The sequence below is a fragment of the Citrobacter sp. Colony219 genome (assembly GCF_019382635.1).
Lineage (GTDB): Bacteria > Pseudomonadota > Gammaproteobacteria > Enterobacterales > Enterobacteriaceae > Citrobacter > Citrobacter youngae.
This window is the reverse complement of record NZ_CP080033.1, coordinates 4,341,319-4,398,989: the sequence shown is the minus strand read 5'-3', so window position 1 is coordinate 4,398,989 and position 57,671 is coordinate 4,341,319. Positions and strand designations below refer to the sequence as shown.

The following is a 57,671-nucleotide window of genomic DNA, read 5'->3' as shown; positions in this document are numbered from 1 at the left end:
TGCTGAATAGTCCGGCCAAATACAGCGGCCTGACCGTTCAGCGGCAGCAGCAGCGCAATTTTGCTGGTGGAGGCGGGCTTAAAGCTCTGCACGTTAACCAATTGCGTTGGCAGCATTTTTGCGCCCGGGTTTTGCGGATAACGTTTCTGCCAGTCAGCAATACCTGCTTTCATCATGTCCGGATCGTTACGGTTATCGAACCAGACGCGCTGGAGATCCAGCCAGCCTTGCAGCACGTTTTCATCCGCATTGATGACCAGCGCCTGCGCTTGTTCCTGGGTCATGGATGACAGCGCCTGCCAGGTGGCATCGATGTTTTTCTGCTTAGCATTCGCGGGCAGCAGCGGTTCCTGGGCGATCAGGGCGCGCAGTAGCGTCAGTGATGGGCGCCCCTGGTTGACGTCGATTTGCGCCTGCCAGTATCTGGCCTGCTGGTTTTGATCGAAATCGGCAGGAGTGAGTTTATCCAGCAGGGCCTGAGCGCCAGCGATATCTTTCTGCGCGAGCTTGATCTCGACGGCGAGCAACGACTGCTCACGACGCTGAGTATCGCTGAGTTTCTGCGGTAGCTGGTTGAATAGCTCGGTAGCCTGCTGGCTCTTGCCTTCTTTCAGCAGTGCACGAATGGCGAGTAATTGCCAGTTGGTCTTGCTATCATCTGAGCTTTGCTGCATTTGTTGCAGATAAAAGCCGGAATCAGCCTGCGCAGTGCCCTGCATATGGGCTGCACTCTGGTCTGGCACCTGGGTGCCACAGCCTGCGAAAATCAGTGCAGCCAGAATGACTGGTAGCGCGCGCGCGGCTTTCAAACGAGAAAATGTTGAGGGTACCATACTGTATCCAGTGATATTTTTTTACTCAATGCTCAATATTAAATCGGCAATACGGACGACACAATGAAACAACACGAATCGGCGGATAATTCTCAAGGCCAACTCTTTATTGTACCTACTCCTATAGGAAATTTGGCTGATATTACCCAACGAGCGCTCGAAGTTTTACAAGCCGTTGATTTGATTGCCGCTGAAGACACCCGTCATACAGGATTGTTGTTACAACATTTCGCGATAAACGCCCGTTTGTTTGCGTTGCACGATCACAATGAGCAACAAAAAGCGGAAACGCTGGTGGCGAAACTCAAAGAAGGGCAAAACATTGCGCTGGTTTCCGATGCCGGAACGCCGCTGATTAACGATCCTGGCTACCATCTGGTGCGCACCTGTCGCGAAGCGGGGATCCGCGTTGTTCCCCTGCCTGGTCCTTGTGCGGCGATTGCTGCCCTGAGCGCTGCTGGTCTGCCTTCAGACCGTTTCTGCTACGAAGGCTTCCTGCCTGCGAAATCCAAAGGCCGCCGTGATGCGATGAAAGCCATTGAAGCTGAACCGCGTACGCTGATTTTTTATGAATCTACCCACCGCTTGCTGGATAGCCTGGAAGACATGGTTGCCGTTTGGGGCGAATCCCGTTACGTGGTGCTGGCGCGTGAGTTGACGAAAACCTGGGAAACCATTCACGGCGCACCGGTCGGCGAACTGCTGGCGTGGGTCAAGGAAGATGAAAATCGTCGCAAAGGCGAAATGGTGCTGATTGTTGAAGGGCATAAAGCGCAAGAAGACGATCTGCCTGCCGATGCGCTGCGAACCCTGGCGCTGCTGCAGGCCGAACTGCCGCTGAAAAAGGCCGCCGCGCTGGCCGCTGAAATCCACGGCGTGAAAAAGAATGCGCTGTACAAACACGCGCTGGAACAGCAGGGAGAGTAAGAGAGGCTGGATTAATCGCCAGCTTGTCGGAAGAACGCGCTGAAAGCGTTGCAGCAAAAAGGAAAGTTGCAACGCGTTGGTGCGAAGAAAAGCGGGATGTGGCGGGTAAAAAACTAAACGATCAGTAACTCAACGCCTGTTTTAGCCAGCGCTGATTTGTCCTGCTTGCTGATGCTATCGTCGGTTATCACGCAATTAATCTTCTCCATCGGCAATACCTGATTAAAGCCACGGCGATTGAACTTTGTCGCGTCCAGCACCGCGATGACCTTATGTGCGGCAGCTGCCATGACGCTGCTAATGGAGTAGCCTTCGTTAAATGTCGTAATGCCATTTGTGGCATCAATCCCATCGGCACCCACAAACATCAGGTCAGCGCTGATCCCTTGTAGGGAACGCTCAGCGATAGTGCCATGCATTGAATGCGTTTTATGGCGCACGGTTCCACCGCAGACGACCAGCGTAATGTCTTTGTTTTCCGACAACGTGAATGCGGCGGGTAGGCTATTGGTAATAACGGTGATATTACTTTTTCGGTTTAACGCCTCCGCGATAAGCAAGGTGGTGCTTCCGCTATCGAGAATGACGGTCATGCCTTCTTCGACCATTGCGGTCGCGGCCTGGGCGATCCTTTTTTTCGGATCGCTGGCAAGTTGATACCGCTCTTCCAATATCACTTCCTGATTGTCGCCTTCAGCCAGGTGGCTTCCTGGTTTTGCCGCTCCGCCGTGAAAACGGGTGACAAGACCTTTCTCCTCTAATAACCGCAGGTCGGCGCGAATAGTCACTTCAGAAATACCAAAGGTATTCGAAAGGTCCATTACCAGCACGCTGCCTTGCGTATTAATCAGGTCGACAATTTTGTTCCTTCTCTCAAATGAGTTCATATTGATTTACCTGATAATTTAACTATCACTAGTTTAATCGAAGGATTGCGAAAGGTGAACGCTAAATTTCGAAAGGAAATGTGAGCCAGCGCAGGTTGCTGGCTCGTGAGGTCAGGCAAATTTGAGCAGAATTTTTCCCTGCATCGGTGCGCCATTGAGCGATGTTACCGCTTTGGCAAAACTGTCAGCATCGCCGCTATGGGCAATTAACGGCTCCAGCTGTAAACGTTTTTCGGTCAACAAGCGTGCAGCGGTTTCCCACTCCTCTCCTGGCCATGGGCTGGAGTAGTTCATCCAACTGCCGAGAATGGTTAATTCCTTACGCAGTATTTGGCCAAATACACTGGAAGTCAGCGTCAGGTCCTGATGCAATGTACCCACTAACGCTACCTGTGCGCGAGGACCTGCAATTTCTACAGACAGGGCTACGGTTTGTGGTGTTCCTGCTGTCTCCAGTACAAGCTGATCGAACTGCAAATCGGCCAGTGCAGAATAGATTTCCGCCGCGCCCATCTCCCGGCTATTGAATACGTGAGTGGCTCCCAACTCTTTCGCTAACGTCAATTTTTGCGGGTTGATATCAATCGCCGTGATGCTTTTGGCGCCGAGTTCGCGGGCGCATTGCAGTGCCAGTAAACCGATAGTACCCGCGCCCACAATAATCACGTTTTTATCTTCGCAGCCCTGGGCCAGATGGAAGGCATGCAAACCGACGGTAATCGGTTCGATGAATGCCCCGTCATCAATCGGCATATCTGATGGCAGTCGGAACAGATTGGCGCGTTTTACGACCACATATTCCGCATTGCCCCCTTCGCTACGCGAACCGACAAACTGATATTGCTTACACAACGAAAAGTAACCACGCTCACACTGAGGACAGTGGAAGCAGGGGAGCAGCGGCACACAGGCAACGGCGTCGCCTGGTTGCATATCAGTAACGCCAGTGCCGTAGGATTCAACATAACCACTAAATTCATGACCCAGCGTTATTGGGTAATAATGCGCACCATGAGAGAAAATACGCGGGATATCAGAACCGCAAAGTCCTGAACTAACCACCCTGACCAATACATCGTTATCGGCTTGCAGTTGGGGCATGGGACGTTCTTCAACGCGTACGTCTCCCTCAGCGTGAATAACCACTGATTTCATAAGAGTCTCCAGAAATGTGAAGGGGAGCAAATGCTCCCCAGAAATTAAGATGTGGGCTGGCTTTCTGAGATAGCGGCTGCTTTTTCGGCGGCGACGAAATTACGTGCCCGGCGCCAGGTCAATAGCACACCTGCGAAGTAAATGATGGCAATAACTGCAAACGCCACGACGTTTTGCCAGGTAAAGAGCTGAATCAGTAACCAGGTGATCGGCGAGCCCCCCTGGTCCAGAGAGGCGACCATTCCACCTGCTTTCAGTGCCCCGGCGTTGGCGGCAAGCTGAGTGTGTAAGCCGATGGTCTGGGTGGCGATCCACAAGGTGATGCCCATGATGATGACGCCAGAGATCAGCGTGCGGAATAGATTTCCCTGATGAACGGCTACCGCCATTGCGACGAAGAACCCAATAGTGGCAAGATCACCGAAGGGCAGAACCTGATTACCTGGGACCAGCACGGCAATCAGAATGGTCAGCGGAATAAAGATCAGGCTGGCGGAAACCACCGACGTATGGCCGAGCAGCAATGCGGGATCCAGACCAATTAAGAACTCCTGACCGCCAAATTTCGCCTGCAGGCGTTTGCGGGCATGCTTCGCGATAGGTGTTAAGCCATCCATAATCGGTTTAATGACGCGCGGCATGAGCAGCATAACGGCAGCAGTTTTTACCGCCAGTTGCAATACTGCTTTGATGTCATACCCGGCTAACAAGCCGATCACTAAGCCCATAACAAAACCGACGGTGACTGGCTCACCAAAAGGACCGAAGCGTTTCTGTACATCATCTGCACTGAAATGAATGCGATTCAGACCCGGGATTTTTTCAATGATCGTATCAACCAGGACCGCTATTGGCCCCAGATAGGCTGATGAGCCGTGTGGGATGGCAATACCTTCGAGACCGAAAAAGTCGCGCGTGTCTTTCGCAAACCAGTCGCCAAGTTTGTAGACAAATGCGGCGTGAACAACCACGCCGAGAATGCCCAGCCAGTATGAACCGGTTGCCAGATGCAACATGGCGCCGGTAAACGTCATATGCCAGATATTCCAGATGTCGACGTTCACCACGCGGGTCATGCGGGTAACCAGCATCAGGATATTCACACCAATGGCGACAGGAATCGCAATTAGCGCAATTTGCGAAGCCCAGGTCATTGGTGATGAACCCGGCCAACCAACATCAATGACATGCAGGTTGATTTGAAACTGCTCCGCCATTGCTTTTGCGGCAGGCCCGATAGAATCCAGCATCAGGCCAATAACCAGACCAATGCCGACGAAGCCGATCCCAATATGCAGACCAGATTTAAAACAATCCCCGAGCTTCATCCCCAATAGTTTTGAGAAGATGATGATCACGAGCGGCAACATAACCGTTGGACCTAAATCGAGGATATAACGCATTATTTCGCTAAACATGGCGTTACCCCACGAGGATAGTCAGTATTTTTTGCTGCAACGCTTCGATACCTACGCCTGAAACAAAAGGCATGCCGTGGACCACAGGGATATCGCCAAAAGTACGGTCAACACGGGCGGTGGTACAGATAAGATCTGCTCCATCCATATAGGTTTCGATTTCCGTTACCCGGCACTGAACCAGGTCGAGTTGGATATTGTTGGCTTCACACAATTCTTTAATTTCTTCTGCTGCCATTGTTGAAGTTGCTACAGCACCGCCACAAGCCACAATTACTTTACGTTTCATAGGGTATTCCTTTTATTATCAGTTTTTTATCAAGCCTGGGCGCAAGGCTCAGACTCAAGGATTTTTTCCCGAAAGAGCATTGCCAGTTCAGCATCTGGCGCATTCAATAATGCTTCAATGGTGTTCGGGTTTTGCAGCTCACTAAACAGACGACGCAGGAGCTTCAGCTGCGCCGTCGGGTTTTCAACGATTAAGGCAATAATTAAAGAGACCGCTATCTCTTCATCATCATCTGCCTGCTGAAAGTTGACAGGCGTCTCTGGGCGAATCAGATAGATAGCTGGCGATTTCGCATGAACGGCTTCACAGTGCGGGATCGCAACGGCATGATGTTCCAGCGCGATTCCAGTTGGAAAGGTTGCTTCACGCTCAATCAGGGCCTGCGGGTAGCTTTCATGCACGACCCCTTTGGCCAGCATCTCTTCCCCAATGTGCACCAGCGCATGCTGACACGAGCTAAAATTAATTCCGGTTCGGACAAAGAGTTGGCTCATATATTCTCCAGATTTCAGGCGATAACTGGCGCGCAGCCAAAGCGATAGGCACGCAGAACGTCCTGGATTTTGTCGATAATCAGATTATGTGGTGTAGCTGTGAGCGTTCCTTCTGGCAGGCGCTCAAACTGCACGGGCATAAACTGGCTAATTAGTCCCAGCGGTAATGCCACACCGTTCAGGTTGGCAATTAACTTTTCCACGCTTTGACGAATACGCGGATGAGGCCAGTAGTAGCGAATACGGTCAGACAAGCTGAAGTGAATATCGACCATCGCCTGGCTCCAGGTTGGACGATAGTATTTTTTCCAGTAGTCCGGCTCATTCAGCATGACTTCATCAATCACCTCCAGCACCCGGCTCCGTTGTTCCGGAGAGATCAGCTCATTTTCCATTTGTGCCAGCGCAAAAATAGCTTCGCGAAGGGCGAAAGTCAGCGCGGGACCGACTTTCAGAATCGCATAGTGGTCACGTACCAGGTCACGATAGGCCTGACGGGTTTGATAATCTGTGGAGTGCGCCTCGTAGACCATCGGCGTCTCTTTGATCCAGGCGGAAAGCGCTTGTGCGGCTTGTGGTTGATAGTGAATGATCTGTGTGTGATCAAACTCTACGCCTGGCTGGACGACAATGGCGATCACACGGGTTAATGCTTCTTCAAGCCCTAATGCGCGAAAAGCGACCTGGTGTGTTTCCAGAGTACGGGCAGCATCTTCTTCGCGGGTAACATGTACGGTACCAATAGTACTGGCTTCTCCGCCAGGTACAGGAACTTCTGTCCCTATAACGTAAGTTAATTGGCGTTTCTGTTCTTCAGTGGCTGTTGCTTCTGCGGCCTGGCATAACACAGCGGCGCGCTCGGCGACAACCATTGGATCCAGCGGTGTGGGATCGTCAGCACAGGACATAGAGGCATCAAGATGGATTTTACTGAATCCAGCGGCGACATAAGCTTTAATTAAATCTACGGATTTCGCCATTGCCTCTGCTGCCGGTTCATTTTGCCAGCAGTTAGGACCGAGGTGATCGCCCCCGAGAATCAGTCTTTCACGAGGGAAACCGACTTGTTCTGCAATGTTATACACAAAGTCACGGAAATCGGCAGGCTTCATCCCGGTATAGCCGCCAAACTGATTTACCTGATTAGATGTCGCTTCGATCAGCACTTTACTGTCTGTATTGAGATCAAAACGTAGTGCGGATTCAATCACCAGCGGGTGGGCTGAACAAACAGAACAAATTCCCAAATGTTCACCCGCTTTATGACGAGAGATTATTTCTTTCACTTCTATCTCCGATATCTTTTGTTTATCTTCATAATATTTTTGGATTGAAGGCAAAGGGTAAAAGCATCTTTCGTGATCCAGCTTTAAAAACAAACCTTTGTCAGCACCCGTGCAATTCAAATTAATGAAGGACTTACAGCTTTCCTTCGCAGCCGCAGTCGGCAATGACTTTACGTACCACCTCTTTCATCGCTGTTTTTGCTGGCACCATGTAGTGCCGTGGATCGTTCGCATCGGTGTGGGCGCTCAGGTAGTTTTTGAGTGCGTCAGCAAAGGCGATTTTGAGTTCGGTAGCGACGTTGACTTTGCAGATCCCGAGAGTGATTGCGCGTTTAATATCCTGAGGGGGCAGGCCGGAAGCGCCATGTAAAACTAAAGGAATATCAACGCATTGACGAATTTCCGCTAACCGTTCAAAGTCCAGTTTTGGTTCTGCGGTGTACAAGCCATGGGCAGTGCCAATGGCGACTGCCAGTGAGTCGATACCTGTTTTTTCTACGAACTCTCGAGCCTGCTCAGGGTGGGTATAAAGTGCATCCTTGCCATCCACGATCAGATCATCTTCTTGCCCGCCCAGGCGTCCCAGTTCTGCTTCAACGCTGACGTCATAGTGGTGGCAGTAATCCGTCACGCTTTTGACCAACGCGATGTTATCGGTAAACGGTAAATGGGAGCCGTCGATCATGACAGAGCGAATCCCTGCGGAGACTTTCGCTTCAATATCGCTGACGCTTTCATGGTGATCGAGATGAATTGCCAGGGGGTGGTTCCAGCTTCTGGCCAGCTCGCTGGCGATAGCGACTATATTACCTACACCAGCGTAGCTAAACGTACCTGGCGTTCCGGCGACGATCAACGGAGAACGTAGCTCGGCAGCCGTTTCCACGACAACCTGTAAGGTCTCGAGATTGTGGATGTTAAACGCGGGGACGGCGTAGCCCTCTTGTTGAGCCTTCTTCAGCATCGTTTTGCTTGAAATGATAAACATACTTCCTCCGAAGTCTTTCGATTTCTTTCTTCGAAATAAAGTATAGGGTTTCGTAATGTTTTTTTGTGATTTCGATCTGAAAAATGAAAGTTTCGAAAGTAATGGGAGGGTTGCGAAAGTTTATGCCAAAAAAAAGAGCATGCCCGTAGACATGCTCCTGAAGAAAAAACAGTGAAAAATCAGGTTACCGGTGCCGGGTTAAATACCGCCAGCTGGTTATGTAATCCCCACTGATCCGAGAAGGTTTTCTTACGACCGCTGGCCACGTCGAGAATGAACTTGAATAGCTTTAACCCTACTTCTTCGATGGTTTCTTCTCCGGTCGCGATGGTGCCTGCGTTGATGTCCATCAGGTCAAACCAACGATTAGCCAGTTCAGTTCGCGTCGCCATTTTTATCACCGGCACGGCCATCAGACCGTACGGCGTACCGCGACCGGTGGTGAACACCTGCACGGTAATGCCGGAAGCAACCTGCTGCGTACCACAGACAAAATCGCTTGCCGGGGTGGCGGCATAAATCAGGCCGCGCCTGGTTGGACGCTGACCCGGCGACAATACTTCGACAATCGCGCTCTTGCCTGACTTGGCAATAGAACCCAGCGCTTTTTCCACCACGTTTGCCAGACCGCCTTTCTTGTTACCCGGAGAGGGGTTAGCGCTGCGGTCAGTTTTTCCCATATCGAGATAGTTGTCGTACCAGGCCATCTCTTCGAGCAGACGCTTGCCCACCTCTTCGTTAACTGCCCGTGGGGTCAGAAGATGGATCGCATCGCGGACTTCGGTCACTTCCGAGAACATCACGGTCGCACCGCAGCGAACTAGCAGGTCGGAGGCATAACCTACCGCCGGGTTGGCCGTTACGCCAGAAAACGCATCGCTGCCGCCGCATTGCATGCCGACAACCAGTTCTGATGCCGGACAGGTTTCGCGCTGGCGCTGATTGAGCTTTGCCAGGTGGCGCTCAGCGACCTGCAAAATGTCTTCTACCATGGATTTAAAACCAACGTGTTTTTCATCCTGCAGGCTGACGATACTGGCGCTGTCTACCGGAATACTTTTCACATCGTGAGTACCTTCCAGCAGGCGCTCAGGCTGGAGTTTTTCGCAGCCAAGGCCGATGACCATTACTTCACCGCCGAAGTTCGGGTTCAACGCAATATTGTGGATTGTACGAATCGGCACGATGGCGGCTGGGGCATTGATCGCCACGCCGCAGCCGTACAAGTGATTGAGCCCCACCACGCCGTCGACGTTCGGATATTTGGGCAGCAGATCGCGCTCAATGATTTTCACTACATAGTCCACCACGCCCGCCACACAGTGCACGCTGGTGGAGATGCCGAGCAGATTCTTGGTGCCGACGCTGCCGTCAGCATTGCGGTACCCTTCGAAGGTATACCCCTCCAGCGGCGGCAGCGGTTCCGGGACTTTGGTTGCCAGCGGTAATGTTTCCAGCGGCGGGGCTTTTGGCAGTTCAACCATCGATTCATCGATCCAACTACCGCGGGGGATATCGCGAACGGCATAGCCTATCACTTCGCCATAACGCACGATTTCGCCGTGAACAGGAATGTCCACGAGCGCCACTTTATGACCCTGGGGAATATGTTCAATTAGCTCCAGTCCATCAGGAAAACGTGTCCCGGCTTTCAGACCATTGTCATTGACAATAATCGCCACATTATCTGTGTCGTGAACTTTAATATAAAACGCCGTTGGCGATTCTTGTCTAATTTCGATGTCGGCCATTGTCCAGTATTCTCCAGCCAGGTGGTGATAATAATTGTATGGGTGTTGTTATATTGCAGCTAATTAAAAGCAATAAAAACTTGGTATTGTGAAATAAGAATGTCAGGAGATTAAATCTGAGAATGTGACCATGATCACTTAAACTCAGGTACATCATGCTGCCAGAGGTGGCAATACGTAAATGTGTGCATTAGCGCCCATGCTTATGTGCATTTGCCCAAGATAATATTCTAACGTATTTTCTTTAGTGAGCATTTGCACAATGATTAACCTTGTCGTGCTGATTATACTAAATCACGGTTTCATAGCACCTGATAAATTATTGCGTATTTTTATTGGTGGTAATTAATTCTTAAAAATGCCTGCCGAATAATAAAAGACATGTGCCCGAGGTAACCTGAGGTAAATAGTATGATACTGGATACGGTGGTAGAGAAAAAGAAAGGTACGCACACTCGTTATTTAATATTGCTGATAATCTTTATTGTTACCGCCGTTAACTACGCGGACCGTGCGACGTTGTCTATTGCCGGTACGGAAGTGGCGAAAGAGTTGCAGCTCAGCGCCATCTCAATGGGTTACATTTTCTCCGCCTTCGGCTGGGCTTATCTGTTGATGCAAATCCCCGGCGGCTGGCTGTTGGATAAATTCGGCTCGAAGAAAGTCTACACTTACAGCCTGTTTTTCTGGTCGCTGTTTACCTTCCTGCAGGGATTCGTGGATATGTTTCCGCTGGCCTGGGCAGGTATTTCAATGTTCATCATGCGTTTCATGCTGGGCTTCTCGGAAGCGCCGTCCTTCCCGGCGAACGCCCGTATTGTGGCGGCCTGGTTCCCGATGAAAGAGCGCGGTACGGCATCCGCAATTTTTAACTCCGCACAATATTTCTCTCTGGCGCTGTTTTCGCCGCTGCTGGGCTGGCTGACCTTCGCCTGGGGTTGGGAGCACGTCTTTACCGTGATGGGCGTTATCGGTTTTGTGCTCACCGGCCTGTGGGTAAAGTTTATTCATAACCCAACCGATCACCCGCGTATGTCGCAGGAAGAGCTGAAGTTTATCTCTGACAACGGCGCGGTTGTGGATATGGATCACAAGAAGCCGGGCGCTGCGGCATCTGGCGGTCCTAAGCTGCATTATATCAAGCAGTTGCTGACTAATCGCATGATGCTTGGGGTGTTCTTCGGACAGTATTTTATCAATACCATCACCTGGTTCTTTCTGACCTGGTTCCCGATCTACCTGGTGCAAGAAAAAGGCATGTCGATTCTGAAAGTGGGTCTGGTGGCGTCGATTCCTGCGCTGTGCGGATTTGCCGGTGGCGTGCTCGGCGGTGTGTTCTCTGATTATCTGATTAAACGCGGCTTCAGCATCACCCTGGCACGTAAGCTGCCGATTGTGCTCGGAATGTTGCTCGCGTCGACCATTATTCTGTGTAACTACACCGATAACACCACCCTGGTCGTCGCGCTGATGGCGCTGGCGTTCTTCGGCAAAGGCTTCGGCGCGCTGGGTTGGCCGGTGATCTCCGATACCGCACCGAAAGAAATCGTCGGTCTGTGCGGGGGGGTATTTAACGTATTTGGCAACGTCGCTTCCATCGTCACCCCGCTGGTGATTGGTTATCTGGTGAGCGAGCTGCACTCATTTAATGCTGCGCTGATGTTTGTAGGATGCTCGGCGCTGATGGCGATGGTTTGCTACCTGTTTATTGTCGGTGACATTAAACGTATGGAATTGCAGAAATAAACAAAGGTATAGGCGATGAATAACACGATTTTTCCGAATAAGTTTAAAGCGGCCCTCGCGGCGCAACAGATTCAGATTGGCTGCTGGTCTGCATTAGCCAGCCCAATCAGTACCGAGGTTTTAGGCCTGGCAGGTTTTGACTGGCTGGTGCTGGATGGCGAACACGCGCCGAACGATATCTCGACGTTTATCCCGCAATTGATGGCGCTGAAAGGTAGCGCCAGCGCGCCAGTCGTGCGCGTACCGACCAACGAGCCGGTGATTATCAAGCGCCTGCTGGATATTGGGTTTTACAACTTCCTGATCCCGTTCGTTGAGACACAAGAAGAGGCAGTGAACGCCGTGGCGTCGACCCGCTATCCGCCGGAAGGTATTCGCGGCGTGTCCGTCTCCCATCGCGCCAATATGTTTGGCACCGTACCGGACTACTTTGCGCAGTCGAATAAGAACATCACCATCATCGTGCAGATCGAAAGTCAGCAGGGCGTTGATAACGTTGACGCTATCGCGGCGACCGAAGGCGTAGACGGTGTCTTCGTCGGCCCAAGCGATCTGGCTGCGGCGCTAGGCCACCTCGGCAATGCGTCGCATCCTGATGTGCAGAAAGCTATCCAGCACATTTTTGCCCGCGCGAAAGCACATGGCAAACCAAGCGGCATTCTGGCCCCGGTAGAGGCGGATGCGCGTCGTTATCTGGAGTGGGGCGCGACCTTTGTTGCTGTTGGCAGCGACCTTGGCGTGTTCCGTTCAGCCACGCAGAAACTGGCTGATTCTTTTAAGAAATAACCACCATCGACAGTAGAGAGATAAAGACATGACAATGAAAGTTGGTTTTATTGGCCTCGGTATCATGGGTAAACCAATGAGTAAAAACCTCCTCAAGGCAGGTTACTCGTTGGTGGTTGCTGACCGTAACCCGGAATCCATTGCACAAGTCATTGCCGCTGGTGCAGAAACCGCCGCCACGGCGAAAGATATTGCTGAACAGTGCGACGTGATCATCACCATGCTGCCGAACTCTCCGCATGTTAAGGAAGTGGCGCTGGGTGAAGGCGGAATTATTGAAGGGGCGAAACCGGGCACAGTGCTTATCGACATGAGCTCCATTGCGCCGTTAGCCAGCCGTGAAATCAGCGAGGCGCTGAAAGCGAAAGGCGTGGATATGCTGGATGCGCCGGTCAGCGGCGGCGAGCCAAAAGCGATTGATGGCACGTTGTCGGTGATGGTTGGCGGTGATAAAGCGATTTTCGACAAGTACTACGATCTGCTGAAAGCGATGGCAGGCTCCGTGGTGCATACCGGTGACATTGGCGCGGGTAACGTCACTAAGCTGGCGAACCAGGTGATTGTGGCGCTGAACATTGCCGCGATGTCTGAAGCGCTGACGCTGGCGACCAAAGCGGGTGTGAACCCGGATCTGGTGTATCAGGCGATCCGTGGCGGGCTGGCGGGAAGCACCGTACTGGACGCGAAAGCGCCGATGGTTATGGACCGCAACTTCAAGCCAGGCTTCCGTATTGATCTGCATATTAAGGATCTGGCGAACGCACTGGATACCTCGCATGGGGTCGGCGCGCAGTTGCCGCTGACTGCTGCAGTCATGGAGATGATGCAGGCGCTGCGTGCAGATGGGATGGGCACCGCCGATCACAGCGCGCTCGCATGCTACTACGAAAAACTGGCGAAAGTGGAAGTCACACGCTAACAAGAAGGGCGCGGATGTGCGCCCTGTATTTCTTGCCTTGCGCGGCACAGTCAGGCTACATAACTATGAAAATCGTAATTGCCCCAGACTCTTATAAAGAAAGTCTATCTGCCACTGAGGTCGCTCAGGCAATAGAAAAAGGATTTCGGGAAATATTTCCCGATGCGCAATATGTTTCAGTTCCGGTGGCCGACGGCGGCGAAGGAACGGTCGAAGCCATGATTGCCGCCACGCAAGGGAGTGAATATTCCGCGTGGGTGACGGGGCCGCTGGGTGAAAAAGTGAATGCCTGCTGGGGCATGTCCGGTGACGGTAAAACCGCGTTTATCGAAATGGCTGCAGCCAGCGGCCTGGCGTTGGTTCCTCCTGAAAAACGCAATCCATTAGTGACAACGTCTTGTGGTACCGGAGAGTTGATTTTGCAGGCGCTGGAAAGCGGTGCGAAAAGTATCATTATCGGCATTGGCGGTAGCGCGACCAATGACGGCGGCGCGGGTATGGTGCAGGCACTGGGAGCAAAACTCTGTGATGCCAACGGTACTGAAATCGGTTACGGCGGCGGTAGCCTGATTTGCCTCAATACCATCGATGTTTCGGGGCTGGATCAGCGCTTAAAAACCTGTTCAATCCGTGTTGCCTGTGATGTGACGAATCCTCTGACGGGCGATACTGGCGCATCCCGCATCTTTGGGCCTCAGAAAGGGGCGACTGAGGAACACATTGTCGAGCTGGACCGCAATCTTTCCCACTATGCCGATATCATTAAAAAATCGCTCAGGGTGGATGTGAAAGACGTACCTGGCGCGGGAGCGGCTGGTGGAATGGGGGCCGCGTTAATGGCTTTTTTAGGCGCGGAGCTGCGCAGTGGTATCGAGATTGTGACTCAGGCGCTCAATCTGGAAGAACATATTCACGATTGTACGCTGGTGGTGACCGGAGAGGGGCGTATCGACAGCCAGAGTGTGCATGGCAAAGTGCCGGTGGGCGTGGCGAGCGTCGCGAAGAAGTACCATAAACCAGTAATTGGTATTGCCGGTAGCCTGACACGCGATGTGGACGTGGTACACCAATATGGCATTGATGCGGTGTTTAGCGTATTAACCAGGATCGGCACGCTGGAGGACGCTTTCCGCGGGGCATCGGATAATATTTATCGCGCCTCAAGAAACATCGCTGCCACGTTAGCGATAGGAATGCGCAGTGCGGGGTGACAACACCGCACAAACCCTCTATACTGCGCGCCGAAGCTGACCAGACAGTCGCCGCTTCGTCGTCGTCCTCTTCGGGGGAGACGGGCGGAGGGGAGGAAAGTCCGGGCTCCATAGGGCAGGGTGCCAGGTAACGCCTGGGGGGGAAACCCACGACCAGTGCAACAGAGAGCAAACCGCCGATGGCCCACGCAAGTGGGATCAGGTAAGGGTGAAAGGGTGCGGTAAGAGCGCACCGCGCGGCTGGTAACAGTCCGTGGCACGGTAAACTCCACCCGGAGCAAGGCCAAATAGGGGTTCACAAGGTACGGCCCGTACTGAACCCGGGTAGGCTGCTTGAGCCAGTGAGCGATTGCTGGCCTAGATGAATGACTGTCCACGACAGAACCCGGCTTATCGGTCAGCTTCACTCTTTATAGAACCCCGCTCCGGCGGGGTTTTTGCTTTGTGAGACAGAATAGATGAATGACTGTCCACGACGCTATGCTCAAAAGAACGTGGCTTATCGGATAGCTTCACTCTTTATAGAATCCCGCTCCGGCGGGGTTTTTGCTTTGTGAGACAGAATAGATGAATGACTGTCCACGACGCTATGCTCAAAAGAACGCGGCTTATCGGATAGCTTCACTCTTTATAGAATCCCGCTCCGGCGGGGTTTTTGCTTTGTGAGACAGAATAGATGAATGACTGTCCACGACGCTATGCTCAAAAGAACGCGGCTTATCGGTCAGCTTCACTCTTTATAGAACCCCGCTTCGGCGGGGTTTTTGCTTTGTGAGACAGAATAGATGAATGACTGTCCACGACGCTATGCTCAAAAGAACGCGGCTTATCGGATAGCTTCACTCTTTATAGAATCCCGCTCCGGCGGGGTTTTTGCTTTGTGAGACAGAATAGATGAATGACTGTCCACGACGCTATGCTCAAAAGAACGCGGCTTATCGGTCAGCTTCACTCTTTATAGAACCCCGCTTCGGCGGGGTTTTTGCTTTGTGAGACAGAATAGATGAATGACTGTCCACGACGCTATGCTCAAAAGAACGCGGCTTATCGGTCAGCTTCACTCTTTATAGAATCCCGCTTCGGCGGGGTTTTTACTTTGTGTGGCGTAGCCCACAGGAAGTCATTATTCTGTCCGTTGTAACATAAATTATGTTCTCTCCTTTGAATTGCCATCTTCTACTTTATTCATATCAGAAATACCCGTTTTTGGCGTGATAAACAGAGTGTCTTTAAATTACTCATGATCTTTAACATTAAAGCAATACCATCAACAAAAAATTACATTATTAATAAATGATCGTCGTGATTTTTTTCTGATTATTTTAGTGTCGCCTTTTCTTTATTCAGGTCGAATAAAAGGGGACAGAGTCAATTACTAATAAAATGGTTAAAAAGTGAGCGGGAAAACCGCTCAAAAAAAATTGATTCATTATTATTTTTGATTGTTGTCACAATAATGGACATTTCTATTCATAACAATGACCCACGAATTCAGTACGAATTTCCACTTATTGCAAAATTTTAAATTAATAGGAAACCATTATGGGAACAGTAAGCTCAGGCTCTGCTCATAAAATGGGAGTCATTGCCCTAACGTTAGTGACTGCATCAAATATGATGGGGTCTGGCGTATTTATGTTGCCAACTAATCTCGCAGGCATAGGCTCCATCTCAATATGGGGATGGGTATTTACCATCATCGGTGTTATTGCACTTGCATTAGTTTTCGCTAAAACCAGTTTAATTACACCTCGTACCGGCGGTATCGTTGCTTATGCCAGTGATGCCTTCGGCCCATTCATTGGGTTTCAGACAACAATGTGCTATTGGATCAGCGCATGGGTAGGTAACGTTGCATTATTGGTCGCAGGTGTCGGCTATCTCAGTTTCTTTTTCCCGGAGCTTAAAAATCCAACTTACGGTTGTATTGCCGCAATTATTATTCTGTGGGCATTTGTTTTCCTTGCTAGTTTTGGTGCCAAAGTTGCGGGGCGGGCACAATCCTTTACCGCAACCTGCGGGTTAATCGTAATATTAGGCGTAGGATTTATTGGGTGGTTCTGGTTTAACCCGTCGCTCTATACTGAAGTTTATAATGGAACGGGACATAGTGATTCCTCGGCAATTATTTCTGCTGCGTCGATTGCGCTATGGGGCTTCCTTGGTATTGAATCTGCAGTCGTTTCTACCGGTCAGGTCGAAGATCCAGAACGCACGGTTCCTCGGGCTACCGTTATGGGGTTATTAATCGCTTCCGTATGCTATGTTGGTAGCTGCACTGTTATTATGGGGTTGGTACCACATAATGTTCTGGTAGATTCAGCCGCACCTTTTGCTGATGCCGCACGCTATATGTTCGGTAATACGGCAGGGAACATTGCTTCCGCACTGAGCATCATTGCCTGCTTTGGCTCAATTTCAGGTTGGTTGATACTTCAGTCAGAAGGCCCGCGCGCAGGTGCTCAACAAGGACTTTTCCCGAAATTCTTTGAAGAAACCAACAAGCAAGATGTCCCGATGAAAAGCCTCGTTTTTACCGGTGTATTAATGAGTATTGTCTTGCTTCTGACGGCATCTCCGAATCTGGCGAAACAATTCCAGGCTGTAATCTTAATGTCGGTATTTGCTTCACTTCTGCCATATATGTACGCCCTGATTTCGCTTCCAATCATCCTTGTTTCAAAGAAAGCCAATCGTGGAAGATCGTTTATGTTTTACTGCACGTTGGTTGTTATTGGCATGATTTACTGCATTTTTGCTTTGCTTGGTTCTGGCAGCGACTCCATATTCTGGGGCATCTTGATGATGATGGTAACCATTCCATTGTTCTCATTTGTTGCTGCCGGGCGTAGTAAGAAAGGTCAGGATATTCTTTATTTAGATAAACGTATCTAAACGTATCCAACTGTATTGGTTTTATCCACGGGAGTTTAAAATGACATTATCTATTGTCGATCAGAATAAGCTCGATGCTTTTTGGTCATATTGCGTAAAAAATCAGTATTTTAATATAGGTTATCCGGAGTCAGCCGACTTCGATTACACGATACTGGAACGGTTTATGCGTTTCTCCATAAATAATTGTGGTGACTGGGGGGAGTATTGCAATTATTTGCTGAACTCGTTTGATTTTGAAAAAGAAGTAATGGAGTATTTCGCCAGTATTTTCAAAATCCCATTTGAAGAAAGCTGGGGTTACGTTACCAATGGGGGAACTGAAGGTAATATGTTTGGCTGCTATCTGGGGCGTGAACTGTTTCCAGAAGGTACGCTTTATTACTCGAAAGATACTCATTATTCCGTTGCGAAAATTGTTAAGTTGTTGCGCATTAAATCAAGTCTGGTGGAATCACAGCCGAATGGTGAGATGGACTATGATGATTTGATTCGTAAAATTCAACGCGATAACGAAGAACATCCGATTATTTTTGCAAATATCGGCACAACCGTTCGTGGCGCTATTGATAATATTGCTGAGATCCAACAACGGATTGGTCAACTGGGTATCAAACGTGACGATTATTATCTACACGCTGATGCTGCGTTGAGCGGTATGATTTTGCCGTTTGTGAACGATCCGCAGCCTTTTAACTTCGCTGATGGTATTGATTCTATTGGCGTTTCAGGTCACAAAATGATTGGTTCGCCTATTCCCTGCGGCATCGTGGTAGCGAAAAGGAAAAACGTTGACCGGATTTCTGTCGAAATTGATTACATCTCTGCACACGATAAAACCATTTCTGGTTCTCGTAACGGCCATACACCGCTAATGATGTGGGAAGCTATTCGCAGCCATTCCTGGAGCGACTGGCAACGCCGCATTGAACATAGCCTGAATATGGCGCAGTACGCAGTCGATCGCTTACAGGCTGCTGGTATTGATGCCTGGCGCAATAAAAACTCTATTACCGTGGTTTTCCCTTGTCCGTCAGAAGCCGTCTGGAAGAAGCACTGTCTGGCCACCTCCGGTGACATCGCTCACCTGATTACCACTGCGCACCACCTTGACTCCAGCAAGATTGATGAGCTGATTGACGATGTGATTGCTGACCTGAACCAGCAGGCCGCATGAAGAAAGGGCAGTGATAATCATCACTGCCCTCAGGGGCGGCGCAACCGATGCCGAGACCAATCATTATCGGTTGCGTCTATCAGGCTCTGTTCTTACAGAGCCTTCAACGAGATTAACGCTTTACCGATGGGTTGTAACGACAAACTTTGGCCCTGGACATGCGCGGGAGGAGTCCCGTTCATCTCACTATGATCTATTAAATGAGGACTGGCATGGATAAATGTTGCGCGAAGACAAACCAAATGGGTCTGCTTGCGCTGACCATGATGACAGCATCAAATATGATGGGTAGCGGTGTGTTTATGCTGCCTGCCACGCTTGCGAGAATAGGTTCAATCTCTGTCTGGGGATGGGGACTCGCGTTTTTAGCGATTGCTGCCCTGGCACTCATTTTCTGCAAAATGAGTGAGTTATTTCCGCGCAATGGCGGCATCATAGCCAGTATTACTGCCAGCTTTGGCCCCTTTATCGGCCTACAAATGACATTGTTCTATTGGTTGTCAACGTGGATTGGCAACTGCGCGCTGCTGTTAGCCGGCGTGGGATATCTCTCTTTCTTCTTCCCGGTATTACACAACCCACTTTATGGTACGACAGCATGCATAGTGCTGCTTTGGTGCTCTGTTCTTTGGGGATTACGTGGAGCGAAACGGGTTGGCTATATGCAAATGTTCACGGGCAGCTGCATGGTGCTGGTGATCCTCAGCATCGGCGTCATGGGCTGGGGACATTTTGACGTTGCGCGTTATCAGGCAGCCTGGAATCTTAGTGGCGTCAGTGATCATCAGGCAATCATTAACGCGGCAACTATCTCATTATGGGGTTTTCTGGGCATTGAATCTGCATCGGTCTCGTTTAGCCAAGTGAAAAACCCACGCCGCACAATACCTCTGGCCACCTTGTTAGGGTTGGGGCTCGCTGGGTTATGTTATGCCAGTTCAACCAATGTCATGATGGGGCTACTCCCCCATGATGTGCTGATGAACTCCTCCTCTCCTTTTGCCGACAGCGCAAAAGCAATGTGGGGAAGTACGGTTGGGGCGATTATTTCAGCCATGGTCGTTATCGCTTGCCTCGGGGCGATGCCTGGTTGGCAAATCCTGCAAACTGAAGTGCCCAGGGCTGCGGCGGAAGATAATTTACTCCCTGCTTTTTTTGCCCGTACTAACCGCCATGGTGTTCCCTGGTGTGGGTTGATTTTTACTGCAGCGCTGATGACTGCGCTCCTGCTATTCACATTGTCGCCAAATCTGCAGAACCAGTTCCAGAGCGTGATTACATTGGCCATCTCTGCCAGCTTACTCCCCTATGCATTTGCTGCAGTATCACTGCCGGTCATGATAGTTGTTCATCGCCGGGGAGGTGATGCCAGTTTCTGGAGTTATTGCTGCCTCAGCCTGGTTGCGTTGAGCTTTATTGCACTGGCGCTAATGACAGAGAGTGCCTCTACCGTGGTATGGGGCATTATTTTACAGATGATCACCATCCCTCTTTACCTTCTTTATGTTGCCCGGCGCCATCGTCTGAACAAGGGTGTCCCGCAGCACAATTTGACTGAACAATCTTTTTCTTTATTAAGCAAGGAGTTGTCATGAGCAAAATTCAGGCTATACGAGGTATGCGCGATGTGCTGCCTGACGAAACACCAATGTGGCAGTGGCTGGAGCGTAAATTTCATCAAATGGCGTTTCGTTATGGATACCAGGAAATGCGTCTGCCGCTCCTGGAGCCCGTTGCGCTCTTTGAACGTGCGGTGGGTGAAGCGACCGATATCGTCTCAAAAGAAATGTACGATTTTACCGATAAAAGCGGTGAGCATATTACCTTGCGTCCGGAAGGGACCAGCGGATGTATGCGTGCGGTCCTGGAAAATAACATGTGTTACAACAAGTCACAGCGTTTGTGGTATCAGGGACCGATGTTTCGTTACGAGCGTCCGCAAAAAGGGCGGTTACGCCAGTTCACGCAGTTTGGCGTCGAAGCCTTCGGAATGTCTGGTGCCGATGTTGATGCTGAACTGATCTTTATGGTGCGCGATCTATTTGAAGATTTAGGCATATCACAGAACGTCCGGCTGGAAATTAACTCATTAGGGACGCCGGAAGAACGCCAGGCACATCGCAGGGAACTGGTGAGTTGGTTTACTCAACATAGAGACTTGTTGGACGAAGACAGCATCAAGCGTCTGGACGTAAACCCTCTGCGTATCCTCGATAGTAAAAACCCTGAAATGCAAGAAATGATAGAGAACGCACCTCGTTTACTGGATTTTCTGGAGGATGATTCACAGCGGCATTTCAATACGTTGCGGACTCTGCTCGACAATGCCGATATAACCTATCACATTAACCCACGCTTGGTGCGCGGGTTGGATTACTATTCACGCACTGTTTTTGAATGGATTACCGATGACTTAGGTTCTCAGGGGACAGTCTGCGGTGGTGGTCGTTATGATGGTCTGGCTGAGTTATTTAATGGTAAGAAATTGCCCGCCTGTGGGTTTGCCATAGGTATCGAACGATTGTTGCTTTTGCTGCAGACTGTTTATGATGGTCTGAATCCTCAGTGGCAATTCCATCCTGACGTTGTGATTACCAGCGAGCTGGAGGATGGGGGCATACAGGTGCAAGTGCTGGCTTGCGCGCTTCGTCGAGACTTGCCTGGTTTGCGTGTCCTCACTGATTGTAGCGGTACCAAACTTAAACGACAGCATCAAAATGCCCTTAAGAGCGGTTGTCGTTTTATTCTGACCATTAATGCTGATCAACAAATTCGTCTTTGGGATTTACAAAATAACCAGCAAAATTTACTAGCGATTCAAGATATTGCATTACGACTTGATGAGCTTAACCAGAAATAAGTGAACTGGGCTATCAAAAGGGCATCTTGTTGTCTTTTGGTAGCTCCTGTAAGATTCTCTAGAAATCCGAATATATTAACAGACGTGGCTTATGCACTAATAAAAAACACTATTTAGCCAACTTAAATATTATTTAAACATTATTCCTATGCCACGAAAAAAACGATTATTTATCGATGGAATTCCTCACCTCGTGCAATTGTGCGGGCATAATGATGAAACTATTTTTAAAGGTGAAGAAGATTACCAGTATTTTTATCAATGCGTCGATACTGCAATGAGTATCTATGCGGTAAGATTACATGCGTATTCACTTTCATCAAAGAAAATATTTTTATTTCTGTCCGCTCCTGATAAAGAATGCCTCGGGCGTTTTATGCAATATATCGCCAAAGGTTACACCCACTACTTCAACCACCGTCACCAACGCCATGGCACGCTTTGGGATAGTCGATACAATTGCTGCCCCGTCGAACCCAACGCCTATTTCTTACTGACAAAAAAATACGTTGAATGCCATTGCGTGGATGAAACTCCGCATCATAGTTTTGCTGATTCCCCCGAAGTGCGGATCACTCCCCATGAAGAGTACCTGCGCCTCGGAGAAAATGCGGCGCAGCGTTCCGGTGCCTACCAGCGCTTTTGCCTGGGGATGATTGTTCCGGCAGTCATTACGCGTATTGAGTCATCACTGGCGCAAAACTGCCTACTGGCAACGACACCTTACTCTCAGTCGCTGGAAGAAAAATATCAGCGGAATCTGCGGCCACGAAAAAGTGGTCGTCCACGTAAGCATTACCAGAACCCCGCCGCGGACTGGGAGTGGCTGGAAAAAAAAGCGGAGTATTTATTGCAGCAGTATTGCTACAAGGAGATCCGCATGCCGCTTCTTGAAAGGCTGGAAGAAAACGCTACGAGGTCTTTTTCCGGTGAAAGTGATGAGCTAATGCTTAATCATCAGGCGTTATTTCGCGGTGATGGAACGATGGGCTGTCTACGGCTTTTATCGCAATATCAGAATTTACAAATTGGCACACGATTATGGTATCTGGGGGCAATGTTCCGCCGTCAGAACCAGCAGAACATCAGCCAATTTCATCAATTGGGCGTGGAAGCGTTTGGCTATCCAGATATTGGCATTGAGATTGAACTCATTTCCTTACAGTACGATTTTTTCAAATCGCTACAACTGTTGCCGTTTGTCGAACTCAAAATCAATACATTAGGCAATGTCGAAGAGTTCACTCAATTTCGCCGTCACTTGCAGCAATACTATCAGCCGCTGGCATCACTGCTTAATGCCAGGCAGTTAGCTTGCCTGGAGCAACATCCTGAGCGCTTACTGAGTGATAAAGATAATTTGATGCTGCGCCTGGCAGAAAAGGCGCCGCAACTTGAAGCATGCCTGTCATTACAATCCCGTCAGCGTTTTACGCACCTTTGCGACTCACTGACTGCACTGAATATCCCTTTTACCCACGATAAAAATCTCTTCCCCGTAAATGACTATAACGACCAGCTTTTTGAATGGTATGCGGATTCGTTGCATCACAATAAATTACTGTGTCGGGGCGGGCGTTACGACAATAGCGCCAGTCGGCTAATTGGGCATCCTGTCTCTGCATGCGGCTTCGCTTTCATGCTGGAACCGATTATGCAGTTGCTTACCGCTACGAAAAAAAGCAGCGATTATGCTAAGCATGTCGATGTTGTCATCATACCCAGCCAGGAAAGGGCACGGGATCAGGCAATACTACTTGGCCGCCGGCTCAGGCGTAATTTCCCGCATTTGAGCATTGTCAATGACTGCTCCACGCTACGCTTATCGACCCGGCAGAAGAACGCGCAACGCCAGGGAGCACGTTTTATTTTGCTTATAGACGGCAGCGACAATGAGGTCACTTTTTGTGATGAAGAAAACCATTGCTGGGTGCAAATCCCCCTTCATGAAGTGACAGCGCATTTAAGTATGGCGTTAATGATGTAACCCGGTGGCTCGCAATGAGAAGTGGCATTCCCTTTATTGAAGGGGATAACGTTCTTTATCTGGTAAAAGGTACTGGTGGATATTTCCCGTTTTGTGACAACCAACACAAAACGCTGTGCGATACGTTTTTCTCGAGAATAAATGAACGCAATCGATCGCCATCACAAAATTACTCGCTGATAAATCGTACAAAACCAGTGTTAATATAATGTTGCATATGATAATTTTATGTATGATTTGGTTTAAGTATTAATAAATGCAATGTTTCTTTACAAACAAATAAGGCGAAAAAATGTGATGCATGGCGTTATTTATTCATGGTTACAATTAAAATATAATTAAATTTGATAAGTTGCTTATTAAATTTAAGCATCATTTTGCCGGATAATTGCTCTGTAATTGATTGAAATATAGCCTTTCACGATTTTTGGAAATAGCGGGAAAAACAGGTGTGTTATTGCCATAAAATTCCGTTATCCCCCCATCTTTTTTTGATTAAAGTCAGGTTAAAGTGAGATCGTGTTTTTATAATTTCTTGATTATAAAGAGTTTTATTGTTTAATAATAATCTTACAAAATGTAAGTGAAGGGGATTTGTGAGTGGTCGCACATATCCTCGATTGCTTAATTTGGTACACTTCCTGCCGTCAACAAAGTAATTAACGCAGGTCGATATGAATACTATTACTCTCCCTAAAACACAGCATTTAGTGGTCTTTCAGGAAGTCATTAGAAGTGGTTCTATCGGCTCGGCTGCAAAAGAATTAGGTTTAACTCAACCCGCTGTCAGCAAAATCATTAACGATGTTGAGGCTTATTTTGGCATTGAGTTAGTCGTACGTAAAAATACCGGTGTGACACTGACCCAGGCAGGTCAGGTGATGCTTTCATGGTCTGAATCCATTACCCGCGAAATGAAAAACATGGTTGATGAGATGAACAGCATGACTAGCAACGCGGTCGTTGATGTGTCGTTTGGCTTCCCTTCACTGATCGCCTTTACCATCATGTCCGGCATGATAAAAAAATTTAAAGAGGTGTTCCCGAAAGCGCAGGTTTCCATGTATGAGGCTCAGCTCTCCTCTTTCTTACCTGCGGTACGCGATGGGCGTCTGGATTTCGCCATTGGTACGCTAAGTGATGAGATGAAACTGCAGGACCTCCATGTTGAGCCGCTTTTTGAGTCAGAGTTTATTCTGGTGGCCAGTAAGTCCCGAACATGCACCGGCATCACCTCGCTGAGCGCGTTGAAAAACGAACAGTGGGTGTTGCCACAAACGAATATGGGTTACTACAGCGAACTTCTCACCACGTTACAAAATAATGGCATCAGCAGTGAAAACATCGTTAAAACAGACTCCGTTGTCACGATTTATAATCTTGTTCTCAATGCTGATTTCTTAACAGTAATTCCCTGTGATATGACCGCCCCATTTGGTTCAGACCAGTTTATTACTATCCCGGTAGAAGAAGCCTTACCGGTTGCACGTTATGCCGCCGTTTGGTCTAAAAATTATCGAATAAAAAAAGCAGCATCTATTTTGGTTGAATTAGCCAAAGAATATTCATCATATAATTCTTGTAGGCGAAAGCAATTAATTGAAATTGATTAAAGATTGAACTTGTTTTAATGAGAAATTAACGCCATCGGTCTATATCAGACGTTGGTCACGGCTATCTATTTACTTTAATACCCAGGTAAGAGGTTCTAATGCACATTACATACGATCTCCCAGTTGCAATTGAAGATATCCTCGAAGCGAAAAAAAGACTGGCGGGGAAAATTTATAAAACGGGAATGCCTCGCTCTAACTATTTTAGTGAACGTTGCAAAGGGGAAATTTTCCTCAAGTTTGAAAACATGCAGCGTACCGGTTCATTTAAAATCCGTGGCGCTTTTAACAAGCTCAGTTCCTTAACTGAAGCAGAAAGAATGAAGGGTGTGGTGGCTTGCTCTGCAGGTAACCATGCGCAAGGCGTTTCTCTCTCCTGCGCTATGCTCGGCATCGACGGCAAAGTGGTGATGCCAAAAGGCGCGCCGAAGTCTAAAGTGGCGGCAACCTGCGATTATTCCGCAGAAGTTGTGCTGCACGGCGACAACTTCAACGACACCATCGCGAAGGTCAGCGAGATTGTGGAAACGGAAGGCCGTATCTTTATTCCGCCATACGATGACCCGAAAGTTATTGCGGGCCAGGGAACGATTGGCCTGGAAATTTTAGAAGATCTGTACGATGTCGATAACGTGATTGTACCAATTGGCGGTGGCGGACTGATTGCGGGTATTGCCGTAGCAATTAAATCTATCAACCCAACAATTAGAATTATTGGTGTGCAGTCTGAAAACGTTCACGGCATGGCGGCATCTTTCCACGCTGGAGAAATAACCACGCACCGAACGACCGGCACCCTGGCGGATGGTTGTGACGTCTCTCGCCCGGGTACTTTAACGTATGAAATTGTTCGTGAGTTGGTGGATGACATTGTCCTGGTCAGCGAAGATGAAATTCGCAACAGCATGGTGGCATTAATTCAGCGAAATAAAGTTGTGACTGAAGGTGCCGGTGCGCTGGCATGCGCAGCATTATTAAGCGGGAAATTAGATAGCTATATCCAGAACAGAAAAACAGTCAGCATTATTTCTGGCGGTAATATCGACCTTTCTCGTGTATCTCAAATTACTGGTTTAGTTGACGCTTAATATACTTCGTTGAGGATAGGATATGAGTACTACTGATAGCATTGTATCCAGCCAGACAAAACAGTCGTCCTGGCGCAAATCGGACACCACCTGGACACTGGGTTTATTTGGTACAGCCATCGGCGCAGGGGTGCTGTTCTTCCCTATCCGCGCAGGTTTTGGCGGACTGATCCCCATTCTGATCATGCTGGTGTTAGCATACCCCATCGCCTTCTATTGCCACCGTGCGCTGGCACGCCTGTGTCTTTCCGGTTCTAATCCTTCCGGTAACATCACAGAAACGGTTGAAGAGCACTTTGGTAAAACGGGCGGCGTGGTTATCACGTTCCTCTACTTCTTTGCGATTTGTCCGCTGCTGTGGATTTATGGCGTCACCATTACCAACACCTTTATGACCTTCTGGGAAAACCAGCTGCAGATGCCCGCGTTAAACCGTGGCTTCGTGGCACTGTTCCTGCTGCTGTTGATGGCATTCGTCATCTGGTTCGGTAAAGATCTGATGGTTAAAGTGATGAGCTACCTGGTATGGCCGTTTATCGCCAGCCTGGTGCTAATCTCTCTGTCACTGATTCCTTACTGGAACTCTGCGGTTATCGATCAGGTTGATCTCAGCAATATCGCACTGACTGGCCATGACGGCATCCTGGTTACCGTATGGCTGGGTATTTCCATCATGGTGTTCTCTTTCAACTTCTCGCCAATCGTTTCTTCCTTCGTGGTCTCTAAACGCGAAGAGTATGAGAAAGATTTCGGTCGCGAATTTACCGAGCAGAAATGTTCCAAAATCATCTCCCGCGCCAGTATGCTGATGGTTGCCGTGGTTATGTTCTTCGCCTTTAGCTGCCTGTTTACGCTGTCTCCGGCAAATATGGCGGATGCGAAAGCACAGAACATTCCAGTATTGTCTTACCTGGCGAACCACTTCGCGTCACTGTCCGGTACGAAGTCCACCTTCGCGACCGTTCTGGAGTACGGTGCTTCTATCATTGCCCTGGTCGCTATCTTCAAATCTTTCTTCGGCCACTATCTGGGTACGCTGGAAGGTCTGAACGGTCTGGTGCTGAAGTTTGGTTACAAAGGCGATAAAACGAAAGTTTCCGTCGGCAAACTGAACACCATCAGCATGATCTTCATCATGGGCTCCACCTGGGTTGTGGCTTACGCCAACCCGAACATCCTGGACCTGATTGAAGCAATGGGCGCGCCGATTATCGCCTCACTGCTCTGCCTGCTGCCGATGTATGCCATCCGTAAAGCGCCGTCACTGGCGAAATACCGTGGCCGTCTGGATAACGTGTTTGTTACCGCGATTGGTCTGCTGACCATCCTGAACATTGTCTACAAACTGTTTTAATCCATAAGCTCAGGATGAGCGGAGTAGTGAAATGAATGAGTTTCCGGTAGTACTGGTTATTAACTGTGGTTCATCTTCCATTAAATTCTCAGTGCTGGATGCAGCAAACTGTGAAGTTTTACTGGCGGGAATTGCAGACGGTATTAACTCTGAAAATGCGTTCATAGCAATTAATGGAGGAGAGCCAGCTAAGCTGGCTCACCACAGCTACGAAGACGCATTAAAAGCCATTGCCGTTGAACTGGAGAAACGTAATTTAATGGACAGCGTGGCCTTAATTGGCCACCGCATTGCCCACGGCGGAAATATCTTTACCGAATCAGCCATTATTACTGATGAAGTTATCGAAAATATCCGCCGGGTCTCTCCTTTAGCACCGTTACATAATTATGCGAACTTAAGCGGAATCGAATCTGCTCAGCATCTTTTCCCAGGCGTGCAGCAGGTTGCGGTATTTGATACCAGCTTCCATCAGACAATGGCGCCTGAAGCGTATATGTACGGTTTACCGTGGAAATATTTTGAGGAGCTGGGTGTTCGTCGTTACGGCTTCCACGGCACGTCGCATCGCTATGTTTCTCAACGTGCGCATGAGCTGCTTGAGCTACCGCATGATGATTCTGGCCTGGTTGTGGCTCACCTCGGGAATGGGGCGTCTATCTGTGCGGTGCGTAATGGACAGAGCGTGGATACCTCGATGGGGATGACGCCGCTGGAAGGCCTGATGATGGGGACACGCAGCGGTGATGTGGACTTCGGTGCGATGGCGTGGATCGCCAGTGAAACCAACCAGACGCTAAGCGACCTTGAACGCGTAGTGAATAAGGAATCTGGCCTGCTGGGTATTTCCGGTTTGTCGTCCGACTTACGTACGCTGGAAAAAGCCTGGCACGAGGGACATGAGCGTGCGCAACTGGCGATTAAAACGTTTGTGCATCGCATCGCGCGTCATATCGCCGGGCATGCCGCATCGCTGCATCGTCTTGATGGGATTATTTTCACTGGTGGAATAGGTGAAAACTCGGTATTAATTCGCCGCCTGGTGATTGAGCACCTTGCTGTTTTAGGTGTGAATATCGATAGTGAAATGAATAGTCTGCCAAATTCCCATGGCGAAAGAATTATCTCCAATAAAGATGCTCATGTTATTTGTGCGGTTATTCCCACGAATGAAGAGAAAATGATTGCGCGTGATGCCATTGCGTTAGGCAAAATTAATACACCAGTAGAATTTGCATAATTAATTTTCAGCAGAGAGATTATTTTTCATGAAGGTAAATATCGATACCAGCGATATGCTGTATGCCGAAGCCTGGAATGGCTTTAAAGGTACGGACTGGAAAGAAGAAATTAATGTCCGTGATTTTATTCAGCACAACTATACACCTTATGAAGGGGATGAATCTTTCCTCGCCGAAGCCACGCCTGCGACCACAGCATTGTGGGAAAAAGTCATGGCGGGCATCCGTATTGAAAACTCGACGCATGCGCCGGTTGATTTTGATACCAATATTGCGACGACAATTACCGCACACGATGCGGGTTATATTGAACAGGAACTGGAAAAAATCGTCGGTCTGCAAACGGATAAGCCACTCAAGCGTGCTCTGCATCCGTTTGGCGGCATCAACATGATCAAAAGCTCTTTTGATGCTTATGGCCGTGAAATGGATGCTGATTTTGAGTACCAGTTTACTGAACTGCGTAAAACCCATAACCAGGGTGTATTCGACGCCTACTCTCCGGATATGCTGCGCTGCCGTAAATCCGGCGTGCTGACCGGTCTGCCGGACGGCTATGGTCGTGGCCGTATCATCGGTGACTATCGCCGCGTCGCGCTGTACGGTATCCGCTACCTGGTGCGCGAGCGTGAACTGCAGTTTGCCGATCTCCAGTCGAACCTGGAGTGGGGGCAGAATCTTGAAGCCACGATTCGCCTGCGTGAAGAGCTGTCTGAACATCGCCGCGCCCTGCTGCAAATGCAGGAAATGGCGGCGAAGTATGGCTGCGATATCTCCCGCCCGGCGCGTAATGCGCAGGAAGCGGTGCAGTGGGTGTACTTTGCTTATCTGGCTGCGGTGAAATCGCAGAACGGCGGCGCGATGTCGCTGGGTCGCACCGCATCGTTCCTCGACATCTACATTGAGCGTGATTTCAAAGCGGGAATTTTAGACGAGCAGCAGGCGCAGGAGCTGATCGACCACTTCATTATGAAGATCCGTATGGTACGCTTCCTGCGTACGCCGGAATTCGACACCCTGTTCTCAGGCGACCCTATCTGGGCGACCGAAGTTATCGGCGGTATGGGGCTGGATGGCCGCACGCTGGTGACGAAAAACTCGTTCCGCTACCTGCATACGCTGCACACTATGGGCCCGGCACCTGAGCCGAACCTGACGGTGCTGTGGTCTGAACAGCTACCGATTGCCTTCAAAAAATATGCCGCCCAGGTGTCGATCATCACCTCGTCTTTACAGTACGAAAACGACGATTTGATGCGTGCCGACTTTGACAGCGATGACTATGCCATTGCCTGCTGCGTCAGCCCGATGGTTATCGGCAAACAAATGCAGTTCTTCGGGGCGCGTGCCAACCTCGCCAAAACGTTGCTGTACGCAATCAACGGCGGTGTGGATGAGAAGCTGAAAATCCAGGTCGGGCCGAAAACGGCACCGCTGATGGATGACGTGCTGGACTACGACACGGTGATGGAGAGCCTGGACCACTTTATGGACTGGCTGGCCGTGCAGTACATCAGCGCGCTGAACATCATCCACTACATGCACGACAAGTACAGCTACGAAGCTTCGCTGATGGCGCTGCACGATCGTGATGTCTATCGCACGATGGCCTGCGGCATGGCGGGTCTGTCCGTAGCGGCGGATTCTCTGTCGGCTATTAAGTACGCCCGCGTGAAACCGATTCGCGATGAAAACGGCCTGGCAATTGATTTCGAAATCGAAGGCGACTATCCGCAATACGGCAACAACGACGAGCGCGTGGACAGCATTGCCTGCGACCTGGTCGAACGCTTTATGAAGAAAATTAAGGTGTTGCCAACTTACCGTAACGCGGTGCCGACGCAGTCCATCCTGACCATCACTTCCAACGTAGTGTACGGACAGAAAACCGGTAACACGCCGGACGGACGTCGCGCAGGTACGCCGTTTGCGCCAGGGGCGAACCCGATGCATGGCCGCGATCGTAAAGGTGCGGTGGCGTCGTTAACCTCGGTCGCCAAACTGCCGTTTACCTATGCCAAAGACGGTATCTCGTACACCTTCTCCATTGTGCCGGCAGCGCTGGGCAAAGAGGACAGCGTACGTAAAACCAACCTGGTCGGTCTGCTGGACGGTTACTTCCATCATGAAGCGCATGTGGAAGGCGGGCAGCATCTGAACGTTAACGTCATGAACCGTGAAATGTTGATGGATGCCATTGAGCACCCGGAAAACTATCCGAACCTGACGATCCGCGTGTCTGGCTATGCGGTGCGCTTCAACGCGCTGACCCGCGAACAGCAGCAGGATGTTATTTCACGTACTTTCACCCAGGCGCTCTGACGCCGGAGGGACTATGAGAAAAGTTATTGCAACCGAATGTGCGCCAGGGGCGATTGGGCCTTACGTACAGGGTGTGGATCTGGGCAGCATGGTATTGACGTCAGGTCAAATCCCGGTGTGTCCACAGACCGGTGAAGTGGCTGAAAACGTAGCCGATCAGGCGCGTCAAAGCCTGGAAAACGTGAAAGCGATCGTCGAGTCTGCAGGTTTGAAAGTGAGCGATATCGTGAAGACCACCGTTTTCGTTTCCGACCTGAACGACTTCGCCACCATTAACCAAGTGTACCAGCAGTTCTTTGATGAGCACAAGGCAATCTACCCTACGCGCAGCTGCGTGCAGGTCGCCCGCTTACCGAAGGATGTGAAGCTGGAGATTGAAGCCATCGCCGTACGTGGCGACATGCTGTAATCCCTTGCGGGGCGATCTCAGGATCGCCCCGATCCTTAATGAGTGTGAAACCTGGTCTTCACTGAACGGCAATCCGAGGGTGTGGATATGATTAGCGCATTCGATATTTTCAAGATTGGCATTGGACCTTCCAGCTCCCATACCGTGGGGCCAATGAATGCAGGTAAAAGCTTTATTGATCTGTTGGTCAGCAGCGGGGAACTTCCCAGGGCCACACATATTGTGGTCGATCTTTATGGATCGCTTTCCCTGACCGGAAAAGGTCATGCGACAGATGTCGCCATCATGATGGGGCTGGCCGGTAACAGTCCGCAAAACGTTAATATAGATTCAATCGCTGGTTTTACTCAGGAAGTAGCCCGTACCGGACGTTTACCGGTGGCAGAGGGCACGCATATTGTCGATTTCTCCCCAGACGAAAATATTCTCTTTCACGCCGAAACGCTGCCGCGCCATGAAAATGGTATGCGTATCACCGCGTGGAACGGCAGCGAGACGCTGTTAAGCAAAACCTATTACTCCGTCGGCGGTGGTTTTATCGTTGAAGAGGAGCAATTTGGTCAGGCGCATGATGTTGAAGCACACGTGCCCTACAATTTTCATTCCGCCAGCGAACTGCTGAAACTGTGTGAGCGCAACGGGCTGTCTGTTTCCGGCCTGATGATGCAAAACGAACTGGCGATGCGAAGCAAAGAAGAAATCGATGCTGGCTTTGCTGCCATTTGGGACGTCATGCATGCCGGGATTGAGCGCGGCATGAATACCGAAGGTGTGCTTCCGGGCCCGCTTAATGTACCGCGTCGCGCCGTGGCACTGCGTCGGCTGCTGGTTTCCAGCGACAACCTGTCCAGCGACCCGATGAACGTCATTGACTGGATCAACATGTTCGCGCTGGCCGTGAGCGAAGAAAACGCCGCCGGGTGTCGGGTGGTGACCGCACCGACCAACGGTGCATGCGGGATTATTCCCGCCGTCCTGGCCTATTACGACAAGTTCCGCCGTCCGGTGAATGCCAACTCCATCGCCCGTTATTTGCTGGCCGCGGGGGCGATAGGTGCGCTGTATAAGATGAATGCCTCGATTTCGGGTGCCGAAGTCGGCTGCCAGGGGGAAATTGGCGTAGCCTGTTCAATGGCGGCTGCCGGGTTGACAGAGTTGCTTGGCGGTAGCCCGTCTCAGGTGTGTATTGCGGCGGAAATCGCTATGGAGCATAACCTGGGGCTGACCTGCGATCCGGTGGCCGGGCAGGTGCAAATCCCGTGCATTGAACGTAATGCGATCAACGCAGTGAAAGCCGTCAACGCCGCGCGCATGGCGCTACGTAGGACGTCAGAACCACGCGTTTCGCTCGATAAAGTGATCGAGACCATGTATGAGACGGGCAAAGACATGAACGACAAATACCGTGAAACTTCACGTGGAGGCCTGGCTATCAAAGTGATTTGCACTTAACTGAATTTGTGTTTATTTCTCCTTTGGGCGCACTTGAGTGCGCCCTTTTTTTGTTGTGATCTGCTTCAAAAATAGAAAATAATCCCATTTTGTAAATATAAAATAGAATAATTTTATTAAACATCATGAAATGAAGGGGTATTTATGTGAAGTTTTTCTCTGACCCTCGGCGTATGATTTCTCCATTCTAACGAACTCGCCTGCACGACTCGTACCGCGTATCGCATTGATGCGGAACGGAAAAATAATAAAACCTTACCCTACATTTTGAGCGAGATTTTTATGGAAACGGCAACGAATAACAGCGTAATACTCGACGCATCAGCGCCTGCGCGTCGGGCGGGAATGACCGAAAGCGAATGGCGGGAAGCTATTCAGTTCGACAGCACGGATACCGGCTGGGTCATTATGAGTATCGGTATGGCGATTGGTGCGGGGATTGTTTTTCTTCCTGTCCAGGTCGGGTTGATGGGGCTGTGGGTGTTCTTGCTGTCCTCTATCATTGGCTACCCAGCCATGTATCTGTTCCAGCGCCTGTTTATTAACACGCTGGCGGAATCTCCGGAATGCAAAGACTACCCGAGCGTAATCAGCGGCTATTTGGGTAAAAACTGGGGCATCCTGTTAGGCGCATTATATTTTGTGATGCTGGTAATCTGGATGTTCGTCTACTCCACGGCTATCACTAACGATAGCGCCTCTTATCTGCACACTTTTGGCGTTACTGAAGGTTTACTGTCCGACAGCCCGTTCTATGGCCTGGTGCTGATTTGCATCCTGGTGGCCATCTCGTCACGCGGAGAAAAACTGCTGTTTAAAATCTCCACCGGCATGGTGCTGACCAAGCTGCTGGTGGTGGCTGCGCTTGGTGTATCGATGGTGGGAATGTGGCATTTGTATAACGCGGGCTCACTGCCGCCGATGGCGCTGCTGATCAAAAACGCAATTATCACGCTGCCGTTTACCCTGACTTCAATTCTGTTTATTCAGACGCTAAGCCCGATGGTTATTTCGTACCGCTCTCGTGAGAAATCGATTGAGGTGGCACGCCATAAAGCTCTGCGTGCTATGAACATCGCATTCGGTATTCTGTTTGTCACCGTCTTTTTCTACGCCGTTTCCTTCACGCTGGCGATGGGGCATGACGAAGCGGTTAAAGCCTATGAGCAGAACATTTCCGCTCTGGCGATTGCTGCGCAGTTTATCAGTGGTGATGGTGCAGGTTGGGTGAAAATCGTCAGCGTTATCCTGAACATTTTCGCCGTGATGACCGCCTTCTTCGGTGTTTACTTAGGCTTTCGTGAAGCGACTCAGGGGATCGTAATGAACGTGCTGCGCCGCAAAATGCCAGCCGAGAAAATCAACGAAACCCTGGTTCAGCGCGGCATTATGATTTTTGCCATCCTGCTGGCCTGGAGTGCAATTGTGCTCAATGCGCCGGTGCTGAGCTTCACCTCTATTTGTAGCCCAATCTTCGGCATGGTGGGCTGCTTGATCCCCGCCTGGCTGGTCTACAAAGTTCCTGCATTGCACAAATACAAAGGCGCCTCTCTGTACCTGATTATCGTCACCGGCCTGTTGTTGTGCGTTTCTCCGTTCCTGGCATTTTCCTGAGTTATCTGAGCAAGGGTTGTTGTTATGTTTGAGACTACATTGAATCCATTATGGGATAGTTTTATTCGCGCGGTGCAGGAAGAAGTAAAACCTGCGCTGGGTTGTACTGAACCTATCTCTCTGGCTCTGGCTGCGGCCGTCGCTTCTGCTGAGCTGGACGGCGCGGTGGAACGCATTGATGCGTGGGTCTCACCAAACCTGATGAAAAACGGCATGGGCGTTACCGTGCCGGGTACCGGGATGGTAGGTCTTCCCGTAGCGGCTGCGCTGGGGGCTTTGGGGGGAAATGCCGAGGCTGGGTTAGAAGTACTGAAAGACGCGTCGCCACAAGCGATTGCTGATGCGAAAACGATGCTTAACGCAGGGAAGGTTGCTGTGATGCTGCAGGAGCCTTGCGAGGACATCCTCTTTTCCCGCGCGAAGGTTTACGGTGCTGAAGGATGGGTGTGCGTGACGATTGTCGGCGGTCATACCAACATTGTACACATCGAGACCAATAACGGCGTGGTGTTCACAACAGAACAGAACGCTGAGGAAGAGAAGCAAGAGTCACCGCTGGCGGTACTGTCTCACACATCGCTGGAAGAGATTCTGGCGTTCGTGAACGCGGTACCGTTTGAGTCAATCCGCTTTATTCTTGATGCGGCAAAACTGAACGGTGCGCTGTCTCAGGAAGGACTGCGCGGCAACTGGGGCTTGCACATCGGAACTACGCTGGAGAAGCAGTGCGCACGTGGTCTGCTGGCGAACGATCTCTCCACTGCCATTCTTATTCGTACCAGCGCGGCATCGGATGCGCGAATGGGCGGGGCGACGCTGCCGGCCATGAGCAACTCCGGTTCTGGTAATCAGGGGATTACCGCCACCGTCCCAGTGATGGTGGTAGCTGAGCATTTTGGCGCAGATGAGGAGAAACTGGCGCGTGCGCTGATGCTGTCTCACCTGAGCGCTATTTACATCCATCATCAGCTTCCGCGTTTGTCTGCGCTGTGCGCGGCAACCACGGCCGCAATGGGCGCCGCGGCGGGGATGGCATGGATCGTAGATGGTCGCTACAACACCATCGCGATGGCGATCAGCAGCATGATTGGCGACGTGAGTGGGATGATTTGCGATGGCGCCTCGAACAGTTGCGCAATGAAAGTCTCTACCAGTGCGTCAGCAGCCTGGAAAGCGGTACTCATGGCGCTGGACGATACCGCAGTGACGGGGAATGAAGGCATTGTGGCGCATAACGTGGAGCAATCTATCTCTAACTTGTGTGCGCTGGCGTGTCGTTCGATGCAGGAAACCGACAAGCAGATCATTGAGATCATGGCCAGTAAGGCACATTAATCTCCTGGCCGGGTAAGGCGGAGTCGTCACCCGGCCTAAGTCAAAGCCGCCTTTTCAGGCGGCTTCTTCATCTTCCAGCCGTAGCTCAGCATCGGCCACAATCGCCTCCAGCTCTGTCAGCATTTCTTCATAGCCGAAGGGAACTGTTTCCTGTTTTTTCGGCGCAGCCTGCGGCTGGTGTTTTTTTGATGACTTCTTGCTCAATAGTCGTACTCCCTTGATTCCAATGACTATACGGGCAAATCTATCAGCAAAGCGCGCAATGGGGTATCGGCAACTAACGTTATGTTAGTTTCATCACGAATAAATGCGCCATCACCGCAGGTGAGCGCCTCTTTTTCGGCACCTGAAGTGACCGCGTGGAACGTGCCATGGATCGACTGCAAATATGCGCGAGGTCCATGTAACTGAAAACTCAGTGATTCACCTTTTTGCAACTCAACATGATGTACCCAGACCTGCTGGCGAAGATGCAGGCTACCCTGTTCACCGTCCGGTGAAGCAAGCAGTTGATGTTTGCCGGCATTCAGCGTCGCTTTTTGCACGCAGGTGTTTTCGCGCTGCGGGCAGGCGTCCAGCCATAGCTGCATTCTGGTCAGGGGCTTATCTTTGCTGATATTGTGCTCGCTGTAGCTGATCCCAGGTTGCGTAGCGAGCAGTAACACCTCTCCGGCTTTGGCCTGAATATGGTTACCTTCGCTGTCGCGATACTCTGCTTCCCCTTCGAGGATCAGATTGACGATATCAACCTTTGGATAGGTACGTGGCTGGAAAGAGGCCCCCGGTGCCAGAACTTCCTGGTTCAGAACACGCAGCGAGGCATAACCCAGCAGTTTAGGATCAAAATAGTGTCCAAAGGAGAAGGTATAACGGGCCTGCAGCCAGCCGTAGTCTGCTTGCCCGCATTGTTTGGCTGTACGGGTAGTAATCATAGTTCTTGACCTCTCTTTACTTCCTTTTATGTTAAATGGCTAGACGCTGCATTGTTAGCCAGATATTCTGCCCGGTATGTTCAAATTTCCTGAATGAGAACGAGATGGCCAAAGAACGGGCTTTAACGCTTGAAGCGTTACGCGTCATGGACGCAATAGACAGGCGCGGCAGCTTTGCCGCCGCGGCAGATGAACTGGGACGCGTACCTTCCGCCCTCAGCTACACCATGCAGAAACTGGAAGAAGAGCTGGACGTGGTGCTGTTTGACCGCTCAGGTCACCGCACAAAATTTACCAACGTCGGGCGTATGCTGCTTGAACGTGGCCGCGTGTTGCTGGAGGCTGCGGATAAACTGACGACCGATGCTGAAGCACTGGCCCGTGGTTGGGAAACGCATCTGACGATTGTCACTGAAGCGTTGGTGCCAACGGCGGCATTCTTCCCGCTTATCGACCGCCTTGCCGGAAAGGCGAACACGCAGCTTTCCGTCATCACTGAAGTGCTGGCCGGGGCGTGGGAGCGTCTGGAGCAGGGCAGAGCGGATATCGTGATTGCGCCGGATATGCATTTCCGCTCATCCTCAGAAATTAACTCGCGCAAGCTGTACTCGCTGATGAACGTCTATGTGGCGGCGCCGGATCACCCGATCCACCAGGAGCCGGAACCGTTGTCAGAAGTCACTCGTGTGAAATACCGGGGCATAGCGGTGGCGGATACTGCCCGTGAGCGCCCGGTGCTGACAGTTCAGCTTCTCGATAAACAACCACGCCTGACGGTGAGTACGATAGAAGATAAACGCCAGGCGCTGTTGGCTGGACTTGGCGTGGCGACGATGCCATACCCGCTGGTGGAAGCGGATATTGCGGCTGGCCGGCTGCGTGTGGTTAGCCCGGAATCGACAAACGAAATAGATATCATCATGGCCTGGCGTCGGGACAGTATGGGCGAAGCGAAGTCCTGGTGTTTGCGGGAAATCCCCAAGCTGTTTGCCGGGAAATAAGAAATACGCCCCTTCAACGGAAGGGGCGTATTTAAATTCAGGACAACTGTTTGGGGTCAGCGCCGAAGCGGTTGCTCCCCGGTGTGCCGTTTTGACAGTTGAAAATAATGATGACCAACCAGCCGACGATCGGGATCAGCAGCACCAGTAGCCACCAGGCTGAACGGTCGGTGTCATGTAAACGCCGGAACTGTACTGCCCACCACGGTATAAAAACCAGAATTGCATAAATCGTTGTTAATATGCCTTCTCCCCCGGTGCGTTGCCAGCCAAACATCCTGTCTAACACGCTCAGCACGAACGTAAAGATGATGTTGACCAAAATAAACATCCAGTACTCTTTGCGCCGTGCACGACCACCAAAACCAAAGTAGTTCTTTAATACGTTTAAATACCAATCCATTTTCGCCTCGTTCTGCGTTCAATTACTTGTTTTTAAAGCAATCAAATTAAGAATAGCTGCGAATGGAATGCTGGTAAATGTTTGTAGTATTAATTATTTGGCCCCAAACGGAGACCTGTGTAAATTATGCAAAACGGCTGTCACGTCCATGAGGTTCGCTGAGGTCCTGCCACGGGCCGATAGAAATAATGCCGGTCGGGTTGATCGTTTTGTGGCTACGGAAGTAGTGATTGCGGATGTGATCGAAATTGACGGTCTCCGCAATGCCTGGCATCTGGTAGATATCACGCAGAAAACCGTACAGATTCAGGTAGTCACTGATGCGGTGTTTGTCGCACTTGAAGTGGGTGACATAAACCGGATCAAAACGTACCAGCGTGGTCCACAGGCGAATATCGGCCTCAGTTAGCTGGTCGCCGGTCAGGTAGCGATGCTGACCCAGGATCTGCTCCAGTCGAGCCAGCGATTGAAAGACTTTTTCTACGGCGTCGTCGTAAGCTTCCTGGCTGGTGGCAAATCCCGCTTTATACACGCCGTTATTGACGTTGTCATAAATCCAACTGTTCAGATCGTCAATTTTACTTTGCAGAGTCGGTGGATAGTAATCCCCGGCTTTCGCACCCAGCGCATCAAACGCAGTGTTAAACATGCGGATGATTTCTGCAGATTCGTTGCTCACGATGGTGTGATTTTTTTTATCCCACAGCACCGGAACCGTTACCCGGCCGCTGTAGTGCGGATCGGCGTGTAAATACAGTTGATAGAGAAACTCGTGCTGGTAAAGCGTATCGCCGGTGGCCGCTGGGAAGTTGTCATCAAAGGTCCAGCCGTTTTCCAGCATCAGCGGATTGACAACGGAAACGGAAATAAACGGTTCCAGCCCTTTGAGTTTACGCAAAATCAGCGTGCGATGCGCCCACGGACAGGCCAGAGAAACGTACAGGTGATAGCGGTCTTTTTCGGCGGTGAAGCCACCTTCACCCGTTGGGCCTGGGGCGCCATCCGCGGTGAGCCAGTTACGGAAAGCCGATGCAGAGCGTTGAAATTTCCCCCCGGTTGATTTGGTGTCGTACCAGGTGTCATGCCAGACGCCGTCAATGAGTTGTCCCATAATTTTCGCTCCTCAGATAGCAAAAGCGAGGAGATATCTCCTCGCTTTTTGATGTGTTCAGTATAGTTTGCTTACCACTTTTTATTCAGTACGCGGTCAATACTGAATGCGCCCGGACCGGTGATAGCCAGCAGCAGGAAGCCGCCTGAGATGGTCAGGTTTTTCATAAACATCAGAGAGTTCACACCTTCCGCAAAGTTGCTGTGGAAGAGGAATGCCGTCAGCAGCGTGAAGCCTGCGGTGAACAGCGCGGTAGTACGGGTCAGGAAACCGAACAGAATTGCCAGACCGCCGCCAAACTCAAGCAGAATCACCAGCGGCAACATAAATCCTGGGACGCCCATGGCTTCCATGTACTGTTGGGTACCCGCATATCCGGTGATTTTTCCCCAACCTGCGGTAATAAACAGGATTGGCATCAGAATGCGCGCTACCAGTACACCAACATCTTCTAATTTCTTCATCATACTCTCCAGGAAACCACTCAGGCGGCTTATTGTGTTTTTTTGTGCAACGACGCCGCAGAGGGCGTCATTGCTGTCGATGAAGAGAATAATAAACGTGGCTAATGAGAATTGTTAGCAAGGAAAACTGTCAGAAATTTTCAAAAAATTTGAGGTTAGGTGGAAGGTGAGGGGATCAGCCGCGCAACTGCTGTTGTCTGATGGTCGATTTCACCAGACGCCAGATGCTCCAGGCGCTAAAGCCGCGTTTGGCCCAGCGTACCAGCAGGTTCGGATTACGGATGGTGCGAACCGCCATAATACTGCTCCCGACTAACACCCAACCACGCAGGTTCAACAGCGTTTTCCAGCCGCGATCGTAGACTTCAGTAGCCTCCAGCCAGTCGCGGCGAGTAGCTGACAGATCCAGCCGTTGCTGCTGGATCTGTCCAAGCAGTTGCGCCTTACGCTGTAGACGTTCGACTTTACTGCTCATTATGCCTCATCCTCCAGGGCCTTCCTGTCGTTAGCGAGTTCATTGCGCGTATGGCGCAGCAGCGTTGTTTTACGCGCTTTTCGCAACGTCCATAGCCCACCGATAAGCGCTAAAAGCAACAGCACAACGGTAGTGGCAATCATGGCGTTCAGGCGATATTGAGGGTCGATGGCCCAGATGATAAGCACCATCAGGCTCATCAGACCAAACGCCGCAAACAGCATGGTCAGCCCAAGCATCAGCAGGATCTGGATGAGATTGGCTTTTTCCTCTTCCAGCTCAACGACGGCCAACCGCAGCCGCGTCTCTACGATCTCAACAAAAATCGTCAGGACCCGTTGTCCAATCCCCAGGACGCTTTTGCCTGGACCTTGTGCGTGTTGAGAGTCAGCCATTGTTAGCGGCGCGACAGCAGTACACCAAGCACCACACCGACCGCAGCGCCAATGCCGACGCCTGTCCATGGGTTTTCGCGCACATAGTTGTCGGCTTTAGCGGCCGCTTCACGGGTTTGCTTAGCAATCACATCGCTGGTCTCGCTCAGACGATGGCGGCTCTCGCGCAGCGCATGTTCGGCTTTGCTGCGAATTTTACTCATCTCTTCCTTCGACTTATCGCCAGAGGAGCTCAGTACTTCTTCGAGCGTATCCGCAAGGGATTTCAGTTCAGCGCGCAGATTTTCCGTAGCGTTATCTTTTGACATAGTTTTCTCCAGGTGAGTGGGTAGTTACCTTACTTAGTAATCGCGGGTCTCAAGTTCTTTCAGCTCTTTCTGAGCTTCTGCAAGCTTACGTTCGCGTTTTGCGATTTTATCCGCATCGCCTTTTTGCTTAGCTTCGGCTAAATCACGCTGACGTTCGGCTATCTCATTTTTCTGCTCTGCGATTTTTTTCTGGTGATTCGCGCGCAGTTTGCTGTCAGTACAGTTTGCCCGAACTTCACTAAGCGCTTTGTTTAACCCATTGATGCGGCTCTGATTATTGTGCTTTTCGGCATAACTAATTTCCCGCTGAATATCTTGTTCTTTTTCCTGACAGAGGGTGGACGCGTAGCTGCCGGCGCTGAGTGCGAAAAGGCTAATGGCCAAAGCGATGCGGTATTTCATTCTTGAACCTTCCATTGTGATGCGACCCGATGTTTTGTGGTCGATGCTCCAGAATAATAAAGCTGTAGGTCATAGCTTCAGTTTATTAATCATAGGCACTAAACGGTGAAATCACCAAAGTGAGTGATCTAATTCAGATTCCTGGAGATTAACCAAAGCGGTGCGGTGTATCCCGTAAACGAGATAACCACTGCACTGCCTGATTGTCATCATCCTGTTGAGCGATAACGAAGCCGTGTGGCAACGTTCGGTCCAGCACGACCTTTGCGGCTGCGCTCTGCGCGCTGGAATCAAAGGTGATCAGCAGCGCGTCATTTTGCGGAGTAATGCTTTTAAAGCGAATGCCGTTGGCGTCCAGATGATGCCAGATAGAGAAGCCATCAGGCATGCTGGCTCCCTGGTTTACAGCACGAATGGCAAGCGTTGACTCCTGCTGGCGGATGACCGACCAGGTCAGGAGCAACGCGCCGATAAACAACATAAAGGTGGTGGACCAGGCCAGTCGTCGGATCGTTATGCGTGATTTCAGCATAATTTACCCTCGGTTCCCGTATTTCTTTTTCCAGAGTACAACCAGTGAACCGGCCAGGCCAACCACCAGTAATACGACAGGAAGCAGCATCAGGCAGGACATGAGCTGATCTTCATACTTAAGAAAAACAGGTGTTTTGCCCAGTAGATAGCCTAGCGTGGTCAGAATCAGTACCCACAATAGCCCGCTCATCCAGTTGAAGAACTGAAAACGTGCATTATTCAGGCCTGACAGCCCGGCAATGGTCGGCAGTAATGTTCTGACGAACGCAATGAAGCGACCGACCAACAGCGCGGATAAGCCATGCTTGTGGAAAAGATGATGCGCGCGTTGGTGATAATGAGCCGGAAGATGTGAAAGCCAGTTCTGCACAGTGCGGGTATTACCCAACCATCGGCCCTGAATATAGCTGAGCCAACAACCGAGGCTGGCTGCGGTGGTGAGTAGCAGTACCGTTTGCGGAAAACCCATTGCGCCTTTGGCAATAAGAACGCCGACCAGTACCAGCAAACTGTCACCAGGTAAAAAGGCCGCGGGTAGCAACCCATTTTCCAGAAACAAAATTGTAAACAGTACAAAATACAGCATACCAATCATGGAAGGATTGGCCAGAGTTTCAAAATCCTGAGCCCATAAAGCATTCAATAATTGAGTCAGTAGTTCCATTCAATATTCCTGGAGAATCGGTTGTTGTCATGCCGGTTTTCTGGAGTTTGTAACGCCGCAATTTTATTGGTGTTTTTTACATGGTTCGCGGTCTGACACAAATTCACGGCCTGAACTATTCCCTGTAAAGTTGTGAAGTAAGCAAGCTCTCAAACATAAAAATTCAAATAGCATCTAATTGTAACAAAGGTCAACGTTGTCCGTTATATAAATTACGGTAGTTGAACTCTGATTTTGCTGATCGCAAGGGAGTGAGGCGAGAGGATTTACACAGGCTGACACTTTATACCTAATGCTTACTGAGTGTCAGAAACAGGCGCTGTTATCGCGCCTGTGAAAGTCAGAACGTTTATTTTGTGCTGTTTGCCGCGGTATCCAGATGAACGACCGGATTTTCCGTGAAAAGGTAACGATCCGCGTTGAACTCGAAATCATCGCTGGTTTCGTTAAACAGCATCTGTTTCGTGTTCTCAAGGTGCTGCCACATCGCCAGCTTGGCTGCATGCGGATCTTTGCGAATTAATGCCCGCAGGATCTGGTCATGGTCATCACACCAGTTGTCTACCGTGCGCAGATCAATGTGATCGTGCAATTTCTTCCAGTAGGGGTTGTGAACGCGCTGAGTCCACATTTTTTCAACAATGGCGGCCAGAGCTGAGTTTTGCGTCGCTAGCGCGACCTGAACATGGAACTGCAGGTCCCATTCGGAGTCACGAAAGCTTTTTTCGTTGCGCGACTTCTCCTGGATTTCCATCAGTTTCATGATGTCCTGCTTGGTCACCTGGGTGGCGGCAAACTCGGCGATGTTGCTCTCAATAAGCTGACGCGCTTGCAGCAATTCAAAAGGACCGTAGCTGGCGAATTCCAGACCCTCGTCGGGAGCAACATAATGTTTGGGTTGGTTAGAGATGACGTGGATACCTGATCCTTTACGCACCTCAACGTAGCCTTCAACCTCGAGCATGATAATCGCTTCACGAACCACGGTACGGCTGACATTCTTTTCATCGGCAATAAAGCGCTCGGCGGGAAGTTTATCGCCCACCAGATAGACGCCTTGCTCGATGCGTTCTTTTAGATCGGCAGCAAGTTGTTGGTACAAACGTCGTGGTTCAGTGATTTCCATATGCACTCCAGGCATGATACAGCAGACTATATTTGTTATACCACTTTTGCGATGGCGGCTCTACTCGCACCGACAAAAAAGCCGCCAGTTAACTGGCGGCTCTGCATTATATACCTATGACGACTAGCGTCAGGTTAATTTTGCGTAGCGGGAGAGCCGGTTTGCGGACCTGAATCAATCTCGCTTGCCGATTTGTTCTGCAGTACCGTCCAGATGACTAACGCACCGAGCAGGTCGAATACTGCCAGTACGGCGAACAGCGGGCTAAAGCCGATGGTATCAGCCAGGGCGCCAACGACCAGGGCAAACAGAGTACTCGCCAGCCAGGCTGACATCCCCGTCAGGCCGTTAGCTGTCGCGACCTCATTGCGGCCAAATACGTCAGAAGAGAGCGTAATCAGCGCGCCAGACAGTGCCTGGTGAGCAAAACCACCGACGCACAGCAGGGCAATAGCAATATACGGGCTGGTAAACAGACCAATCATCCCTGGGCCAATCATCAGCAGTGCACCCATGGTGACGACCATTTTACGGGACACGATCAGGTTTACGCCGAACCAGCGCTGGAACAGTGGCGGTAAGTAACCCCCGATGATACAACCCAGGTCAGCGAACAGCATTGGCATCCACGCGAACATCGCGATCTCTTTCAGGTTAAAGCCGTAGACTTTAAACATGAACAGCGGGATCCAGGCGTTGAATGTCCCCCAGGCTGGTTCTGCCAGAAAACGTGGCAGTGCGATACCCCAGAACTGGCGGTTACGCAGGATCTGGCCAAGCGACATTTTCTTCGCTGTGCTGTTTTTATGCTGTGATTCCTGACCGTTAAGAATGTAATCACGCTCTTCGTCAGACAGTTTTTTCTGGTCGCGCGGGTGCTTATAGAAGACAAGCCAGGACATCGCCCAGATGAAGCTCAGGGCACCAGAAATAATGAACGCCATCTGCCAGCTGTGCATGACGATAGCCCACACGACCAGCGGCGGAGCGATCATCGCGCCAATAGAAGAGCCGACGTTAAAGTAACCTACGGCAATCGAACGCTCTTTTGCCGGGAACCATTCTGAACTGGCTTTCAGACCCGCAGGGATCATCGCGGCTTCTGCGGCACCGACTGCGCCTCGTGCCAGTGCCAGTCCACCCCAGCTACCAGCCAGAGCCGTGGCACCACAGAAGACGGCCCACAGAACGGCGAACATCGCGTAGCCTACTTTGGTGCCGAGCACATCCAGCACGTAGCCAGCAACGGGTTGCATTACGGTGTAAGCAGCAGAATACGCTGCGATGATATAGGAATACTGTTGAGTGGAGATGTGTAACTCTTCCATCAGAGTTGGCGCAGCTGCCGCCACAGTGTTACGTGTCAGGTAACCCAGCACGGTGCCAAGCGTCACCAGTGCAATCATGTACCAACGTAACCCTTTAATTTTACGCATGTAAAACCTCATCGTTTTGTTATGTCCGCTAACGAGCGGTCATCTTCCAGTCCAGGGCGGAGGATGTTCTTTTACGAAGGGCGTGACCGAAAAAAAACCGGCACTGCCCCGAACTTTGCCATGTCAATGATTGTGCTAATTCGGTTTCCGTACCGGTCAATCCGATGGCGGACCATCGGTAATTTGCATTCCGTCGGCTTATGTATCGCGACGGCAAAAAGATAACTTGTCATACAGCTTTAAAAGGTGAGTGCCATCACAAAAGTGTGAATCTTCGTGTGGTCATTAATTCGATTCAGCAAAGCCAGTGCTGGCGCGGCTTGCCGTGAGTTTTACCTCTTTGAGAGTAATTTATTTGTCATCATTTGTTGATCTAACTCACGAAAATATCTTCAGCGTATGGAAATTGGTGTGATAACTTTGACAACATCAAAACATAAGCAATCTGACGCACTCGCTGAGAGGAAGACGATAATGACCCCGTTTATGACTGAAGATTTCCTGCTGGATACCGAATTTGCCCGCCGTCTGTATCATGATTACGCTAAAGACCAGCCAATCTTCGACTACCACTGCCATTTGCCGCCGCAACAAATCGCGGATAACTACCGTTTTAATAACCTGTATGACATCTGGCTGAAAGGTGATCACTACAAGTGGCGCGCCATGCGCACTAACGGCGTCGCTGAACGCTTGTGTACCGGTGATGCGTCCGATCGCGAGAAGTTTGATGCATGGGCCGCGACGGTCCCACACACCATCGGTAACCCGCTCTACCACTGGACGCATCTTGAACTGCGTCGCCCATTTGGTATTACAGGTAAGCTGTTGTCTCCTGCAACTGCCGATGAAATCTGGAATCAGTGCAACGAATTGCTGGCGCAGGATCGGTTTTCCGCACGTGGAATCATGCAGCAGATGAATGTGAAAATGGTCGGTACCACCGATGACCCGATCGATTCTCTGGAGCATCACGCAGCGGTCGCGAAAGACAGCACCTTTGCTATCAAAGTGCTGCCAAGCTGGCGTCCGGATAAAGCCTTCAACATTGAACTGGCGACCTTTAACGATTACATGGCGAAGCTCGGTGAAGTGTCTGACACCGAGATCCGCCGCTTTACCGACCTGCAAACCGCGCTTACTAAACGTCTTGATCACTTTGCTGCGCACGGCTGTAAAGTCTCCGACCATGCGCTGGATGTGGTGTTGTTTGCCGAGTCTAACGAAGCTGAACTGGATAACATCCTGGCGCGTCGTCTGGCGGGTGAAACTCTGAGCGAGCATGAAGTTGCCCAGTTCAAAACTGCCGTACTGGTGTTCCTTGGCGCTGAATACGCACGTCGCGAATGGGTGCAGCAGTACCACATTGGCGCACTGCGTAATAACAACCTGCGTCAGTTCAAACTGCTGGGCGCGGATGTCGGTTTCGACTCCATTAACGATCGTCCGATGGCTGAAGAACTGTCCAAACTGCTAAGCAAGCAGAATGAACAGAACCTGCTGCCGAAAACCATCCTGTACTGCCTGAACCCGCGCGATAACGAAGTGCTGGGCACCATGATCGGTAACTTCCAGGGCGAAGGTATGCCGGGCAAAATGCAGTTCGGTTCCGGCTGGTGGTTCAACGACCAGAAAGACGGGATGGAACGTCAGATGACCCAACTGGCACAGCTCGGTCTGCTGAGCCGTTTTGTGGGTATGCTGACTGATAGCCGCAGCTTCCTGTCTTACACGCGCCATGAATACTTCCGCCGTATTCTGTGCCAGATGATTGGCCGTTGGGTTGCCGCCGGTGAAGCACCTGCCGACATCCAGCTGCTGGGTGAGATGGTGAGAAATATTTGCTTCAACAATGCGCGTGATTACTTCGCCATTGAACTGAACTAAGAGCCTATCCATTAGGCTATTTTACTTGCCAGTTTGAACCTGGGCAGTGCTCAAAATCCTCACGTACTGCGTGTACGCTCCGGTTTTTGCGCGCTGTCCGTGTCCAAACTGGCTGCGACAATATACGCCTACTGAGATAGGCTCTAAGGTCCGGGTTGATATGCAATACATCAAGATCCATGCGCTGGATAACGTCGCGGTAGCGCTCGCTGATTTGGCTGAAGGGATGGAAGTTACCGTTGATGGTCAGGTCGTCACCCTGCGCCAGGCGGTGACTCGCGGTCATAAATTCGCTTTACGCGATATTGCGAAAGGCGAAAACGTCATTAAATACGGTTTGCCAATCGGCCATACGCTGGCGGACGTTGCGGCGGGTGAGCATATTCATGCTCATAACACGCGCACCAATCTGAGCGACCTGGACACGTATCGCTACCAACCTGATTTCCAGCCGGAAGTCGCGCAACCTGCCGATCGCGATGTGCAGATTTATCGTCGCGCGAACGGTGACGTTGGGGTGCGTAATGAACTGTGGATCCTGCCAACCGTAGGCTGCGTCAACGCCATGGCGCGCCAGATGCAGAACCGTTTCCTGAAAGAAACGAATGACGCTGACGGTATCGACGGCGTGCATCTCTTCAGCCACACCTACGGCTGTTCACAGCTTGGCGATGACCACATCAACACTCGCACCATGCTGCAAAACATGGTGCGTCACCCGAATGCGGGGGCGGTGCTGGTGGTTGGCCTCGGTTGTGAAAACAACCAGGTGGATGCTTTCCGCGAAACGTTAGGGGAGTATGATCCTGACCGCGTTCACTTTATGGTCTGCCAGCATCAGGAAGACGAAGTGGAAGCAGGGATTGAACATCTCCATCAGCTGTACAACGTGATGCGTAACGATAAGCGCGAGCCGGGTAAACTCGGCGAGCTGAAGTTTGGTCTGGAATGTGGCGGCTCTGACGGCTTGTCCGGGATCACCGCTAACCCGATGCTGGGACGTTTCTCTGACTACGTGATCGCCAACGGCGGGACTACCGTGCTGACTGAAGTTCCGGAGATGTTCGGTGCCGAGCAGCTATTAATGGACCACTGCCGCGATGAAGAAACCTTCGGTAAGCTGGTGACCATGGTCAATGACTTCAAGCAATACTTCATTGCTCACGACCAGCCGATCTACGAGAACCCATCGCCGGGGAACAAAGCGGGTGGTATCACCACGCTGGAAGATAAATCACTGGGCTGTACACAGAAAGCGGGTTCCAGCAAAGTTGTCGATGTACTACGCTACGGTGAACGCCTGAAAACGCCTGGTCTGAATCTGTTAAGTGCTCCGGGTAATGACGCCGTTGCGACCAGTGCGCTGGCGGGGGCCGGCTGTCATATGGTGTTGTTCAGTACCGGGCGCGGTACACCGTACGGCGGTTTTGTACCGACGGTGAAAATCGCGACCAACAGCGAGCTGGCCGCGAAGAAAAAGCATTGGATCGATTTTGATGCCGGGCAGCTAATCCACGGTAAAGCGATGCCGCAATTGCTGAACGAGTTTGTCGATACCATCGTTGAGTTTGCTAACGGCAAGCAAACCTGCAATGAGCGCAACGATTTCCGGGAACTCGCGCTGTTTAAGTCGGGAGTGACGCTGTAATAAATCCCTGATGGTGCCTGCAGGTCTGCGCAAACCGTAGGCCTGATAAGCGTAGCGCCATCAGGCACAAACCGTTGCCGGATGCTGGCGAACGCGCCTTATCCGGCCTACAAAATGGAGTTGGGGTTGCTTGCATGACCGCGTATTGGCTGGCCCAGGGCGTAGGTGTCATCGCCTTTCTGATCGGTATTACCACTTTTTTTAATCGTGACGAGCGCCGGTTCCGGCTACAGCTCGCCGTCTATAGCGCCACCATTGGCGTGCATTTTTTCCTGATGGGGGCCTGGCCCGCGGGAATGAGCGCTGAGCTTAATACCATCCGCACGCTCGTCTCAATGCATACCCGCAAACTGTGGGTAATGACCGTTTTTATTGTCCTCACGCTGGTTCTTGGGTTGGCAAAATTGCAGCATGCTATGGAGCTACTGCCTATTATTGGCACGCTTGCCAGTACCTGGGCACTGTTTCGTTGCAAAGGGCTAACCGTGCGCTGTGTGATGTGGTGTGCAACCGCCTGCTGGGTTGTTCATAATTTCTGGTTAGGATCGATTGGCGGGACGATGATCGAAGGCAGCTTTCTGGTGATGAACGGCCTGAACATTATCCGCTTTCGGCGGATGCAAAAGCGCGGAATTGATCCGTTCAAAATTGAAAAAAGCGTACAGCAAGAAAAGCCCTCCGCCCGATGACGGAGGGGCTGTGATTAGCCGCGCAGGGCGTTATTTGCCAGACGTTCGTCTTCAGCCTGGCAGGCTGCTGCGGTAAACAGTACGTCAGTTGATGAGTTCAGCGCCGTTTCACAGGAATCCTGCAATACGCCGATGATGAAGCCAACGGCCACCACCTGCATGGCGATGTCATTCGGAATACCGAACATATTGCACGCCAGCGGGATCAGCAGCAGGGAGCCACCCGCTACGCCCGATGCGCCACAGGCGCACAGCGACGCCACCACGCTCAGTAACAGCGCTGTCGGTAAATCAACCGGGACTCCCAGCGTATTCACCGCCGCCAGCGTCAGCACCGTAATGGTGATCGCCGCGCCCGCCATATTGATGGTGGCGCCCAGTGGGATAGATACCGAGTAGGTATCACGGTCCAGATTCAGCTTTTCACACAGCGCCATATTCACCGGAATGTTGGCGGCAGAGCTACGGGTAAAGAAAGCGTACACGCCGCTTTCGCGCAGACAGGCCAGCACCAGCGGATACGGGTTACGGCGAATTTTCCAGAATACCAGCAGCGGGTTGACCACCAGCGCCACCAGCAGCATACAGCTGACCAGCACGGTCAGCAGTTGAGCGTAGCCCCACAGCGTGGCAAAACCGGTGGTTGCCAGCGTGGAGGAGACCAGGCCGAAGATGCCGATCGGGGCGAAACGGATCACCAGCTTCACCATAAAGGTGACGGCATTGGACATATCATTGACCAGATTTTTGGTCGTTTCATTACCGTGGCGCAGCGCAAAGCCCAGACCGACGGCCCAGACCAGAATACCGATATAGTTGGCGTTAACCAAGGCATCAATGGGGTTAGAAACCATGCTCATCAGCAGGCTACGCATTACTTCAACAATGCCGGTCGGCGGCACGATATCGCCAGCGCTGCTGGAAAGGTGCAGTGTCGACGGGAAGGCGAAGCTGAAAACGACGGCCGCTAACGCGGCTGAAAACGTTCCGAGCAGGTAGAGGAACAGAATCGGGCGGATATTGGTTTTTTGCCCGTGTTGGTGGTTGGCGATAGAGGCCATGACCAGCATCAGAACCAGAATTGGCGCGACGGCTTTTAATGCGCCGACGAACAGCGTACCCAGTAAACCAACGGCTTCTGCCGCAGGTTTTGATACCAGTGCGAGTAAAATCCCCAGTACCAGGCCAATCAAAATTTGTTTAACCAGGCTCCCTTGTGCCAAACGCGAGAGTAGCCCCGATGAACGTTGCGTAGTCATGTCGTGATCCTTTCATTGTGTTGTTGCTCATCCATCGTGCGCTCTTACGACGCATCTTTCTGGATGTAACAAAGTGTTTGCGTGGTTGAGTATAAGGAAAGATAACGCTTCGGGAAGAGAAATATCCTGGATTCCCCGTTGAGATCATATTTTATAACTTTGAATTAACATTGTTTTGACATGATGAACAAAAAGCCCGACGCACATAGTGTGCCGTCGGGCTTTTCAGCTAGCAGATAACGTTACTGTATTTGCTGCTTTTTATCGTGCTGGTGGTTGACCCACGCGTTCACAATCAGCGTTACAAACAGAATACCGAACACTACGCCTAACGAAATAGCGATCGGGATATGGTAGAAATCGACGATCAGCATCTTGATACCGATAAACACCAGAATGACCGCCAGACCGTACTTCAGCATGGAGAAACGCTCTGCAACGCCTGCCAGCAGGAAGTACATCGCGCGCAGACCTAAAATAGCAAACAGGTTCGAGGTCAACACGATGAACGGATCGGTGGTGACGGCGAAGATTGCCGGAATACTGTCGACGGCGAAAATCACGTCGCTCAGCTCAACCAGGATCAATACCAGCATCAGCGGCGTCGCAAATAGCAGACCGTTTTTACGCACAAAGAATTTTTCGTCTTCAATGGTATCGGTCATACGTAAATGGCCGCGCAGCCAACGCACTAAGGGTTTGTCGCCAATGCCTGATTCATCCTCTTTCGCCAGCGCCATTTTCACTCCGGTAAACAGCAGGAACGCGCCGAACACATACAGCAGCCACTCAAACTGGGTGATAAGCCAGCTGCCAGCGAAGATCATGATCGTACGCAGAACAATGGCTCCCAGCACACCATACACCAGCACCCGACGCTGCAATGCAGGCGGTACGGAGAAGTAGCTGAACAGCATCAACCAGACAAAGACGTTATCTACCGCCAGCGATTTCTCGATCAGATAGCCGGTCAGGAACGCCAGCGCCTGCGGGTCGGCAACGGCGCGGCCCTGAGTCTCAGTCAGGTACCACCAGAATGCCGCGTTAAACAGCAACGACAACGTTACCCAGACGATTGACCAGGCCGCAGCCTGCTTCATCGACATCGTGTGCGCGCCACGACGACCCTGCAACAGCAGGTCGATGGCCAGCATAATGACCACCACAACAGCGAAGCCACCCCATAACAACGGTGTGCCGACAGTATTCATTTTATTTCCCCATGCATAAAAAAACGGCCAACGCCGAATGACGTTAGCCGCTGCTTTTTATGCATAGACCTTGCCATTCGGCAAGGTCTCACTTACAACAACAAAGGAATACGATGGCGTATTTCTTTGTTATCGCCCGGTGACCGGATGTGGTTTTTCACACATCGTAATGACGATCAACCGACAACGAAGTTACTCCCCTTTGCGGGTTACAAAATATTACAGGCCATGTTTTCAGTCAATGGCCTGCAACATTCCATTTACACACTTTTACGCAGTCAGCGGGATTACCGTTTCGTCTGCCGGGAAAACCACGCCGGTCTGGCGGCGAATCTCCGTTTGTAGTTTAGCGGTGATACGGCTGACGGCCAGTGCCGGGTGATCCACTTCGCCGGATTCAACCAAATGAGCAAACGCCTCTGCCTCATACAGCATAGTATTGATGTGCTGAGGCACCGTAAGATCCTGCGTTTTGCCCCCGCGCGGAATAAAGCACACTTTCTGACACTCGGAAATCTTCTCGATAACCAGTGACCCTGATTCGCCCTGAATTTCGCTGGCCAGTACGGAATCACTGACTTTCGAGTGCTGCAACGTGACGCTAAAATCGCCGTAATTGAGTACGACCACGCCGTGGGCATCCACGCCGCTTTCCAGCAGGCTGGCGCTGGCCTGAACGCTCTGTGGTTCGCCCCACAGCGCAACCGCCGAGGCCAGGCAGTAAAAACCGATATCCATAATCGAGCCATTGGAGAATGCCGGATTAAACGTATTGGGATTTTCACCGTCGAGATAGCGCTGGTAACGCGAGGAGTACTGGCAGTAATTGATAAACGCTTTTCTGATTCTTCCAACTTTGGGAAGCGATTCCTGTAACAGCAGGAAGTTAGGCAGGCTGGCGGTCTTAAATGCTTCAAACAGCACGACCTGGTTTTCACGCGCGCAGGCGATGGCGGCTTCGGCTTGCGCCAGGTTTGAGGCCAGCGGTTTCTCGCAAATGACATGCTTTTTGTGCTGTAGAAACAGCGTTGTCTGCGGGAAGTGCAGAGAGTTCGGACTGGCAATGTAAACGGCATCAATCGCGTCGCTTTGCGCCATGGCCTCCAGCGAGGTAAACAGATGCTCGACGGGGTAATCGTTGGCGAAGGTCTGTGCCTGTTCAAGGCTACGGGAATAGACTGCGGTTAACTTATATTTGCCGGTTTCATGGGCGGCATCGACAAACTGGCGGGTGATCCAGTTTGTGCCAATTACTGCGAAACGTATCATAAAGGCCTTCAGGCTGCGAAAAGGGATCCTTGCGTCAATTTAGCATGCCCTGAAGACAAAGCCAGTGCGCGACTACGCAGTTTGCTTTAACGATTGTTGCGTTAACCACAGGCGGGTATCGAACTCCAGTTGGTGATACTGAGGCTCCATATGGCAGCAGAGCTGGTAAAACGCTTTGTCGTGCTCTTTTTCTTTCAGATGCGCCAGTTCATGCACGACGATCATGCGTAAAAAGGGTTCGGGGGCATTGCGAAAAACGGTCGCCACGCGGATTTCCGCTTTGGCTTTGAGCTTGCCACCCTGCACGCGGGAGACGGCAGTATGCAGTCCCAGCGCATTTTTCAGCACGTGTATCTTACTGTCATACATGACTTTATTCAGCGGCGGGGCATTTCGCAGAAACTGATTTTTCAGATCCTGGGTATATTGCCAGAGCGCTTTATCGGTCGCGAAGTCATGCGTACCCGGATAGCGCTTCTCCAGCACCGCCCCCAGACGCTGTTCAGCAATCAGCGTACGAACCTGGGAAAGTAAATTCTCCGGGTAGCCTTGCAGATAGGTCAACTGACTCATTAGTGCCCCATATAAAGTATAAAAAGTGTATACTCACGCACCCTTTTCAGGGATACGCCGAAATTTTACCATTCAGGAGGGCCGATGAGCCACATAGACAACGGTTTCCGTTCGCTGTCACTTAAACGTTTCCCGGAGACGGATGACGTTAACCCGCTGCTGGCGTGGGAAGCTGCAGATGAATATCTGCTGCAACAGCTGGACGATACCGAGATTAGCGGCCCGGTGCTTCTCCTGAATGATACTTTCGGCGCGCTGGGCTGTGCGCTGGCGGAACATACGCCGTATAGCATTGGCGACTCTTATCTCAGCGAGCTTGCCACACGCGAGAACCTGCGTCACAACGATATTGCCGAGTCGAGCGTCAAATTCCTCGACAGCACCGCTGACTATCCGCAGGCGCCGGGCGTGGTGCTGATTAAGCTGCCAAAAACCATGGCGCTGCTGGAACAGCAACTGCGCGCGCTGCGTGAAGTGGTGACGCCACAAACGCGCATCATCGCGGGCGCGAAGGCGCGCGATGTGCATACCTCGACGCTGGAGCTGTTCGAAAAAGTGTTGGGGCCAACCACCACGACGCTGGCGTGGAAAAAAGCCCGTCTGATCAACTGTACGTTCAGCAAACCTGAGCTGGCCGCTGCCTCGCAAACGTTGAGCTGGAAGCTGGAAGGCACCGAGTGGACTATCCATAACCACGCCAACGTCTTCTCCCGTACCGGGCTGGATATTGGTGCGCGCTTCTTTATGGAACATCTGCCGGAAAACCTCGAAGGCGAGATTGTCGATCTCGGTTGTGGCAACGGTGTGATTGGCCTGACTTTGCTGGAGAAGAACCCGCAAGCCAGCGTGGTCTTTGTGGATGAATCGCCGATGGCGGTGGCTTCAAGCCGTCTGAACGTCGAAAGCAACATGCCGGAAGCATTGGATCGCTGCGAGTTTATGATCAACAACGCGCTGTCTGGCGTGGAGCCTTTCCGCTTTAACGCTGTGTTGTGTAACCCGCCGTTCCACCAGAAGCATGCGTTGACCGATAATATCGCCTGGGAGATGTTCCACCACGCGCGCCGCTGCCTGAAAATCAATGGTGAACTGTACATCGTGGCCAACCGCCACCTCGACTACTTCCACAAGCTGAAGAAGATTTTCGGCAACTGCGTGACCATCGCCACCAATAATAAATTCGTGGTGCTGAAAGCGGTCAAAACTGGTCGTCGCCGCTAATCGCGTGTGCCGGATGGCGGCTAACGCCTTATCCGGCCTACGAAAGACGTGACGTTAAATTTCCAGTGCCAGTCGGGTGCCTTGTGCAATAGCGCGTCGGGCATCCAGTTCCATTGCCACATCGCAGCCGCCGATCAGATGCACAGTTTTACCTGCCGCGTGCAGCGGATCGACCAGTTCACGGCGTGGCTCTTGTCCGGCGCAAATCACCACGTGATCCACATTCAGGATCTGTAGCTCGCCGTTGATCATCACGTGTAACCCGTCATCATCGATCTTCTGATAGCTCACCGCCGGGATCATTTTTACGCCGCGTGAAAGCAGGGTAGCACGGTGGATCCATCCCGTTGTTTTGCCTAAACCTTGCCCTGGTTTACTGGCTTTACGCTGCAACATCACTATCTGGCGTGGGCTGCGGGGTAGATGTGGGCCTTCCGGACGTAAACCGCCGGGCTGTTGCAGACTGGTGTCGATTCCCCATTCCACGCAGAACTCGGCAATGTTCTGGCTGGTGGGATCGCCAGGCTGGCTCAGATACATGGCGGTATCAAAACCGATCCCGCCACAGCCAACGATCGCCACGCGTTTACCCACTGGCGTTTTATCGCGCAGGACGTCGAGATAGCTCAGCACTTTAGGGTGATCGATCCCCTCGATCGGCGGTATGCGCGGCTCGATCCCGCTGGCGAGGATCACGTCGTCGAAGGTGTGCAGATCGCGTGCGCTGACAAAGTGATTCAGTTTCAGCGTTACGCCAGTCACGTCGATCATCCGGCGGTAGTAGCGCAGGGTTTCATAGAATTCTTCCTTGCCGGGGATCTGTTTGGCGATATTAAACTGCCCGCCAATCTCGCCATATGCGTCAAACAGCGTAACGTGATGCCCGCGCGCGGCGGCATTAATGGCGAAAGCGAGACCCGCAGGGCCCGCGCCGACCACCGCCAGATTTTTCGGCTGAGTGGCCGCAACGATCGGCATTTTGGTTTCATGGCAAGCGCGCGGATTGACCAGGCAAGAGGTGACTTTGCCGACGAAGATCTGATCCAGGCAGGCCTGGTTACAGCCGATACAGGTATTGATCTCATCCGCTCGTCCGCTTTGCGCTTTTGACAGCAGTTCGGCATCGGCGAGGAACGGGCGAGCCATCGACACCATATCGGCATCGCCACGGGCCAGAATATCATCGGCGACTTTAGGATCGTTAATGCGGTTGGTGGTAACCAGTGGGATCGTCACATGCCCTTTCAGCTTTCGCGTCACCCAACTAAACGCGCCGCGCGGTACCGGGGTCGCGATAGTGGGAATGCGTGCCTCATGCCAGCCAATACCGGTGTTAATAATGGTGGCGCCTGCAGCTTCTATCGCCTGTGCAAGCTGGACGGTTTCGTCGAAGGTTCCGCCGTTTTCCACCAGGTCGAGCATCGACAGGCGGAAGATAATGATAAAGTCATTGCCGGCGCGCTGGCGTACCGCCCGTACCACCTCAACGGCAAAACGCATGCGGTTGGCATACTCGCCGCCCCATTCATCATTACGCTGATTGGTGCGCAGAGTCAGGAATTCGTTGATCAGATACCCTTCGGATCCCATCACTTCCACGCCATCGTAGCCCGCTTCCCGCGCCAGTTGGGCGCAATGGGCAAAATCTTCAATCAGTTGCAGCACTTCATCGTGCGTCAGCTCATGCGGCGTAAAGCGGTTAATAGGGGCCTGAATGGCTGAAGGCGCAACCAGATGCGGTTGATAGCTGTAGCGACCAGTGTGCAGGATTTGCAGGGCGATTTTCCCGCCTTCATCGTGAACCGCATCGGTAATGACGCGATGGTGTGCGAGCTGGCTGGTGTCGTTCAGCATCGCCCCGCCTTCCATACCCACGCCCGATAACGCGGGCGCAATTCCTCCGGTCACAATCAGGGCTACGCCGTGACGAGCGCGTTCAGCATAGAACGCGGCCAGCCGTTCTGCACCATCAGGATACTCTTCCAGACCGGTATGCATTGAACCCATCAGCACGCGGTTTTTAAGCGTGGTGAATCCCAAATCGAGCGGGGCGAACAGCGACGGATAGCTCATAAAGGTGTCCAGTATGTAAAATTATTGTTATGTGGTCGGATGAGTTACTAATTTAGCTGTCGCCGCGTAAAAGGGAAAAGGGGAATGCCGTGATTGTGATGGGATTCAAAAAAGAGGCTCTCCTTTTCAGGAGAGCCAATCGACGTTACTGCTGTTTAAGAAAATCGTTATACAGCATGTAGAGATGCGCGGCGCTCCAGGAGAAGTTAGGTGCGCCCTGCTGTGCGCCGGTCAACGGGTTGTAGTTTTCCTGAATTGGACCTTCTGCCGTCAGCCCTTTGGCATGCTGGAAGAAAGTATCGGCCAGTTTTAATGCTTCAGCGCGATAGCCATAACGCGCCATCCCTTTTAGCCCGAACCAGAACTGATCCACCCAGACGCGTCCGCGCCAGTATATGTCCGCGCCGAAGGCCGGATTGGTCAGTGCTGCGGTGCCAAGTGGGACATATGTGTTGAACTCTTTCGGATCGAGCATCACGCTAACTACCGCATCCGCATGGGATTGTGTGGCCGCACCGTTAAACAGCGGTGACCAGCCTTCCGGTCCTTTACC

51 protein-coding genes, 1 other RNA gene and 1 pseudogene (1 of these 53 running past the window's edge) are annotated in these 57,671 nt (G+C 51.2%); 25 read left to right on the top strand and 28 right to left on the bottom strand.

Annotated elements, in window-relative coordinates:
- Positions 1 to 833 carry part of the coding region annotated (locus JTI85_RS19405) for a penicillin-binding protein activator (RefSeq protein ID WP_255574894.1) on the bottom strand (this coding region is incomplete at its 3' end). Its footprint begins 977 nt before the window's first position, so 833 of the 1,810 annotated nt are shown.
- A gap of 63 nt (positions 834 to 896) precedes the next feature.
- Here JTI85_RS19405 and rsmI point away from each other — a divergent pair.
- Positions 897 to 1,760, top strand: a complete 864-nt coding sequence (rsmI, locus tag JTI85_RS19400) for a 16S rRNA (cytidine(1402)-2'-O)-methyltransferase (RefSeq protein WP_003024942.1) — start codon at positions 897 to 899, stop codon at positions 1,758 to 1,760.
- Between the two features lie 113 nt (positions 1,761 to 1,873).
- Here rsmI and JTI85_RS19395 read toward each other — a convergent pair whose 3' ends face one another.
- The 8 genes from JTI85_RS19395 to garD all read right to left on the bottom strand — a co-directional run bounded on the left by JTI85_RS19395 (position 1,874) and on the right by garD (position 10,028).
- Positions 1,874 to 2,647, bottom strand: coding sequence for a DeoR/GlpR family DNA-binding transcription regulator (locus tag JTI85_RS19395; RefSeq protein ID WP_048213375.1), 774 nt, complete (start codon positions 2,645 to 2,647; stop codon positions 1,874 to 1,876).
- A 111-nt stretch (positions 2,648 to 2,758) separates the two neighbouring features.
- A complete protein-coding gene (gatD, locus tag JTI85_RS19390; RefSeq protein WP_219351922.1) occupies positions 2,759 to 3,802 on the bottom strand; it encodes a galactitol-1-phosphate 5-dehydrogenase in 1,044 nt (347 codons plus the stop codon).
- A 44-nt stretch (positions 3,803 to 3,846) separates the two neighbouring features.
- Positions 3,847 to 5,220 (bottom strand): galactitol-specific PTS transporter subunit IIC, encoded by a 1,374-nt coding sequence (locus tag JTI85_RS19385; RefSeq protein WP_048213373.1) that lies wholly within the window; start codon positions 5,218 to 5,220, stop codon positions 3,847 to 3,849.
- A 4-nt stretch (positions 5,221 to 5,224) separates the two neighbouring features.
- On the bottom strand, positions 5,225 to 5,509 hold the full coding sequence (gene gatB, locus JTI85_RS19380; protein ID WP_003828616.1) for a PTS galactitol transporter subunit IIB: 285 nt from the start codon (positions 5,507 to 5,509) through the stop codon (positions 5,225 to 5,227).
- 29 nt (positions 5,510 to 5,538) lie between these two features.
- Positions 5,539 to 6,003 (bottom strand): PTS galactitol transporter subunit IIA, encoded by a 465-nt coding sequence (gene gatA, locus JTI85_RS19375; RefSeq protein WP_048213372.1) that lies wholly within the window; start codon positions 6,001 to 6,003, stop codon positions 5,539 to 5,541.
- Positions 6,004 to 6,017: 14 nt separating this feature from the next.
- Positions 6,018 to 7,289: a tagatose-bisphosphate aldolase subunit GatZ gene (gene gatZ, locus JTI85_RS19370; protein WP_199945803.1), complete on the bottom strand. Its 1,272-nt coding sequence runs from the start codon at positions 7,287 to 7,289 to the stop codon at positions 6,018 to 6,020.
- 133 nt (positions 7,290 to 7,422) lie between these two features.
- Positions 7,423 to 8,277 (bottom strand): tagatose bisphosphate family class II aldolase, encoded by an 855-nt coding sequence (locus tag JTI85_RS19365; protein WP_219351920.1) that lies wholly within the window; start codon positions 8,275 to 8,277, stop codon positions 7,423 to 7,425.
- Between the two features lie 179 nt (positions 8,278 to 8,456).
- Entirely contained in the window at positions 8,457 to 10,028 is a 1,572-nt protein-coding gene (gene garD, locus JTI85_RS19360) for a galactarate dehydratase (RefSeq protein WP_219351918.1), read from the bottom strand.
- Between the two features lie 411 nt (positions 10,029 to 10,439).
- On the opposite strand from garD, the gene garP reads away from it, so the two are divergent.
- The 19 genes from garP (at position 10,440) to JTI85_RS19265 (ending at position 36,037) form a co-directional block, all read left to right on the top strand.
- Positions 10,440 to 11,774: a galactarate/glucarate/glycerate transporter GarP gene (gene garP / locus JTI85_RS19355; protein WP_219351916.1), complete on the top strand. Its 1,335-nt coding sequence runs from the start codon at positions 10,440 to 10,442 to the stop codon at positions 11,772 to 11,774.
- A gap of 15 nt (positions 11,775 to 11,789) precedes the next feature.
- The gene (garL, locus tag JTI85_RS19350; protein ID WP_003840018.1) at positions 11,790 to 12,560 is read left to right on the top strand and encodes a 2-dehydro-3-deoxyglucarate aldolase; all 771 of its coding nucleotides are present in this window, start codon (positions 11,790 to 11,792) and stop codon (positions 12,558 to 12,560) included.
- A gap of 28 nt (positions 12,561 to 12,588) precedes the next feature.
- Positions 12,589 to 13,479 (top strand): 2-hydroxy-3-oxopropionate reductase, encoded by an 891-nt coding sequence (garR, locus tag JTI85_RS19345; protein ID WP_115642797.1) that lies wholly within the window; start codon positions 12,589 to 12,591, stop codon positions 13,477 to 13,479.
- A gap of 65 nt (positions 13,480 to 13,544) precedes the next feature.
- Positions 13,545 to 14,690, top strand: a complete 1,146-nt coding sequence (gene garK / locus JTI85_RS19340; RefSeq protein ID WP_219351915.1) for a glycerate 2-kinase — start codon at positions 13,545 to 13,547, stop codon at positions 14,688 to 14,690.
- 32 nt (positions 14,691 to 14,722) lie between these two features.
- An RNA gene (gene rnpB, locus JTI85_RS19335) (RNase P RNA component class A) lies at positions 14,723 to 15,099 on the top strand.
- A gap of 1,133 nt (positions 15,100 to 16,232) precedes the next feature.
- Positions 16,233 to 17,585 (top strand): histidine-histamine antiporter, encoded by a 1,353-nt coding sequence (gene hdcC, locus JTI85_RS19330; protein WP_048213364.1) that lies wholly within the window; start codon positions 16,233 to 16,235, stop codon positions 17,583 to 17,585.
- A 40-nt stretch (positions 17,586 to 17,625) separates the two neighbouring features.
- Positions 17,626 to 18,762, top strand: coding sequence for a histidine decarboxylase (locus JTI85_RS19325; RefSeq protein ID WP_048213363.1), 1,137 nt, complete (start codon positions 17,626 to 17,628; stop codon positions 18,760 to 18,762).
- 212 nt (positions 18,763 to 18,974) lie between these two features.
- The gene (locus JTI85_RS19320) at positions 18,975 to 20,357 is read left to right on the top strand and encodes an amino acid permease (RefSeq protein WP_048213362.1); all 1,383 of its coding nucleotides are present in this window, start codon (positions 18,975 to 18,977) and stop codon (positions 20,355 to 20,357) included.
- A complete protein-coding gene (gene hisS / locus JTI85_RS19315) occupies positions 20,354 to 21,622 on the top strand; it encodes a histidine--tRNA ligase (protein ID WP_048213361.1) in 1,269 nt (422 codons plus the stop codon). Before JTI85_RS19320 ends, hisS begins: the two co-directional genes overlap by 4 nt.
- Before the next feature lie 148 nt (positions 21,623 to 21,770).
- Positions 21,771 to 23,609: an ATP phosphoribosyltransferase regulatory subunit gene (locus JTI85_RS19310; RefSeq protein ID WP_201442674.1), complete on the top strand. Its 1,839-nt coding sequence runs from the start codon at positions 21,771 to 21,773 to the stop codon at positions 23,607 to 23,609.
- 674 nt (positions 23,610 to 24,283) lie between these two features.
- A complete protein-coding gene (gene tdcA, locus JTI85_RS19305) occupies positions 24,284 to 25,222 on the top strand; it encodes a transcriptional regulator TdcA (protein ID WP_048213359.1) in 939 nt (312 codons plus the stop codon).
- Between the two features lie 98 nt (positions 25,223 to 25,320).
- Complete coding sequence (gene tdcB / locus JTI85_RS19300; protein ID WP_048213358.1) at positions 25,321 to 26,310, top strand: bifunctional threonine ammonia-lyase/L-serine ammonia-lyase TdcB; 990 nt, start codon at positions 25,321 to 25,323, stop codon at positions 26,308 to 26,310.
- 22 nt (positions 26,311 to 26,332) lie between these two features.
- Complete coding sequence (tdcC, locus tag JTI85_RS19295) at positions 26,333 to 27,664, top strand: threonine/serine transporter TdcC (RefSeq protein ID WP_005131699.1); 1,332 nt, start codon at positions 26,333 to 26,335, stop codon at positions 27,662 to 27,664.
- 31 nt (positions 27,665 to 27,695) lie between these two features.
- Positions 27,696 to 28,904, top strand: coding sequence for a propionate kinase (gene tdcD, locus JTI85_RS19290; RefSeq protein ID WP_115642798.1), 1,209 nt, complete (start codon positions 27,696 to 27,698; stop codon positions 28,902 to 28,904).
- Positions 28,905 to 28,932: 28 nt separating this feature from the next.
- Positions 28,933 to 31,227 (top strand): formate C-acetyltransferase, encoded by a 2,295-nt coding sequence (gene pflB / locus JTI85_RS19285; protein ID WP_048213356.1) that lies wholly within the window; start codon positions 28,933 to 28,935, stop codon positions 31,225 to 31,227.
- Between the two features lie 13 nt (positions 31,228 to 31,240).
- On the top strand, positions 31,241 to 31,636 hold the full coding sequence (locus tag JTI85_RS19280; protein ID WP_048213355.1) for an enamine/imine deaminase: 396 nt from the start codon (positions 31,241 to 31,243) through the stop codon (positions 31,634 to 31,636).
- Between the two features lie 87 nt (positions 31,637 to 31,723).
- On the top strand, positions 31,724 to 33,088 hold the full coding sequence (tdcG, locus tag JTI85_RS19275; protein WP_061068663.1) for an L-serine ammonia-lyase: 1,365 nt from the start codon (positions 31,724 to 31,726) through the stop codon (positions 33,086 to 33,088).
- 282 nt (positions 33,089 to 33,370) lie between these two features.
- Positions 33,371 to 34,702, top strand: a complete 1,332-nt coding sequence (locus JTI85_RS19270; protein WP_200044999.1) for an amino acid permease — start codon at positions 33,371 to 33,373, stop codon at positions 34,700 to 34,702.
- 24 nt (positions 34,703 to 34,726) lie between these two features.
- Entirely contained in the window at positions 34,727 to 36,037 is a 1,311-nt protein-coding gene (locus tag JTI85_RS19265; RefSeq protein WP_200045000.1) for a serine dehydratase subunit alpha family protein, read from the top strand.
- A 54-nt stretch (positions 36,038 to 36,091) separates the two neighbouring features.
- On the opposite strand, the gene JTI85_RS19260 is transcribed toward JTI85_RS19265, so the two are convergent.
- Together JTI85_RS19260 and JTI85_RS19255 are read right to left on the bottom strand one after the other, a co-directional pair.
- Positions 36,092 to 36,241 carry a hypothetical protein gene (locus tag JTI85_RS19260; RefSeq protein WP_121585086.1) on the bottom strand — a complete coding sequence of 50 codons (150 nt, stop codon included), beginning with the start codon at positions 36,239 to 36,241 and terminating at the stop codon, positions 36,092 to 36,094.
- 26 nt (positions 36,242 to 36,267) lie between these two features.
- Positions 36,268 to 36,969 (bottom strand): pirin family protein, encoded by a 702-nt coding sequence (locus JTI85_RS19255; RefSeq protein WP_101742427.1) that lies wholly within the window; start codon positions 36,967 to 36,969, stop codon positions 36,268 to 36,270.
- A 104-nt stretch (positions 36,970 to 37,073) separates the two neighbouring features.
- Here JTI85_RS19255 and yhaJ point away from each other — a divergent pair, with 104 nt between their 5' ends.
- A complete protein-coding gene (yhaJ, locus tag JTI85_RS19250) occupies positions 37,074 to 37,970 on the top strand; it encodes a DNA-binding transcriptional regulator YhaJ (RefSeq protein ID WP_048213350.1) in 897 nt (298 codons plus the stop codon).
- 37 nt (positions 37,971 to 38,007) lie between these two features.
- Here the strand turns inward: yhaJ and JTI85_RS19245 are convergent, their stop codons facing one another.
- The 11 genes from JTI85_RS19245 to exuT form a co-directional block, all read right to left on the bottom strand.
- Positions 38,008 to 38,373, bottom strand: a complete 366-nt coding sequence (locus tag JTI85_RS19245) for a DUF805 domain-containing protein (protein WP_115601422.1) — start codon at positions 38,371 to 38,373, stop codon at positions 38,008 to 38,010.
- A 124-nt stretch (positions 38,374 to 38,497) separates the two neighbouring features.
- Positions 38,498 to 39,484, bottom strand: coding sequence for a glutathionyl-hydroquinone reductase YqjG (gene yqjG / locus JTI85_RS19240; RefSeq protein ID WP_199954581.1), 987 nt, complete (start codon positions 39,482 to 39,484; stop codon positions 38,498 to 38,500).
- A 71-nt stretch (positions 39,485 to 39,555) separates the two neighbouring features.
- Positions 39,556 to 39,948: a DoxX family protein gene (locus JTI85_RS19235; RefSeq protein ID WP_048213347.1), complete on the bottom strand. Its 393-nt coding sequence runs from the start codon at positions 39,946 to 39,948 to the stop codon at positions 39,556 to 39,558.
- A gap of 175 nt (positions 39,949 to 40,123) precedes the next feature.
- The gene (locus tag JTI85_RS19230) at positions 40,124 to 40,423 is read right to left on the bottom strand and encodes a YqjK-like family protein (protein WP_048213346.1); all 300 of its coding nucleotides are present in this window, start codon (positions 40,421 to 40,423) and stop codon (positions 40,124 to 40,126) included.
- Positions 40,423 to 40,818, bottom strand: coding sequence for a phage holin family protein (locus tag JTI85_RS19225; RefSeq protein WP_124021447.1), 396 nt, complete (start codon positions 40,816 to 40,818; stop codon positions 40,423 to 40,425). Before JTI85_RS19225 ends, JTI85_RS19230 begins: the two co-directional genes overlap by 1 nt.
- 2 nt (positions 40,819 to 40,820) lie before the next feature.
- Complete coding sequence (locus JTI85_RS19220; protein ID WP_003024832.1) at positions 40,821 to 41,126, bottom strand: YqjD family protein; 306 nt, start codon at positions 41,124 to 41,126, stop codon at positions 40,821 to 40,823.
- Between the two features lie 33 nt (positions 41,127 to 41,159).
- Positions 41,160 to 41,528, bottom strand: coding sequence for a DUF1090 domain-containing protein (locus tag JTI85_RS19215; protein ID WP_048213344.1), 369 nt, complete (start codon positions 41,526 to 41,528; stop codon positions 41,160 to 41,162).
- Between the two features lie 148 nt (positions 41,529 to 41,676).
- Positions 41,677 to 42,060 (bottom strand): EnvZ/OmpR regulon moderator MzrA, encoded by a 384-nt coding sequence (gene mzrA / locus JTI85_RS19210; RefSeq protein WP_048213343.1) that lies wholly within the window; start codon positions 42,058 to 42,060, stop codon positions 41,677 to 41,679.
- A gap of 3 nt (positions 42,061 to 42,063) precedes the next feature.
- Positions 42,064 to 42,726, bottom strand: a complete 663-nt coding sequence (gene yqjA / locus JTI85_RS19205) for a DedA family general envelope maintenance protein YqjA (RefSeq protein WP_005131462.1) — start codon at positions 42,724 to 42,726, stop codon at positions 42,064 to 42,066.
- A gap of 349 nt (positions 42,727 to 43,075) precedes the next feature.
- Positions 43,076 to 43,852, bottom strand: coding sequence for a transcriptional regulator ExuR (gene exuR / locus JTI85_RS19200; RefSeq protein ID WP_005131459.1), 777 nt, complete (start codon positions 43,850 to 43,852; stop codon positions 43,076 to 43,078).
- 134 nt (positions 43,853 to 43,986) lie between these two features.
- Positions 43,987 to 45,288 (bottom strand): hexuronate transporter ExuT, encoded by a 1,302-nt coding sequence (exuT, locus tag JTI85_RS19195; protein ID WP_048213342.1) that lies wholly within the window; start codon positions 45,286 to 45,288, stop codon positions 43,987 to 43,989.
- Positions 45,289 to 45,762: 474 nt separating this feature from the next.
- Between exuT and uxaC the strand changes: the two genes are divergently transcribed.
- The 3 genes from uxaC to JTI85_RS19180 all read left to right on the top strand — a co-directional run bounded on the left by uxaC (position 45,763) and on the right by JTI85_RS19180 (position 49,512).
- Positions 45,763 to 47,175 carry a glucuronate isomerase gene (gene uxaC / locus JTI85_RS19190; RefSeq protein WP_048213341.1) on the top strand — a complete coding sequence of 471 codons (1,413 nt, stop codon included), beginning with the start codon at positions 45,763 to 45,765 and terminating at the stop codon, positions 47,173 to 47,175.
- Positions 47,176 to 47,335: 160 nt separating this feature from the next.
- Positions 47,336 to 48,823, top strand: coding sequence for a UxaA family hydrolase (locus JTI85_RS19185; protein ID WP_200045001.1), 1,488 nt, complete (start codon positions 47,336 to 47,338; stop codon positions 48,821 to 48,823).
- Between the two features lie 134 nt (positions 48,824 to 48,957).
- On the top strand, positions 48,958 to 49,512 hold the full coding sequence (locus tag JTI85_RS19180) for a YgjV family protein (RefSeq protein WP_115642803.1): 555 nt from the start codon (positions 48,958 to 48,960) through the stop codon (positions 49,510 to 49,512).
- 14 nt (positions 49,513 to 49,526) lie between these two features.
- On the opposite strand, the gene sstT is transcribed toward JTI85_RS19180, so the two are convergent.
- The 4 genes from sstT to JTI85_RS19160 form a co-directional block, all read right to left on the bottom strand.
- Positions 49,527 to 50,771: a serine/threonine transporter SstT gene (gene sstT / locus JTI85_RS19175; protein WP_219351913.1), complete on the bottom strand. Its 1,245-nt coding sequence runs from the start codon at positions 50,769 to 50,771 to the stop codon at positions 49,527 to 49,529.
- Positions 50,772 to 51,013: 242 nt separating this feature from the next.
- Positions 51,014 to 51,982: a TerC family protein gene (locus JTI85_RS19170; protein WP_219351911.1), complete on the bottom strand. Its 969-nt coding sequence runs from the start codon at positions 51,980 to 51,982 to the stop codon at positions 51,014 to 51,016.
- Between the two features lie 270 nt (positions 51,983 to 52,252).
- A complete protein-coding gene (locus tag JTI85_RS19165) occupies positions 52,253 to 53,251 on the bottom strand; it encodes a Gfo/Idh/MocA family protein (protein WP_116360761.1) in 999 nt (332 codons plus the stop codon).
- A 72-nt stretch (positions 53,252 to 53,323) separates the two neighbouring features.
- Entirely contained in the window at positions 53,324 to 53,824 is a 501-nt protein-coding gene (locus JTI85_RS19160) for a M48 family metallopeptidase (RefSeq protein ID WP_044700945.1), read from the bottom strand.
- 84 nt (positions 53,825 to 53,908) lie between these two features.
- Here JTI85_RS19160 and rlmG point away from each other — a divergent pair, with 84 nt between their 5' ends.
- On the top strand, positions 53,909 to 55,045 hold the full coding sequence (gene rlmG / locus JTI85_RS19155; RefSeq protein ID WP_142878634.1) for a 23S rRNA (guanine(1835)-N(2))-methyltransferase RlmG: 1,137 nt from the start codon (positions 53,909 to 53,911) through the stop codon (positions 55,043 to 55,045).
- Positions 55,046 to 55,099: 54 nt separating this feature from the next.
- Here the strand turns inward: rlmG and JTI85_RS19150 are convergent, their stop codons facing one another.
- A complete protein-coding gene (locus JTI85_RS19150; protein ID WP_219351909.1) occupies positions 55,100 to 57,118 on the bottom strand; it encodes an FAD-dependent oxidoreductase in 2,019 nt (672 codons plus the stop codon).
- 145 nt (positions 57,119 to 57,263) lie between these two features.
- A pseudogene (locus JTI85_RS19145) lies at positions 57,264 to 57,671 on the bottom strand (alpha-glucosidase); the annotation flags it as partial.

What these genes read in the sequence shown, in the direction of transcription:
- JTI85_RS19160 (WP_044700945.1), bottom strand. Translation starts at nt 53,824, where the DNA reads ATGAGTCAGTTGACCTATCTGCAAGGCTACCCGGAGAATTTACTTTCC.
- JTI85_RS19220 (WP_003024832.1), bottom strand. Translation starts at nt 41,126, where the DNA reads ATGTCAAAAGATAACGCTACGGAAAATCTGCGCGCTGAACTGAAATCC.
- JTI85_RS19165 (WP_116360761.1), bottom strand. Translation starts at nt 53,251, where the DNA reads ATGATACGTTTCGCAGTAATTGGCACAAACTGGATCACCCGCCAGTTT.
- JTI85_RS19180 (WP_115642803.1), top strand. Translation starts at nt 48,958, where the DNA reads ATGACCGCGTATTGGCTGGCCCAGGGCGTAGGTGTCATCGCCTTTCTG.
- JTI85_RS19385 (WP_048213373.1), bottom strand. Translation starts at nt 5,220, where the DNA reads ATGTTTAGCGAAATAATGCGTTATATCCTCGATTTAGGTCCAACGGTT.
- tdcD (WP_115642798.1), top strand. Translation starts at nt 27,696, where the DNA reads ATGAATGAGTTTCCGGTAGTACTGGTTATTAACTGTGGTTCATCTTCC.
- JTI85_RS19365 (WP_219351920.1), bottom strand. Translation starts at nt 8,277, where the DNA reads ATGTTTATCATTTCAAGCAAAACGATGCTGAAGAAGGCTCAACAAGAG.
- JTI85_RS19245 (WP_115601422.1), bottom strand. Translation starts at nt 38,373, where the DNA reads ATGGATTGGTATTTAAACGTATTAAAGAACTACTTTGGTTTTGGTGGT.
- sstT (WP_219351913.1), bottom strand. Translation starts at nt 50,771, where the DNA reads ATGACTACGCAACGTTCATCGGGGCTACTCTCGCGTTTGGCACAAGGG.
- JTI85_RS19235 (WP_048213347.1), bottom strand. Translation starts at nt 39,948, where the DNA reads ATGAAGAAATTAGAAGATGTTGGTGTACTGGTAGCGCGCATTCTGATG.
- JTI85_RS19150 (WP_219351909.1), bottom strand. Translation starts at nt 57,118, where the DNA reads ATGAGCTATCCGTCGCTGTTCGCCCCGCTCGATTTGGGATTCACCACG.
- JTI85_RS19215 (WP_048213344.1), bottom strand. Translation starts at nt 41,528, where the DNA reads ATGAAATACCGCATCGCTTTGGCCATTAGCCTTTTCGCACTCAGCGCC.
- JTI85_RS19280 (WP_048213355.1), top strand. Translation starts at nt 31,241, where the DNA reads ATGAGAAAAGTTATTGCAACCGAATGTGCGCCAGGGGCGATTGGGCCT.
- yhaJ (WP_048213350.1), top strand. Translation starts at nt 37,074, where the DNA reads ATGGCCAAAGAACGGGCTTTAACGCTTGAAGCGTTACGCGTCATGGAC.
- yqjA (WP_005131462.1), bottom strand. Translation starts at nt 42,726, where the DNA reads ATGGAACTACTGACTCAATTATTGAATGCTTTATGGGCTCAGGATTTT.
- tdcG (WP_061068663.1), top strand. Translation starts at nt 31,724, where the DNA reads ATGATTAGCGCATTCGATATTTTCAAGATTGGCATTGGACCTTCCAGC.
- JTI85_RS19255 (WP_101742427.1), bottom strand. Translation starts at nt 36,969, where the DNA reads ATGATTACTACCCGTACAGCCAAACAATGCGGGCAAGCAGACTACGGC.
- JTI85_RS19170 (WP_219351911.1), bottom strand. Translation starts at nt 51,982, where the DNA reads ATGAATACTGTCGGCACACCGTTGTTATGGGGTGGCTTCGCTGTTGTG.
- hisS (WP_048213361.1), top strand. Translation starts at nt 20,354, where the DNA reads ATGAGCAAAATTCAGGCTATACGAGGTATGCGCGATGTGCTGCCTGAC.
- pflB (WP_048213356.1), top strand. Translation starts at nt 28,933, where the DNA reads ATGAAGGTAAATATCGATACCAGCGATATGCTGTATGCCGAAGCCTGG.
- garL (WP_003840018.1), top strand. Translation starts at nt 11,790, where the DNA reads ATGAATAACACGATTTTTCCGAATAAGTTTAAAGCGGCCCTCGCGGCG.
- JTI85_RS19320 (WP_048213362.1), top strand. Translation starts at nt 18,975, where the DNA reads ATGGATAAATGTTGCGCGAAGACAAACCAAATGGGTCTGCTTGCGCTG.
- JTI85_RS19185 (WP_200045001.1), top strand. Translation starts at nt 47,336, where the DNA reads ATGCAATACATCAAGATCCATGCGCTGGATAACGTCGCGGTAGCGCTC.
- garD (WP_219351918.1), bottom strand. Translation starts at nt 10,028, where the DNA reads ATGGCCGACATCGAAATTAGACAAGAATCGCCAACGGCGTTTTATATT.
- JTI85_RS19395 (WP_048213375.1), bottom strand. Translation starts at nt 2,647, where the DNA reads ATGAACTCATTTGAGAGAAGGAACAAAATTGTCGACCTGATTAATACG.
- uxaC (WP_048213341.1), top strand. Translation starts at nt 45,763, where the DNA reads ATGACCCCGTTTATGACTGAAGATTTCCTGCTGGATACCGAATTTGCC.
- mzrA (WP_048213343.1), bottom strand. Translation starts at nt 42,060, where the DNA reads ATGCTGAAATCACGCATAACGATCCGACGACTGGCCTGGTCCACCACC.
- garR (WP_115642797.1), top strand. Translation starts at nt 12,589, where the DNA reads ATGACAATGAAAGTTGGTTTTATTGGCCTCGGTATCATGGGTAAACCA.
- gatB (WP_003828616.1), bottom strand. Translation starts at nt 5,509, where the DNA reads ATGAAACGTAAAGTAATTGTGGCTTGTGGCGGTGCTGTAGCAACTTCA.
- tdcA (WP_048213359.1), top strand. Translation starts at nt 24,284, where the DNA reads ATGAATACTATTACTCTCCCTAAAACACAGCATTTAGTGGTCTTTCAG.
- gatD (WP_219351922.1), bottom strand. Translation starts at nt 3,802, where the DNA reads ATGAAATCAGTGGTTATTCACGCTGAGGGAGACGTACGCGTTGAAGAA.
- hdcC (WP_048213364.1), top strand. Translation starts at nt 16,233, where the DNA reads ATGGGAACAGTAAGCTCAGGCTCTGCTCATAAAATGGGAGTCATTGCC.
- rlmG (WP_142878634.1), top strand. Translation starts at nt 53,909, where the DNA reads ATGAGCCACATAGACAACGGTTTCCGTTCGCTGTCACTTAAACGTTTC.
- JTI85_RS19225 (WP_124021447.1), bottom strand. Translation starts at nt 40,818, where the DNA reads ATGGCTGACTCTCAACACGCACAAGGTCCAGGCAAAAGCGTCCTGGGG.
- JTI85_RS19325 (WP_048213363.1), top strand. Translation starts at nt 17,626, where the DNA reads ATGACATTATCTATTGTCGATCAGAATAAGCTCGATGCTTTTTGGTCA.
- JTI85_RS19270 (WP_200044999.1), top strand. Translation starts at nt 33,371, where the DNA reads ATGGAAACGGCAACGAATAACAGCGTAATACTCGACGCATCAGCGCCT.
- tdcB (WP_048213358.1), top strand. Translation starts at nt 25,321, where the DNA reads ATGCACATTACATACGATCTCCCAGTTGCAATTGAAGATATCCTCGAA.
- gatA (WP_048213372.1), bottom strand. Translation starts at nt 6,003, where the DNA reads ATGAGCCAACTCTTTGTCCGAACCGGAATTAATTTTAGCTCGTGTCAG.
- yqjG (WP_199954581.1), bottom strand. Translation starts at nt 39,484, where the DNA reads ATGGGACAACTCATTGACGGCGTCTGGCATGACACCTGGTACGACACC.
- exuT (WP_048213342.1), bottom strand. Translation starts at nt 45,288, where the DNA reads ATGCGTAAAATTAAAGGGTTACGTTGGTACATGATTGCACTGGTGACG.
- JTI85_RS19230 (WP_048213346.1), bottom strand. Translation starts at nt 40,423, where the DNA reads ATGAGCAGTAAAGTCGAACGTCTACAGCGTAAGGCGCAACTGCTTGGA.
- JTI85_RS19310 (WP_201442674.1), top strand. Translation starts at nt 21,771, where the DNA reads ATGCCACGAAAAAAACGATTATTTATCGATGGAATTCCTCACCTCGTG.
- JTI85_RS19265 (WP_200045000.1), top strand. Translation starts at nt 34,727, where the DNA reads ATGTTTGAGACTACATTGAATCCATTATGGGATAGTTTTATTCGCGCG.
- rsmI (WP_003024942.1), top strand. Translation starts at nt 897, where the DNA reads ATGAAACAACACGAATCGGCGGATAATTCTCAAGGCCAACTCTTTATT.
- tdcC (WP_005131699.1), top strand. Translation starts at nt 26,333, where the DNA reads ATGAGTACTACTGATAGCATTGTATCCAGCCAGACAAAACAGTCGTCC.
- garP (WP_219351916.1), top strand. Translation starts at nt 10,440, where the DNA reads ATGATACTGGATACGGTGGTAGAGAAAAAGAAAGGTACGCACACTCGT.
- exuR (WP_005131459.1), bottom strand. Translation starts at nt 43,852, where the DNA reads ATGGAAATCACTGAACCACGACGTTTGTACCAACAACTTGCTGCCGAT.
- garK (WP_219351915.1), top strand. Translation starts at nt 13,545, where the DNA reads ATGAAAATCGTAATTGCCCCAGACTCTTATAAAGAAAGTCTATCTGCC.